This is a genomic window from Morganella morganii (assembly GCF_041099235.1).
Taxonomy (GTDB): Bacteria; Pseudomonadota; Gammaproteobacteria; order Enterobacterales; family Enterobacteriaceae; genus Morganella; species Morganella morganii_E.
The window spans coordinates 1-57,671 of the sequence record NZ_JBFZSO010000002.1; the positions used below are offsets into that span (position 1 = coordinate 1).

Annotated in this window: 54 protein-coding genes and 2 pseudogenes (1 of these 56 running past the window's edge); 28 read left to right on the forward strand and 28 right to left on the reverse strand. The window is 46.8% G+C overall.

Features of this window, described 5'->3' with window-relative positions:
- Window positions 1-262: 262 nt before the first annotated feature.
- The gene (locus tag AB7038_RS03415; RefSeq protein ID WP_096862148.1) at window positions 263-2,260 is read left to right on the forward strand and encodes a BCCT family transporter; all 1,998 of its coding nucleotides are present in this window, start codon (window positions 263-265) and stop codon (window positions 2,258-2,260) included.
- Between the two features lie 458 nt (window positions 2,261-2,718).
- Here the strand turns inward: AB7038_RS03415 and AB7038_RS03420 are convergent, their stop codons facing one another.
- Both AB7038_RS03420 and AB7038_RS03425 read right to left on the reverse strand, forming a co-directional pair.
- Window positions 2,719-2,940 carry a helix-turn-helix transcriptional regulator gene (locus tag AB7038_RS03420; RefSeq protein WP_214211027.1) on the reverse strand — a complete coding sequence of 74 codons (222 nt, stop codon included), beginning with the start codon at window positions 2,938-2,940 and terminating at the stop codon, window positions 2,719-2,721.
- A gap of 100 nt (window positions 2,941-3,040) precedes the next feature.
- Window positions 3,041-4,060 (reverse strand): YagK/YfjJ domain-containing protein, encoded by a 1,020-nt coding sequence (locus tag AB7038_RS03425; RefSeq protein WP_214191212.1) that lies wholly within the window; start codon window positions 4,058-4,060, stop codon window positions 3,041-3,043.
- A gap of 724 nt (window positions 4,061-4,784) precedes the next feature.
- Between AB7038_RS03425 and AB7038_RS03430 the strand changes: the two genes are divergently transcribed.
- From AB7038_RS03430 to AB7038_RS03470, 9 genes are all read left to right on the forward strand, one after another.
- A complete protein-coding gene (locus AB7038_RS03430; protein ID WP_214191214.1) occupies window positions 4,785-5,792 on the forward strand; it encodes a hypothetical protein in 1,008 nt (335 codons plus the stop codon).
- Window positions 5,793-5,996: 204 nt separating this feature from the next.
- Window positions 5,997-6,743, forward strand: a complete 747-nt coding sequence (locus AB7038_RS03435) for a DUF3944 domain-containing protein (protein ID WP_159227744.1) — start codon at window positions 5,997-5,999, stop codon at window positions 6,741-6,743.
- 54 nt (window positions 6,744-6,797) lie between these two features.
- A complete protein-coding gene (locus AB7038_RS03440; protein ID WP_159227743.1) occupies window positions 6,798-7,469 on the forward strand; it encodes a helix-turn-helix transcriptional regulator in 672 nt (223 codons plus the stop codon).
- 13 nt (window positions 7,470-7,482) lie between these two features.
- Window positions 7,483-7,932, forward strand: a complete 450-nt coding sequence (locus tag AB7038_RS03445) for a hypothetical protein (RefSeq protein ID WP_369452760.1) — start codon at window positions 7,483-7,485, stop codon at window positions 7,930-7,932.
- Window positions 7,933-7,958: 26 nt separating this feature from the next.
- The gene (locus AB7038_RS03450; RefSeq protein WP_182108210.1) at window positions 7,959-8,171 is read left to right on the forward strand and encodes a hypothetical protein; all 213 of its coding nucleotides are present in this window, start codon (window positions 7,959-7,961) and stop codon (window positions 8,169-8,171) included.
- Window positions 8,172-8,296: 125 nt separating this feature from the next.
- Window positions 8,297-8,737 carry an antirestriction protein gene (locus AB7038_RS03455; RefSeq protein ID WP_214211021.1) on the forward strand — a complete coding sequence of 147 codons (441 nt, stop codon included), beginning with the start codon at window positions 8,297-8,299 and terminating at the stop codon, window positions 8,735-8,737.
- Between the two features lie 14 nt (window positions 8,738-8,751).
- The gene (locus tag AB7038_RS03460) at window positions 8,752-9,084 is read left to right on the forward strand and encodes a TA system toxin CbtA family protein (protein WP_214211020.1); all 333 of its coding nucleotides are present in this window, start codon (window positions 8,752-8,754) and stop codon (window positions 9,082-9,084) included.
- 105 nt (window positions 9,085-9,189) lie between these two features.
- Window positions 9,190-10,026 carry a DUF932 domain-containing protein gene (locus AB7038_RS03465; protein WP_214211019.1) on the forward strand — a complete coding sequence of 279 codons (837 nt, stop codon included), beginning with the start codon at window positions 9,190-9,192 and terminating at the stop codon, window positions 10,024-10,026.
- A gap of 788 nt (window positions 10,027-10,814) precedes the next feature.
- Window positions 10,815-12,074 carry a tyrosine-type recombinase/integrase gene (locus AB7038_RS03470; RefSeq protein WP_369452761.1) on the forward strand — a complete coding sequence of 420 codons (1,260 nt, stop codon included), beginning with the start codon at window positions 10,815-10,817 and terminating at the stop codon, window positions 12,072-12,074.
- Between the two features lie 58 nt (window positions 12,075-12,132).
- On the opposite strand, the gene AB7038_RS03475 is transcribed toward AB7038_RS03470, so the two are convergent.
- From AB7038_RS03475 to AB7038_RS03510, 8 genes and pseudogenes are all read right to left on the reverse strand, one after another.
- The gene (locus AB7038_RS03475; protein ID WP_369452762.1) at window positions 12,133-13,134 is read right to left on the reverse strand and encodes a virulence RhuM family protein; all 1,002 of its coding nucleotides are present in this window, start codon (window positions 13,132-13,134) and stop codon (window positions 12,133-12,135) included.
- Window positions 13,135-13,225: 91 nt separating this feature from the next.
- Window positions 13,226-13,423 (reverse strand): hypothetical protein, encoded by a 198-nt coding sequence (locus tag AB7038_RS03480; RefSeq protein ID WP_369452763.1) that lies wholly within the window; start codon window positions 13,421-13,423, stop codon window positions 13,226-13,228.
- Between the two features lie 122 nt (window positions 13,424-13,545).
- Window positions 13,546-14,622 carry a helicase RepA family protein gene (locus AB7038_RS03485; RefSeq protein WP_369452937.1) on the reverse strand — a complete coding sequence of 359 codons (1,077 nt, stop codon included), beginning with the start codon at window positions 14,620-14,622 and terminating at the stop codon, window positions 13,546-13,548.
- A gap of 66 nt (window positions 14,623-14,688) precedes the next feature.
- Window positions 14,689-15,579, reverse strand: a pseudogene (locus AB7038_RS03490) (primase-helicase zinc-binding domain-containing protein); the annotation flags it as partial.
- Complete coding sequence (locus tag AB7038_RS03495) at window positions 15,572-15,748, reverse strand: hypothetical protein (protein ID WP_234420384.1); 177 nt, start codon at window positions 15,746-15,748, stop codon at window positions 15,572-15,574. The gene AB7038_RS03495 and the pseudogene AB7038_RS03490, both read right to left, overlap by 8 nt.
- Window positions 15,749-15,781: 33 nt before the next feature.
- Window positions 15,782-16,102: pseudogene (locus tag AB7038_RS03500) on the reverse strand (ash family protein); the annotation flags it as partial.
- Entirely contained in the window at window positions 16,099-16,302 is a 204-nt protein-coding gene (locus AB7038_RS03505; protein ID WP_368889687.1) for a helix-turn-helix transcriptional regulator, read from the reverse strand. The pseudogene AB7038_RS03500 and the gene AB7038_RS03505, both read right to left, overlap by 4 nt.
- Complete coding sequence (locus tag AB7038_RS03510) at window positions 16,302-17,180, reverse strand: integrase domain-containing protein (protein WP_369452764.1); 879 nt, start codon at window positions 17,178-17,180, stop codon at window positions 16,302-16,304. The genes AB7038_RS03505 and AB7038_RS03510 overlap by 1 nt, the downstream gene beginning before the upstream one ends.
- Window positions 17,181-18,024: 844 nt before the next feature.
- Here AB7038_RS03510 and AB7038_RS03515 point away from each other — a divergent pair.
- The 5 genes from AB7038_RS03515 (at window position 18,025) to AB7038_RS03535 (ending at window position 23,866) form a co-directional block, all read left to right on the forward strand.
- On the forward strand, window positions 18,025-18,312 hold the full coding sequence (locus tag AB7038_RS03515) for a helix-turn-helix transcriptional regulator (protein WP_166708723.1): 288 nt from the start codon (window positions 18,025-18,027) through the stop codon (window positions 18,310-18,312).
- A gap of 2 nt (window positions 18,313-18,314) precedes the next feature.
- Window positions 18,315-19,634 carry a type II toxin-antitoxin system HipA family toxin gene (locus AB7038_RS03520; protein WP_369452938.1) on the forward strand — a complete coding sequence of 440 codons (1,320 nt, stop codon included), beginning with the start codon at window positions 18,315-18,317 and terminating at the stop codon, window positions 19,632-19,634.
- Window positions 19,635-19,874: 240 nt separating this feature from the next.
- Window positions 19,875-21,122, forward strand: a complete 1,248-nt coding sequence (locus tag AB7038_RS03525) for a metallophosphoesterase family protein (protein WP_369452765.1) — start codon at window positions 19,875-19,877, stop codon at window positions 21,120-21,122.
- On the forward strand, window positions 21,115-22,908 hold the full coding sequence (locus tag AB7038_RS03530) for an ORC-CDC6 family AAA ATPase (RefSeq protein ID WP_369452766.1): 1,794 nt from the start codon (window positions 21,115-21,117) through the stop codon (window positions 22,906-22,908). The genes AB7038_RS03525 and AB7038_RS03530 overlap by 8 nt, the downstream gene beginning before the upstream one ends.
- Window positions 22,901-23,866: a hypothetical protein gene (locus AB7038_RS03535; RefSeq protein ID WP_369452767.1), complete on the forward strand. Its 966-nt coding sequence runs from the start codon at window positions 22,901-22,903 to the stop codon at window positions 23,864-23,866. Before AB7038_RS03530 ends, AB7038_RS03535 begins: the two co-directional genes overlap by 8 nt.
- A gap of 412 nt (window positions 23,867-24,278) precedes the next feature.
- On the opposite strand, the gene AB7038_RS03540 is transcribed toward AB7038_RS03535, so the two are convergent.
- The 8 genes from AB7038_RS03540 to AB7038_RS03575 all read right to left on the reverse strand — a co-directional run bounded on the left by AB7038_RS03540 (window position 24,279) and on the right by AB7038_RS03575 (window position 33,388).
- Entirely contained in the window at window positions 24,279-25,151 is an 873-nt protein-coding gene (locus AB7038_RS03540) for a phosphorothioated DNA-binding restriction endonuclease (RefSeq protein ID WP_369452768.1), read from the reverse strand.
- Window positions 25,152-25,704: 553 nt separating this feature from the next.
- Window positions 25,705-28,569 carry an autotransporter outer membrane beta-barrel domain-containing protein gene (locus AB7038_RS03545; RefSeq protein ID WP_369452769.1) on the reverse strand — a complete coding sequence of 955 codons (2,865 nt, stop codon included), beginning with the start codon at window positions 28,567-28,569 and terminating at the stop codon, window positions 25,705-25,707.
- Window positions 28,570-28,722: 153 nt separating this feature from the next.
- A complete protein-coding gene (locus AB7038_RS03550; RefSeq protein ID WP_369452770.1) occupies window positions 28,723-28,992 on the reverse strand; it encodes a helix-turn-helix domain-containing protein in 270 nt (89 codons plus the stop codon).
- Between the two features lie 917 nt (window positions 28,993-29,909).
- Window positions 29,910-30,218, reverse strand: a complete 309-nt coding sequence (locus tag AB7038_RS03555) for a DUF1471 domain-containing protein (RefSeq protein ID WP_368889696.1) — start codon at window positions 30,216-30,218, stop codon at window positions 29,910-29,912.
- 138 nt (window positions 30,219-30,356) lie between these two features.
- On the reverse strand, window positions 30,357-30,959 hold the full coding sequence (locus AB7038_RS03560; protein ID WP_368889697.1) for a glutathione S-transferase family protein: 603 nt from the start codon (window positions 30,957-30,959) through the stop codon (window positions 30,357-30,359).
- 50 nt (window positions 30,960-31,009) lie between these two features.
- A complete protein-coding gene (locus AB7038_RS03565; protein ID WP_369452771.1) occupies window positions 31,010-31,708 on the reverse strand; it encodes a helix-turn-helix transcriptional regulator in 699 nt (232 codons plus the stop codon).
- Between the two features lie 6 nt (window positions 31,709-31,714).
- Window positions 31,715-32,185, reverse strand: coding sequence for a very short patch repair endonuclease (locus AB7038_RS03570; RefSeq protein ID WP_369452772.1), 471 nt, complete (start codon window positions 32,183-32,185; stop codon window positions 31,715-31,717).
- 81 nt (window positions 32,186-32,266) lie between these two features.
- Window positions 32,267-33,388: a DNA cytosine methyltransferase gene (locus AB7038_RS03575; RefSeq protein ID WP_368889700.1), complete on the reverse strand. Its 1,122-nt coding sequence runs from the start codon at window positions 33,386-33,388 to the stop codon at window positions 32,267-32,269.
- A 189-nt stretch (window positions 33,389-33,577) separates the two neighbouring features.
- On the opposite strand from AB7038_RS03575, the gene AB7038_RS03580 reads away from it, so the two are divergent.
- Complete coding sequence (locus AB7038_RS03580; protein WP_368889701.1) at window positions 33,578-33,919, forward strand: DUF5713 family protein; 342 nt, start codon at window positions 33,578-33,580, stop codon at window positions 33,917-33,919.
- Between the two features lie 24 nt (window positions 33,920-33,943).
- Window positions 33,944-35,203, forward strand: a complete 1,260-nt coding sequence (locus AB7038_RS03585; protein ID WP_369452773.1) for a Zn-dependent hydrolase — start codon at window positions 33,944-33,946, stop codon at window positions 35,201-35,203.
- A gap of 47 nt (window positions 35,204-35,250) precedes the next feature.
- Here AB7038_RS03585 and AB7038_RS03590 read toward each other — a convergent pair whose 3' ends face one another.
- Complete coding sequence (locus AB7038_RS03590) at window positions 35,251-36,150, reverse strand: DMT family transporter (protein WP_049243254.1); 900 nt, start codon at window positions 36,148-36,150, stop codon at window positions 35,251-35,253.
- A gap of 216 nt (window positions 36,151-36,366) precedes the next feature.
- On the opposite strand from AB7038_RS03590, the gene AB7038_RS03595 reads away from it, so the two are divergent.
- Both AB7038_RS03595 and AB7038_RS03600 read left to right on the forward strand, forming a co-directional pair.
- A complete protein-coding gene (locus tag AB7038_RS03595) occupies window positions 36,367-38,580 on the forward strand; it encodes a TonB-dependent siderophore receptor (RefSeq protein WP_369452774.1) in 2,214 nt (737 codons plus the stop codon).
- Between the two features lie 10 nt (window positions 38,581-38,590).
- Window positions 38,591-39,691: an ABC transporter substrate-binding protein gene (locus tag AB7038_RS03600; RefSeq protein ID WP_369452775.1), complete on the forward strand. Its 1,101-nt coding sequence runs from the start codon at window positions 38,591-38,593 to the stop codon at window positions 39,689-39,691.
- Between the two features lie 65 nt (window positions 39,692-39,756).
- On the opposite strand, the gene AB7038_RS03605 is transcribed toward AB7038_RS03600, so the two are convergent.
- Window positions 39,757-40,941: a hypothetical protein gene (locus AB7038_RS03605; RefSeq protein ID WP_369452776.1), complete on the reverse strand. Its 1,185-nt coding sequence runs from the start codon at window positions 40,939-40,941 to the stop codon at window positions 39,757-39,759.
- 531 nt (window positions 40,942-41,472) lie between these two features.
- Between AB7038_RS03605 and AB7038_RS03610 the strand changes: the two genes are divergently transcribed.
- From AB7038_RS03610 to fba, 5 genes are read left to right on the forward strand one after another with little or no spacing between them, the layout of a single operon-like run.
- Window positions 41,473-41,922 (forward strand): PTS sugar transporter subunit IIA, encoded by a 450-nt coding sequence (locus AB7038_RS03610; RefSeq protein ID WP_354639687.1) that lies wholly within the window; start codon window positions 41,473-41,475, stop codon window positions 41,920-41,922.
- Window positions 41,919-42,200 (forward strand): PTS sugar transporter subunit IIB, encoded by a 282-nt coding sequence (locus tag AB7038_RS03615; RefSeq protein WP_004234686.1) that lies wholly within the window; start codon window positions 41,919-41,921, stop codon window positions 42,198-42,200. Before AB7038_RS03610 ends, AB7038_RS03615 begins: the two co-directional genes overlap by 4 nt.
- 29 nt (window positions 42,201-42,229) lie before the next feature.
- Window positions 42,230-43,624 (forward strand): PTS ascorbate transporter subunit IIC, encoded by a 1,395-nt coding sequence (locus AB7038_RS03620; RefSeq protein WP_368889706.1) that lies wholly within the window; start codon window positions 42,230-42,232, stop codon window positions 43,622-43,624.
- Window positions 43,625-43,658: 34 nt separating this feature from the next.
- Window positions 43,659-44,624, forward strand: coding sequence for a carbohydrate kinase family protein (locus AB7038_RS03625; protein ID WP_368889707.1), 966 nt, complete (start codon window positions 43,659-43,661; stop codon window positions 44,622-44,624).
- Window positions 44,625-44,673: 49 nt separating this feature from the next.
- Window positions 44,674-45,537 (forward strand): class II fructose-1,6-bisphosphate aldolase, encoded by an 864-nt coding sequence (gene fba, locus AB7038_RS03630; protein WP_004241136.1) that lies wholly within the window; start codon window positions 44,674-44,676, stop codon window positions 45,535-45,537.
- A gap of 28 nt (window positions 45,538-45,565) precedes the next feature.
- Here the strand turns inward: fba and AB7038_RS03635 are convergent, their stop codons facing one another.
- The 8 genes from AB7038_RS03635 to AB7038_RS03670 all read right to left on the reverse strand — a co-directional run bounded on the left by AB7038_RS03635 (window position 45,566) and on the right by AB7038_RS03670 (window position 52,965).
- Entirely contained in the window at window positions 45,566-46,468 is a 903-nt protein-coding gene (locus tag AB7038_RS03635; protein WP_004234693.1) for a LysR family transcriptional regulator ArgP, read from the reverse strand.
- Window positions 46,469-46,566: 98 nt separating this feature from the next.
- Window positions 46,567-47,430 carry an MrpH family fimbial adhesin gene (locus tag AB7038_RS03640; protein ID WP_368889708.1) on the reverse strand — a complete coding sequence of 288 codons (864 nt, stop codon included), beginning with the start codon at window positions 47,428-47,430 and terminating at the stop codon, window positions 46,567-46,569.
- A 7-nt stretch (window positions 47,431-47,437) separates the two neighbouring features.
- A complete protein-coding gene (locus tag AB7038_RS03645) occupies window positions 47,438-47,980 on the reverse strand; it encodes a fimbrial protein (RefSeq protein ID WP_369452777.1) in 543 nt (180 codons plus the stop codon).
- Window positions 47,980-48,462 (reverse strand): fimbrial protein, encoded by a 483-nt coding sequence (locus AB7038_RS03650; protein WP_368889710.1) that lies wholly within the window; start codon window positions 48,460-48,462, stop codon window positions 47,980-47,982. Before AB7038_RS03650 ends, AB7038_RS03645 begins: the two co-directional genes overlap by 1 nt.
- Before the next feature lie 9 nt (window positions 48,463-48,471).
- Window positions 48,472-48,963 carry a fimbrial protein gene (locus tag AB7038_RS03655; RefSeq protein WP_349418975.1) on the reverse strand — a complete coding sequence of 164 codons (492 nt, stop codon included), beginning with the start codon at window positions 48,961-48,963 and terminating at the stop codon, window positions 48,472-48,474.
- Between the two features lie 19 nt (window positions 48,964-48,982).
- Window positions 48,983-49,717 (reverse strand): fimbrial biogenesis chaperone, encoded by a 735-nt coding sequence (locus tag AB7038_RS03660; RefSeq protein ID WP_262883386.1) that lies wholly within the window; start codon window positions 49,715-49,717, stop codon window positions 48,983-48,985.
- Window positions 49,718-49,778: 61 nt separating this feature from the next.
- Window positions 49,779-52,277, reverse strand: coding sequence for a fimbria/pilus outer membrane usher protein (locus AB7038_RS03665; protein ID WP_369452778.1), 2,499 nt, complete (start codon window positions 52,275-52,277; stop codon window positions 49,779-49,781).
- Window positions 52,278-52,374: 97 nt separating this feature from the next.
- Window positions 52,375-52,965, reverse strand: a complete 591-nt coding sequence (locus AB7038_RS03670) for a fimbrial protein (protein WP_004241141.1) — start codon at window positions 52,963-52,965, stop codon at window positions 52,375-52,377.
- Between the two features lie 1,576 nt (window positions 52,966-54,541).
- Here AB7038_RS03670 and AB7038_RS03675 point away from each other — a divergent pair.
- The 4 genes from AB7038_RS03675 to AB7038_RS03690 all read left to right on the forward strand — a co-directional run.
- Window positions 54,542-55,330, forward strand: a complete 789-nt coding sequence (locus AB7038_RS03675) for a DUF3100 domain-containing protein (RefSeq protein ID WP_004241147.1) — start codon at window positions 54,542-54,544, stop codon at window positions 55,328-55,330.
- A gap of 12 nt (window positions 55,331-55,342) precedes the next feature.
- A complete protein-coding gene (locus AB7038_RS03680; RefSeq protein WP_004241148.1) occupies window positions 55,343-55,819 on the forward strand; it encodes a hypothetical protein in 477 nt (158 codons plus the stop codon).
- 19 nt (window positions 55,820-55,838) lie between these two features.
- Window positions 55,839-57,164 (forward strand): amidohydrolase, encoded by a 1,326-nt coding sequence (locus AB7038_RS03685; RefSeq protein ID WP_368889712.1) that lies wholly within the window; start codon window positions 55,839-55,841, stop codon window positions 57,162-57,164.
- 133 nt (window positions 57,165-57,297) lie between these two features.
- A protein-coding gene (locus AB7038_RS03690; protein WP_368889713.1) for a DUF3289 family protein crosses the window boundary here: on the forward strand, window positions 57,298-57,671 show its 5' portion. The gene runs 490 nt beyond the window's last position; 374 of the gene's 864 nt are visible here — the first part of the coding sequence; its start codon is at window positions 57,298-57,300; the stop codon falls past the right edge of the window.

Genomic DNA, 57,671 nt, shown 5'->3' on the forward strand with positions numbered 1-57,671 from the left:
TTCATTAAGGCACCTGTGTTGTTCTGAGGTGAGCATATCACCTCTGTTCAGGTGGCCAAATTTATTAAACCACTACACCTTATGGGAATCGGTTAATCCGCAGAATCGGTATTTTACTGCAACAATAGCCATACAAAATCTCAATACGAAATCTCAGTTTACCCCACTATCAATCCATAAAATACTTGACAAAAAATTTTATGCTTATTACAAAAAATACACTTTATGACAATCATAAGCAGTTATTAAAAGGGAGGTAGGAATGTCATTATCACCACAAAAATCACGAACGTGGGGGAAAATAAATCCTCCCGTTTTCTTTGTTTCAGCTTTTATTATTTTATGTGTCGTTGCAATAGCCGCTATTTTTCCCCAACGCTCAGAAATTTTGCTCAAAGCCCTGCAGGCAGAACTTTTTGAGAATGCCAGTTGGTTTTATATTCTGGCCGTTGCCTTGATTTTACTGACCGTCGCCTATTTAGGACTCTCTCGATTTGGCCAAATTAAACTCGGTCCAGATCATGCTCAACCGCAATTTAGTTATCTTTCCTGGTTTGCTATGTTGTTTTCTGCCGGAATGGGTATCGGACTTATGTTTTTCGGGGTCGCTGAGCCCGTGATGCATTATCTTGCTCCCCCCGTCGGAGACCCACAAACTGTTCAGGCTGCAAGAGAAGCAATGGAAATTACATTTTTCCATTGGGGCTTACATGCATGGGCTATTTATGCCATTGTCGCCTTAATTCTCGCTTTTTTTAGTTACCGACATGGCTTACCACTTACATTACGTTCAGCTCTCTATCCCATCATAGGTGAACGGATCTATGGTCCCATGGGGCATGCTGTTGATATTTTTGCTGTTGTTGGCACCGTTTTTGGCGTCGCAACTTCGCTTGGATTTGGTGTGTTGCAAGTCAACGCAGGATTAGCGCACTTATTCGGTTTCCCTGTTAGTCCAACGATGCAGGTGATTTTGATTGTAGTGATCACGGGATTAGCCACGTTATCAGTAGTCACTGGTTTAGATAAAGGGATTCGAATTCTCTCTGAACTCAATCTTAGTTTAGCGGGTTTATTATTATTGTTGATTGGGATTTTAGGCCCGACCGTACTGTTACTTAAATCGTTTGTTCAAAATACAGGGGCTTACCTTTCAGATATTATCAATAAAACTTTCAATCTTTATGCCTATGAACCGCAATCCAGTGAATGGTTGGGAGGATGGACATTATTGTATTGGGGATGGTGGCTTTCATGGTCACCTTTTGTGGGCATGTTTATTGCGAGAATTTCCCGTGGCCGTACTATTCGTGAGTTTGTTACGGGTGTTTTGTTTGTTCCTGCCGGCTTTACACTACTCTGGATGACTTTTTTTGGAAATAGTGCAATACATTTGATCCGTGATAATGGTGCAGAAATGTTGGCGCAAGTCGTGCAAAAAGACGTTGCACTCGCCTTATTTGAATTTTTAAATTACTTTCCGTTTTCATCTGTCCTGTCTTTTGTCGCGATGCTGATGGTTATTGTGTTTTTTGTAACATCTGCTGATTCAGGGGCAATGGTTGTCGATACGTTAGCCTCAGGTGGTGAAATACACACACCAGTTTGGCAACGTATTTTTTGGGCCTTTCTGATGGGGGCTGTTGCAATCACACTTTTACTGGCCGGAGGATTAACGGCATTACAAACCATGACGATAGCTACCGCACTCCCATTTGCGATTATTTTATTGATTGCTATCGTCGGATTACTAAAAGCCTTACGTATTGATGTTTACAAAAAAGATAGTCAACATCTTGCTACCTTAGCACCGAATACAGGGCGGGGAGGATTATCATGGCAACGTCGATTACGTAAAATAGCTTTCTTCCCTAAACGTAATCAGGTTAAACGTTTCATGGCGGAAGTGATTGAGCCTGCTATGCAATCTGTTGTCACTGAGTTTGAAAAGCAGGGTACAGAGGCTGCTATCCATAATGAGAAAGACGATAGAGTGACTCTGGAAGTGCAATTTGGTGAGAACCTCAATTTCCTTTATGAAATACGATTACGGGATTATCTGACGCCTTCTTTTGCATTAGTGGGTATGAATAATGATGAAAATAATGAATCTCAGAAATATTACCGCGCTGAAGTCTATTTAAAGGAAGGCGGACAAGACTACGATATTATGGGATGGAGTGAAGCACAAATTATTCATGATATCCTCGATCAATATGAAAAACACATTCACTTTATTCATATCGTCGATAAATCGTAGTCACTTATTATGATAGAGAGGTGACTAAGTTGAGTCACCTCACCCCAAAATGACGGAGATAGACTGTAAGTGTCTCAACAAAAAAATTCCTTTTATTTTCAGACAACTGCAACTGTGCTGCTTAGATATCTTATATATTTTATAATATATGCAAGTATCTAAGTAGGAATCAAATCCACGCACAATTTACGCTGAAGTGATTATCACTACAAAACACAAGCTATCCGATGCAAAAATTCTTTTCTTTATCTTCAGCATTCACATGATACCGATTTTCCGACTTCCTCCGTTTGAACATTCCACTTCCCATTAATTGAAAAAATATAGCGGAGAAGAATTAATTGATATTAAAGCACAAAGATAACTTTCTGGTAAATACACAAGCCTTAAAAGGCTGCTTGCTGCAATCAGTCTGGGAAATCGCACTATGAAGCAGATTTGAGCGTGAAAGTCCGAAGTTAGTCACAGGATTCATCCATACGGGCCTGTAGCCAGGCTTCAACCTGACTTTTCTGCCACCGGGAACTACGTCCCAGTTTAATCGGTTTCGGAAACTGCCCTTCCTGTATCAGCTTGTAAAACCACTTATCCGTTAATCCGGTAAATTTGGTGATGAATTTCATGTCCACGAGTGGTTCGTCGAGCAGGGAAGGGGCAGTGGTGGTATCGGTGGTATTCATGGGGAATCTCCTGTCTTTGTTTGGTTAAAAAGGCAGAAGTGCTATCGATGACGCAGCGGATATCACTTCTATAGGATTCCCCTTGTCTGTAAAAAAAGATTTACCGGCGTGTTTTACGCCGTTTGTTTCTGATGGTTCCCCGCCAGAATGTCCGGTCTATCCCCGGTACCTGTAGCTTCACCCACTGGTCTGTTTTGCAGATATAGTTCACAGCGGTCATCAGGCCTTCCCGCCGGAGGCTCTCACTGCGGTGCAACATCCCGATACCGCAGATACGGTAATCTGATTTATAGCGGTTGCAGTTAAAGTAGATCCCCTGTCCCTCGGTGATGGTTTCCTGCCAAAACTCACCGATAAGCCTGGCTATCGTAATATCCTGTCTGACATGCTGGCCGTTGAAGAAAAACAGGCAGTGGTAGTGAAAGCCTTTCTCACGACCGTATTCCAGCTTCAGGATATAACCGACGCAGTGTTTAAACAGGCGTAACCGCTGTATTGCTTTATACAGGGCAATCCGGTGACGGGTTAAATCCCCGGCCGTGACTCTGTGACAGACCCGTTTTCCGTAGGACAGGTCTGTCCGTACCACCAACAGCTTTGCATGGCGCTCAAACAGGTTTTCAATATAGCGGCAACAGAACCGGTAATTCTTGCGGGCACTGTTCTTAAAGGTACTGACAGCAGTTTTATACTCTTTACTGTCCACTGACTGAATAAACTCACAATAGGCTTCATTTAGCTGTTTAATATCCTCCTCTGAGTCAGGATAGTATTCCGACAGCATCGGAACATAACGAATATGATATTTCTCAGCAAGAGAAACAATCAGCGGAATAACCGGATGTAATTTACGCCGGTTGCCGGTAACACGGGAAAGAGAAAGAATGTTTTGTATTAACTCATAAAAAAACCGACCGGTTTTAGTGGCCTTTATTTGTAATTCATCACCAAAATAGTACGCACTAAAGGGTAAAGGCTGACTCTTTCTTTTAATTAATGCAGTGGTATGTGACGCTATCAGCCGAAATAACTCACGATCTGTTGTGTCATCGGTAATCTCTGTGCCGTTATTGTAGATTTGTGAAAGCGCCAGTATTTCACAGGTTATATTGTCATTCATGATTAATTCCCTCTGATTAATAATGGTATTTCTGTTCATATAACAGAGGAGTGCATTTATTTTTTTACTGAGGCGGAAGGTTCATAACAGATGGATTTAAAAGATGATTAATGACATCCATTCTGAGTGATCCTTCAGATGTGGATAACAACTGAATTTACCCACTGAGATTAATTAATGAAAATTATTATTTATGAAGAAGGGTAAGCAATTCAGGGTTATATCACTATTATCTGTATCAGTAACAGGAGTGCCATCAGATATGTTTAGTTATTCGATAAAGAGATGCGGTTATCAATAATTAAAAAGATGAGTATGAGAATAGATGTCATGATTAATCTGATAACAATAACTCTGGGTAAGATAAATATAATAATAAATAATCCTTTTTTGATTGTTACCTGAGTTTATTAAAACAGTATGCACAGACAGCATTTGCAGCAGGCTTCACAATGAACAAGATATCTGAAAGTTAGTCTCCTCACAGAAATAGTCACGGGAAAAAGATAAGTAATCGTGAGCATCATTTTTTCCTGTAAAAATACTTCCTGACCCAGTATTTTCAGGATAACTATTTAAATTAAATGATAAAAACACTTCATTTTCAACTCATGAAAAAGATCATAAAACTATTCTTAATCTACGTTATCACGACAATATCACTTTTTCAGAGACAAAAACAAACTACAATAACGACATATCAACTACACAGTGTGGGCAAATAATGAACGATAAAAGCTATGAGATTGATGAGTTGCTCAAAGTGAAAGACCTGAGGAAAGCGGGTGTTTTTGTATTTTTCATGTCAACAGAGCCCAGGTTTGAATGGGTTGAAAATAAATATTTCTCAGGTGACAGAAATGACAAATCACGTTTAAGAGATTTAATCAATGAAGTTATTGGCATGGCGAACAGTAATTACAATTACCTTACTGATAAAGTTTTAAATCATGTAAATAATAACCTTATCAGCATTGACAAGTTTGAATGGATTAAAGAAGACAGCATTGCCTCTGCATATTGCTGGGTAATGTTAAATAATATAAATCCCTTAACACCCATAAGCGATAAATATACTCAGGCAATTCAACAGTCAAACGTGGTAAAACCCACTGTTAATAGTTGGTCGGACAATAAAGAATTCAGGGGTTTATCTGTATCACTGCAAACAGAATACATTAAAAGCAAATTTGGCATAAAAGAGAATCATGTCAGCACTGAAGAGATGTATCGCGACTTCCAGACTGTCTTTGATCATATGAATCTGATGTCTGGTGAAAAAGAAAATATTATAAACATGCTTAAGGATGAATGGATAAAATCCTTCACAGCAGTAAAAAATATAAAGTGGCTGAGTAAGGATAATGATGATGCCTGTAATTGGGCATGGGATTATATTTGTAATTACTCTGTCGATAATATAAAGATATCGGTCTGGCCTCTCCGGTTCTTTAACCCCGAAAGTTCCGGAGATAAATATATTTGTTTTTATGCCGCCCTGCGGGCATGGAATGATAACCCCGGAGGGAAGAAGTATTTTTTATACTCTCTTAAAAAGGCATGGCAGCAGCGTTCTTTCCGGAAAAAACAAAAAAATAAAAAAACACTGAGCTGCAGTCTGGATGATGAAGTAAAAAAACATCTGGAAGAATTGGCTGAAACCTATGAAATGACGATCACCGATTTGGTGACCCGGTTAATTGAGAATGAGTACAGAACACCGAAAAAATAATTTGCCTGAATCAGTGATTTTTCAGATACACATTAATCAACTGATATGACAGGGAAAACACCGGTCAGAATAACTGACCGGCGACACACCCTGTCGTTTTCCCGTTTTTTCCCCCTCAAAAACAGCGATTTTCCGCGTCATACCCTGTCAGACCCCTTTGTTATGCTGTGGTTGTCTTAAATCACCCTGTAAGGAATTTCTGTTATGGCAACCTACCGTATCGACCCCGACCTCGCGTTTATCGGTCAGTGCAGCAATGAGGACCTCGGTCTGCTGGTCTCCGTCCTGACACACGACAGTAAAGACGGCAAAAAGCGTCTGGCGGAGTCTCTGACCACCTTACCGGAATATCAGCTCTTTTATCCCGACCATCAGAAGTACTGGCCCGCCATCTGTGCCGAACTGCAGGCCTTCGGTGCCAATAGTCTGGCCACGCTGCTGCGCGGCAACAAAGGTGTGCTCTACCGTGAAATTCTGCTGGATGTCTGCAGCAGAATGAAAGTAAAACATGAAAAGGGGGACAGTACAGAAACAGCAGAAATCAATCTCCTGATGCAGATAATGAGAACCAGCATCAGTGATATGTCACCGGACGCACTGGCTGCCTTATCACAGGAAATGAAACTCAACCTGACTAATCCCACTCCGCAGCTCGTTATGATGGCTCTGCAGGCAGCAGTAAATGTCTCCGGTGTGGCTGCTCTGGAACTCGCATCCATCGCCTCTTTCGGTGTGATACAGGCGATGGGGGGTATGGCAACCACAGCCGGTGTGACCGGAATGGCTTCTGTATTCTTCGGTTCCCGCATCTTAGGCATATTGGCCGGTCCCGTCGGGATTGCGCTGAGCTCCGCCTGGCTGATAGCCGATATCGCCGGTCCCGCTTACCGGGTCACCATTCCGGCCTGCATCATTGTGGCGTACCTGCGCCAGAAGGCCCTGGCGGCCTGATTTCCGTATTTCGTTATTCCCTTTTTATCTGACTGACTCACGGAGGCTGCGCTCATGCATACGCCAGATTCACGTCATGACCGGCTTGCATTCCGGCTGGCCATGATTATCAGCCGCCTGTTCCGCGGCGAAACGCTGTATCCGGCACAGCTCGCCCGTGAGTTTAATGTCTCGGCCCGCACACTGCAGCGGGATTTCAGTGAGCGTCTGGTCTTTCTGGACACTGAGCCGTATCAGGGCGGATACAGGCTGGCCGCCGGTCAGCGCCCTTACCGGACAGACAGCGATATCCTGTACTTTGCCGATATCACCCATATCACCCCGCTGTTCCCCTCGCTTGACCGCAGGCTGCTGTCCGTTCTGCTCAGTCCGGAAAACGGTGCGCCCTGCCTGGTCTACCACGAACCGCCGCAATCCGCCCCGACACTGTTCGGCGGCTTTTATGTGGTGACGCAGGCGATTGTCCGCAGACGGCTGCTCAGCTTCCGCTGTGACGGTCAGGACCATGAGGGCATGGCCCCCTACAAGCTGATTTATTTTCAGCGGGACTGGTATCTGTGCGGGGAATGGCAGTCAGCCCTGCGGGTGTTCCGGTTCAGTCAGCTGCAGAACATTGCCGTGTCCGGACGCCGTTTCCGGCAGGACACCGTTATCGCACAGACAGTCACTCGTCCCGAATTTATCACCGCATTACCCCATTATCAGTTTATCCGTTCATTACCTTAATAAGGATGTCACTATGAAAAGAAGTCTGACACTGCTTGGTTGTTTACTGCTGTCCGCCCCGGTTTTTGCACTACACATGCACGGTGAGGTGCAACCTGACCGTTACACTTATTACCTGACCCCGGAATACGGGCAGCAGCTGAAAATGCAGAACGACAGCAAAGGCCGAAACGCCGGGTGGAAGCCACTTCCCGCCGGAGAGCTGGAAAGTGAGACCAGAGCAGATTTGTCCAAAGGCTATCCGGCTCCGGTAGCCATGACCTGTATCAGCAGTATTTATTATAATACCGGTGCTCAGGCCAACTGGCTGAAGGTGGGCTGTATCGACAATAACGGTCTGGAGTATAAGACAGACCAGAAATGGCCGCCGAAATCCGTCGCGGAGCGGGTCTGTAAAGCCGGAGAGGGAGACTGTGAGTCCTTCCTGCAGATGGATACTGACAGCTGGTCCGGTCCGCAGTAACTGAGGCATACAAAAAGGAAACACAGATGTCTGTTTTTAAATTAATGGCCACCACGCTCGGCGTGGTAACGGTGGCGTTAGCCACGTACTGCGCCTGGCAGGCGGCTGCTGAGGCGGCAGACAATGAGGATTCCACCACAGCCGAAAAGCTGGCGGCCGGGCTCAGTGCCGCTCTGGCCTGCTCAGCCGTGCTGGGCGGTACCCTTGACCGTCTGCTGGGCCGGCTCTTTCCCCGCTGACCTGCACAGAAGACTGGTTTATTACATCCCGCCTGACGGCAGACGTTCACAGTCTGCCGTTTTTTTATGCCCATTCACAAATCAGTAACCCACTATTTTACCCATCAATACAAAGGAGTTTCACGATGACATTATCAGCAATTTCGCTGCAGGAGCCCGCAGCCGTCAAAAGTAACCTGGTTCATCCCCGGGGCAGAGACACATTCTGGCGGTTTTATTTCGGCAGCGTACCGGACTGGCAGCGCCTGGAAGGTGACATTTTTACCCGGATGAGCGAACTGTGTGACATTTATCACGGTGCATTCTGGGAATTCAGCATGCTCACCAACGGCGGCGCATTTATCTGGCCTGACATGATTGAAACGTCACTCCCGATGGTTAACCCGCATAACAGCAATGACGCGGAACTGAGCCCCGAAGCGGCCGGTATCGCAGTATGTCTCATCACTTACAGTCTCTGGTCATTTAAAACCGAAAGTCCGGAGATGGTGGAGTATTTTTATCAGTTGCGGGACTACGCCCTGCAGCATGAGGAGTGTGCCGCTATTTTCCGTCTTATCGATTAACCGGGAGCTGCGCCATGAACAATACAGCAGTACGCGCGTCACCGGCGGCCGTCTGGCAGACACTGCTGACTTACCTGCTGCAACAGCACTACGGCCTCACCCTGAACGACACGGAATTCAGTGATGAGCGCGTGATTGAGGCCTGTCTCTGCCGGGGAATGTCGTTGTGTGAGGCACTGAATGCCTTTTCGCAGAAATACGCCCTGGTCCGCACTGACCGGCGCAACAACGGTATCACTGAGCCGTCACACAGTATCACTGCGACCGATATTCTGCGGGCACGGAAGGCAACCGGTCTGATAACTCACCATAGCAGCTCTGCCACCAGCAGATCCGTTACCGTGTAAAAAGCCGGTATCTGCAGCACTTCACCTTATCTCTTCCTTTATCCCGTTCAACCCCGGTTTTTATCTGACCACCCTTTTATCTGTTTATTCTACAGGAGTATTATTATGACCCGTTTAGCCTCCCGCTTTGGCAGGGCGAATATCATTCGTCGTGACCGCCCGTTAACCACCGAAGAATTATACTGCACTGTACCCAGTGTCTTTTCAGCAGAAAAACATGAATCCCGCAGTGACCGTTATACCTATATTCCCACCATTACCCTGCTTGAGAGCCTGCGGAAAGAAGGCTTTTATCCGTTCTTTGCCTGTCAGACCCGTGTCCGCGATGACAACCGCCGGGAGCACACCAAACATATGCTGCGCCTTCGCCGCCATAATCAGATCACCGGTGTCCAGGTACCGGAAATTATTCTGTTAAACAGCCACGACGGCACCAGCAGTTATCAGATGCTGCCGGGATTATTTCGTGCGGTTTGTGAGAACGGACTGGTCTGTGGTGATACGTTTGGTGAGGTCAGAGTGCCGCACAAAGGTAATGTCGTCGATAAAGTGATTGAAGGGGCGTATGAAGTGCTGGAAACGTTTGATGCGGTGGCTGAAAAACGCGAACAGATGCAGTCCCTGCGGTTACCGCCTCCGGCACAGCAGGCGCTGGCACATGCCGCTATCACGTACCGGTTCGGGGATGACCACCAGCCGGTCACGGAAGAACAGGTGCTGCAACCCCGCCGGTGGGAAGATAAGAAGGATGATCTGTGGACAGTGTACCAGCGTTTACAGGAGAATCTGATTAAAGGCGGGCTGTCCGGACGGACAGCTAAGGGGAAACGATCACACACCCGGGCCGTGACCGGTATTGATGGTGATATCCGTCTGAATAAAGCACTGTGGGTGATGACAGAGAAAATGTATGAGTATTGCTCTGGCCGTCAATCAATATGAAATCGTAGTACTGTATTAATAAATAACTGATACAATTACTGCGCTGGCAGCAGGCTGGCGCAGGAAATTGTTTCTTTTATTTTTTTGTATTTATCGCATGAAATATCAATGAGTATACATTTGAGTATATAATTTTTACTTAACTTAATTATTTCAATGTAAAACAATGTATTGATATCATTTTACGAGTCCGGCCTTCGCATTCTTAAGTGAAATCAAGCTACCGCAAGGTGGCTTTTTTTGTGCCTGAAATTCATTATCCGGCTGTTTTTCTCCGCATTTTTCGTTTGTAAATTAATGTAAAATAACATTTTAATTTTTTATTACCGGTTCGTGTAACGCGTTCCCGTTACGCCGTCGCCATCCGGGCGCTACCGGGGCAAAAAAAGTCAATTTTGTGGTCAATTCGCTTCGATTTACATTTTGACCCGGAAAAAGAGGTCAGTTTCAGGGCTGAAAAGGGCGCGCATTAATAGATTCAATATCAATAAATAATGAAAATGCGTTCATGAAATAAATAACGGCATCGATATATCTCAGTAAAAAAACAGTATTTTTATTTTTTCAAATAAAAACAATGCGTTAAATTTTATCTCATGTGTTGTATTAACCCGCCATTACACCAGTTTATTTATCCTGCATTGTTTTCGGTTGTCCGCGCTGTTCTGCACCTCTCTGTCACTCGCACAATAAATGTTTGATTTCGCAAATAGACTTCTTTGTTGTCTCTGAAATACGTAAAAGCCACGATGCGATACACCAATTCGACAAAGGAGTGATCCGCACTTATGGCATTAAGCGACATAGCAGCAAGGAACGCAAAACCCGGTAAAAAGATGTACAAACTGACCGATGAATATGGCCTGTATCTTCAGGTGAATCCGGCCGGTACAAAGCGCTGGTATTTTAACTTCGTATTTGATGGCAAACAGAGCCGGATTGCCTTCGGCGGGTATCCGCTGGTGTCGCTGTCACGCGCCCGTGAGAAACGCGATGAGGCCCGTCTGATGATACTGGACGGTGTTCACCCGAAGCAGAAACGTATCGCAGAAAAAGAAGCGGAAGAGGACGCGCTGAATACCTTTGAGAAAATGGCGCGGGAATGGTCACAGCAGATGCTCAGACGGCGGCGCTGGTCAGAAACACACGCCCGGCGGGTCTGGCGCGATCTGGAAAAACATGTTCTCCCGGCAATCGGTGATCAGCATGTCGGGACGCTGAAAACGAAAGATCTGCTGGCACCACTGCGGGTTGTGGAAGCGAATGACCGCCTTGAGCTGGCCTCGCGGCTGAAGCAGCGGATCACCGACATTATGGGGTACGCGGTTCAGTGCGGCCTGATTGACCGTAATCCGGCAAAGGACATGGCGGGGGCGCTGATGCCGCCGCGTGTGACCCACCGCCCGGCGCTGCGGCTGGAACGGCTGCCGGAGCTGCTGACAAAGCTGGATTATTACAATGGCCGTGAGTTAACCAAACTGGCGATACAGTTCACGCTGCTGACGTTCTCGCGATCCAGTGAAATCCGCCTTGCCCGCTGGTCTGAATTCGACACAGAACGCGCCATATGGACGATTCCGGCACAGCGCACACCTATCCCCGGTGTGAAATTCTCTTATCGCGGTGCGAAAATGCAGTCAGAACACATTGTGCCGCTGTCGCGTCAGACATTATTGATACTGGACGAAATCCGCGCCATCAGCGGGGATGACGGGCTGCTCTTTCCCGGCGATCACAGCCTGATAAAACCGATGAGTGAAAATACCGTAAACAACGCCCTGCGGACATTGGGCTATAACACCGCCACCGAACTGTGCGGTCACGGCTTCCGCACCATGGCATGCAGCGCCCTGATTGAGTCAGGAAAATGGTCACGGGACGCGGTCGAACGGCAGATGAGCCATCAGGAGCGCAACACAGTACGTGCCGCCTATATTCACAAGGCCGAGCATATTGTGGAGCGAAAGCTCATGATGCAATGGTGGGCGGATTACCTCGATGCAGTCAGCAGGGAATTTGTTGTGCCGTATGAGTTTGAAAACAACTGATATTTGATTATTTACCACAGATTCCCGGCCTTTTCAGGCCGTGAATCTGTTAAAGGTATCAGCTTTTTTTATTTTTTTGTAATCTATACTGAAGTTCTTCCAGTGCCTGCATTTCTCTCTGGTCTTCGGCCTGAGCTTCCCCGATACGTCGTTGTTGATTGAATTTGTCGTAGCACTCATGAACTACCTGTTCCATTTGAGAACGGCTGATACGTCCTGCGTTATTCAGTAATGGTTGTTCGTTAAATTCCATAAATTTATTAACATATTCCCGCCAATCCTGAAACCGGAGGTGTTTTTTGTTTTTTGCTCTGAATTCAGCAAATTCAAAAAACATGCTGACTAACCGGTTCAGGTTTTCAAGTTCATCAGCCAGAAGATAATTTTTAGCAATAACGACATCAGCTTTACGAACTCTGGAACCTGAGAAACTTGTCAGATTCATATTAGGTTGCCCCGCATCTGCTCGTGCAACAATAAGTTCAGCAGCAGTATGTCCTGTTACCGCATAGAAAAGTTTATTCTGAACTTCTGCGAATAAAAGCCCGGTATCTTTTTCGTTAGCGCGGTAATCTTCTGACAACGCAAGTAAATCCCGTACTTTCTGATAGAAGCGTTTTTCTGATGATCGTATGTCCCGGATGCGTTCAAGGAGTTCATCAAAATAATCCCATTTCGGATCTTTGAGACGCTCATCATCCATCGCAAAGCCTTTGGTCAGATATTCACTGAGAGTCCGGGTGGCCCATTGGCGAAACTGGGTACCACGGGTTGAGCGAACGCGGTAACCTACAGCGATGATCATCGGCAATGCATAAAGCTGAGTCAGATAGTCTTTGCCGTCGGCAGCAGTTGTCAACTTTGAGTTGACAACTGCCTCTTCAGCCAGCTCTTTGTCTGACAATACACTTATTACGTGTTTGCTGATATTTTGCTTTGTTGTCTGATATAACTCAGCCATTTCCAGTTGTGTCAGCCACACCTGACCACCCAACTCACGTAATAACAACTGAGATTCACCATCTTCAGTTGTGTACAGGATTAGGTCATTTTCAGGCATAGTATTCTCACTTTTGTTTTTGGATGGCTGGTACATTACCGTATCGTAATGCAGAAGGTGTGAATAGAAAAAGCAGAATAAAAAAGATCATCTAAACAGTACAATTAATTTGTATATCAATCACCACCGCACCGGCCATTTTTTGGGTGGCCGGTGCTGATGTGTTGCCTGTGAAAACCGGGGGATTTAACGGCGCCTGCCAGAGAAAAAACGTGAAAACGTCCCCCACTTTGTCCCCCACATAGCAGGGTGCCACTTCTTCCCCCACTTCATTTTCAGGAATATTCATAACTCACTGTTTATAATGAAATTACAGCATTTCCCCCACTTAGGTTCTATATATACGTGCGAAGTGGGGGAAAACACCGGTTTTTATGGTTCTCCGGACAGCTTCCCCCACTTTTCCCCCGTTTAGTCCCCCACTTTGGTCTGATACGGCAGCGGGATAATCTCCTCGCCCCGGAATGCGATCAGATTGTCTTTTTCCAGCTTATTGAGCCAGCGGGAGAATTTTTTGGAGACATCAAAATTCATTGCTTTCATATCGTCACGCAGCACGGCACGGGTGCAGCTTTCGCCTTTGGCTGTCCGTGAGCGGATAGCCTGCCACAGCGCAACATGGTTATCTGTCAGGCGTGGAACACCGGCCAGATCCGGATCAGATGCCGGGTCATCATCCCGGGCCTCCCGTCCTTCATCATTCAGTACCAGCGAGGTGATGTGATCGCCGTCCTCGTCCACATATAAATCCACGGAATGCAGGTCATAGGCCTGACGCGGCGGCTCTTCCGCATCCTTCATTTTGGTGCAACTGAGGATAATGGCCGGATCTTCTCCCTCACGGCGCACATGGAACTCCACATCCAGCGCGGCACGGAACGCACTGGAACCCCGCGCACCCTTATCCTGATCTTTGCCGGAGTGATGGATAACCAGCACGGTGGCTTGCGTGGCGGCTTTGATAAAATCGCACCCCTGAATGAATGCCCCCATATCTTTTGCTGCATTCTCATCCGATCCGCCGAAACAGCGGGCGAGGGTATCGAGGATAATCAGGCGTACCGGCATGCCCGTTGTGGTTTTCACATCATTGGCAGCTTGTATCACTTGTTGCACGCTGTCCGGGCTGGCAGGGAAGATCGGGCAATCCACGCGGTAGAGTGAATCTATCGGGCTGCCGCCGTTCAGCGTCTGTTCCCATGCACGGATACGGCGGGGAACGCCGATCCCGCCCTCACCGACAACATAAATCACCGCACCCTGTGTGACCGGCTTGCCCGCCCACGGTTTGCCGGTCGCGATATGGCATCCCCACGAAACCGCCAGAAATGATTTGTAAGAGCCGCTGGCACCGTAAGCGCTGGCAACGGAGGAACCGGGCAGATAGCCTTTGATGAGATAATCCTGGCGCATATCAAAGCCGTCAGAGCCTTTACGCAGCGGAAGGGAGGTGCGGAACGGCGGCGCGTTGTAATCAATGCAGCTCACCGGAACGCGCTGTGGCTGGTAACGCTGTTTATAAAAGGCGGTTTTGGTGGCCTCAATGCCGTGCTGCCGGCGGAAATCATCCCAGTCACACTGCGAGGCCGCCGGCGGCAGTGAAACCCAGCCATTCACCGCACGGGCGGCTTTCTCTGCCAGAGCTTTGCCGGTATTGGCCGTGCCGTCAGTGCGGATATCATGATCGCCCGCCAGAATAATAACGGCCTCCGGGTGCTGATTACGTAACGCATTCGCGACATTGATAAGATTATTGGCTGAAACCGCAGCCACAATGGCCGATGAGGTACTAATCAGGCTGAGCGTCAGACCGGTCGCATAACCCTCCGTGATAATGATGGTCTCCGGTGTTTCCGGAAATTGCACGGTGATAAACGCCTCTTTAAGCTGAGAGCCGGGCAGCAGCCGCTTTTCACCGGCCGGGTTAATCAACTGAGCACCGGTAAGATCACCGGCGGTATTGTTCAGCGTGAGTAGCAGGCTGCCTTCGCCGAAGGTGATATCACTGATTTGCAGGGTTTGCTGCGCGATCAGGCAGGGCAACCGGGCAGAGAGTCCTTTCTCCGTGAGATAAGGGCTTTCGCGCATTTCGCTGTGGCTGAGGATCTGGCTGATTCTCTCCTGCGGCACCCGGCGGTGACTGGTTTTTTCTCTGGCGGGCGGTGTTGACACTGCCAACACCTGGTTTTCTGCCAGTTGCGCCGCTTCGGACAAACTGCATTGCTTTACCAGTGCCACCAGATCCAGCCCGTCACCATGGCCGCACTGATTACAGAACCAGGTACCGCGACCGGCTTTGTCATCAAACCGGAAACGGTCTTTCCCGCCACAGGCAGGACAGGGGCCGTGTCTGCTATCCGGTGGCAGGGGAATATTCAGCATCGCCATCACTGCCGCCCAGTTGTGGCGGCATCGTGCCACTACATCAGTTACTGATTTATTCATCACTGCTCACCTCCGTTGTCAGCAGGGTATTAAGCGTATTGATACGTTCCCACAGAACGTACATCAGCAGTTCTTCAGCATAGGGATGTTCAAGCCGGATAATGGCAAACGCGAGGGCACAGCACTGGTCAGAGAGTTCTTCAGGCGTGAGAGGGGTGTGATCATACATAAGGCACCCCCGCTGAAGTAAGAAAGAATCGCGGGTAAATGCAGGTAAGGATAGTAGCCATAGGGCAGCCTCCGTCGGGGTCGACATGATGCTGCCACCTGAGACGCCAATCTCGTTGGTGGCAGCCCGGACAGGGTTGGCGTTACCGGCCCCAACGGATCCCGGCCTTCCTTGCGGAAGCCCTGCCCGGACTACCATTGAATACAGGCAGATAGGGGCAATCTCCGGAAACATGCTGCTGATGTTTCCGGAGACCGTGGGGAGATTCGGAACGCCAATTCCGGCTGCGGATTGTGCCGCAGCTCCGGTAGTATAACGTAAACAGCCTGTCAGAAAATAATAAAAAATAATCACTTGCGTGCGTCCTCACGTTTTTTTATGTGCGATGCAATCCATTCATTTATTTCACTTTCCACCCAGGCGATGGAGCGGCTGCCGATTCTGACCGGACGCGGGAATTTTCCGCGCTCCATCTGCACGTAAACCCATGACCGCTTAAAGCCGGTTTTCTTCATCACATCCCGAACCCGCAATAACGTGTAATCAGACATCATCAATCCTCTTTTTGTGTGTAAACGCGCTCGACATAACGACCACGGCCGTCACCATGACCTAAATCCATCGATGTCAGCGCTCTGGCTTCCGTGCGGGAATAGCCCTGAGACAGGTAATGCGCGATAGAATCCTGCGCCCGTGCATAACGCAGACTGTGCGGCGAGTAGCAGCCGGTCAGCCCGATACGTGCGGTATGTGTGCGCCAGTAATTCATCGCGGCCTTTAAATCCGGCTTATCGATCAGTCTGCCGTTGCGGCTTTCCGCAACCCGCAGCGCGTTTTCCACCGCCTGTTTCAAGGCGTCCCGGTCGATAATCTGTACTTCCCGCGGACGGCCGCCTTTTGTACCAAACACAACGGTGACGGTTGAGCGGAAAGTGTTTATCTGATTTTTCCATTTGTTTATTGACGCTGCGCACTGCACCGCTTCCTGTGATCGCAAACCTAACAGACGGGCAAGTTGCAGCGCACAGGCAAAGCCCTCATCACGCGCCTGAGCCTGTCGCAGTACGGTCTGAAAGCGATCATCCGGGATTGCCAGCTTTGTTCCGGCACGGCTCGCTCCGCTTAATCCGAGCGCCTTATTGGTCAGTCGTTCTGATTCAGCCAGCTTATCCCTGCCGCCAGTCCGGAGAACGCAGCGCAGGGCGGCCATCTCGTTCTGCAATGAGCGCAGGGTGATCCCGGACGACAGGCGATCCGCAATAAACTGTTCGATATGCTTTGATTTCAGATGCCGGATATCTTTGATCTGGATATTCAGCGCGAGCAGATGACGGCTGAATCTCTCCATAATCCGGATACGGTCATGCACGGTTTTGAAACTGCCACCGGCCTGTTTCGCCAGCGTGGTCATTTCCCTGGTTAATTTACTCATACGGATTCCCTGTATTGCGGCTGACTGCATGTATCCGGCGCGTGGTTTGGTGCGCTGAACGATACCTGTGCGCCGGAGCGGGCAGAGGTTGAGGTATTACGGGGCATCGGTATTGCACTCTGTGCAGCCGCCTGCATAAGCAGGTTATCCCCACGGGCTGAGCAGCCCGTCCCCGGTATCGGTTCAGTGTGGTAGTGGTCTCCTTTTTGGTGATTTATCAGACGCTGACAGTAGTGTCAGAGGCATGACGATGTGTGTAAGTGGTGTCTCACAAGGGCTGAGGATGGTCTGTGCAGCGGCGTCACTTTCACTGCGTAAAAGTGACGCCTGAGACTCATTACGTCTGTCAGACGTTTAACAGCGTTGTTTTACTGCATAGCGCGGTCACCCGAAGGCGTCAGTTGCAGACCACAATGACATTGGCATGTGACCACCCGAAGGCGTTTCTTGCAGGTCACGGGAAACATTGGCTTTGGCTGCTGTCAGTGACAGCGGAGTTACGCATATCACCGTAGGGGGAATAACCGGCAGGTTCAAGCAGGTTTACGCATCCTGAAAATGGCCGTAAAAGGCCGCTCTGCGGTAAAGCCAGGAAATACCCGGAATTAGGTCGCTAATAATTAGCATCGGTAATTGTATTTTGGTTTTAAAAGATTTCAGGAGTAGATCGGGTGATTGAGATTCGGGGGAGGGGACGGGCGTCTGATTTTAATAGATGAGATATTTGACGAGTATACAGATATTTTTACAGCCTATAGATTGTATTTTGCATTTACACCTTATAGGGTGTAATGTGTGAAAACAGCTTAAAGCCTGTACAGGCATCTGAAATGGTCAATATGCTATGAACACTGCTTATCCGCTTAAAACACTCAATCAGTTGCGTCCGTTGCTGGTCGGCTTTCGTAAGGCTAACGGAATGACGCAAAAAGACGTCTCAGAGAAACTAGGTGTTACGCAGCAGACCTATGCCCGCCTGGAAGCCAATCCGGCCAGTGCCAGTATTGAACGACTATTCAAAGTATTCACTGTGCTGGGTGTCGAAATAGTGCTTTCTGCCGGGCAATTCTCAGTTATTCAGGAATCTGCGGAAATACCGGATAACTCTCCGGCCAGACGGGAGAAATGGTAAATATGAGCCGGGCACAACAACGTTTAGCAATATGGATGAACGGAATCCGTGTCGGATTCTGGGAAAAGATCAGAGGGGAAGATCGGCTGCACTATCTCCCGGAGTGGGTTGCTGATGAGCAAGGCAGACCGCTGTCTCTTTCATTGCCGTTCACGCCGGGTAATCAGGTCTGGCGCGGAAATGTTGTGCGTGATTACTTTGATAATTTATTACCAGATAGTGAGGATATCCGCAGGCGTCTGGCGATGCGCTACAGGGCGGAGAGCCTGGAACCTTTTGACCTGCTGGCCGAACTGGGAAGAGATTGTGTCGGGGCAATTCAATTACTGCATCCGGATGATGAACCGGCAGACTTATTTTCTGTCAATTACCGGCCGCTTTCGGAAGCGGATATTGCAGCGATACTGCGTAATACCACAACGTCAATTCCCGGTCGTCATAGCGATGATGAAGAGCTGCGGTTATCTATCGCCGGTGCGCAGGAAAAAACGGCCTTACTGTGGAATGATGGGCAATGGTGTTTACCTGAAGGTAATACCCCGACAACTCATATCTTCAAATTACCGCTTGGCTTAGTCGGTAATATGAAGGCAGATATGAGCACATCAGTTGAAAATGAATGGCTGTGTTCGCTGATCCTTGAGCACTATGGTATTCCTGTTGCAAAAACGCAGATTGCGCAATTTGAAGACCAGAAAGTATTAATTGTTGATCGCTTTGACCGGCGCTGGTCAACTGACAGACAGTGGATTGTCCGTTTGCCGCAGGAGGACATGTGTCAGGCACTGGGCGTTTCACCGCTGCGGAAATATCAGGCTGATGGTGGCCCGGGTATCACGGATATCATGGGAATACTGAGTCATTCCGAGCAGGCAGAGCAGGACAGAGAAACCTTTTTTAAAGCACAGATTATTTTCTGGCTGATGGCCGCCACAGACGGACATGCCAAAAACTTCAGTATTTCCATGGAACCGCAAAACCGTTACCGTCTGACGCCTTTGTATGATGTTCTATCTGCATGGCCGCTGATCGGTAATGGTAATAACCAGATTGCCTGGCAGAAATGCAAACTGGCAATGGCCGTCCGGGGCAGCAGTAACTATTACCTGATGAGCAAAATTCAGCGCCGTCATTGGATCAAACATGGCGAGACTGTGGGATTTGAAAAACAACAGGTCGAAATGATGCTGGATAACATTATTGGTCGGACACCAGAAGTGATTGAGCGTGTGACTGCGTTGTTGCCGGAGGGGTTTCCGGTTGGGGTTGCGGAGAGGGTTTTTGAGGGGATGATGGAGTTACATGGGAGATTTATTTGGTAAAGTGTAATAGATACCTTTGCGTGAGAATTATTAATTTATTTTAAATAATAAAAAATATTCGGTGGTTTTTTAGAATTTAAATTTAAGAACTAATATATATATAGTACAAAAATCTAACTGTAATTCTTTTTGATACGAAAGATATTTTTTAATTTTTTAAGCGATATATTTATAATAAAAGATATTATTCGCATGATACAATTCGATAAGAGTAATTATGGATGAATTGTAAAGGCTTAAATGAAAATACTTGTGATCAGTGACTTGCACGTTGGCGATGGTGCGATTTGTGTTGACCTGTCTACTGGACCTAGCCAAAATGCAGTAAAACAAAATTTTCTTAACGAACTTCGTGAATTAGCACAGCAAGAGTCTATTTGTGCTGATTTTTTATTGGTGACAGGAGATATTACTAATCGAGCAAAACCTGAGGAATTCAAATTAGCCGCCTGTAAAATAAGGGAAATTGCATCATTTTTTGGTATTAATGAAACTAATAAAATTTTATATGTTCCTGGAAATCATGATAGTAATTGGGATGAAGAAGAAAAAATTTTAGCAGCAGAGAATCCTAATATACAATTTGCTATTCAGGAAAAATATAAATTTATTCGAGGAGAGTCGTTCCTAAGTAATATACTCGATGGAGCAAGTTATGGGTGTTTTTACAAAGAACCATATTTTGCCATTTGGGAATATGATGAAGTAAATATAATTGGAATCAATACGTCAGTATTTGATCACTATAATAAAAAGCCACACCATGGAGTTATGCGGCAGTGTGATATTATTGCTCTTGATAGAAAATTGTCAGAGTTAGATATTAGACATTCATCTAAAATAAATATAGTCATGTTACATCACCATCCAATACAACAACCAGATATATCTTTAGATATTCCAGATCATAGCATATTACAAAATTCAAATATTCTAATGAATACGTTATTTAAAAATAATATAAATTTTGTTGTCCATGGACATAAACATGTACCTAGTTTATGTAATTTTTCCAATGATTATTATCATCCTATCACTATTCTATGTTCGGGTAGTTTTTCAGCCAGACTAGATGATCGTTATTTTCAGGGTGTTCCTAATATGATACATTTAATAGAAATTGAAGATAAATGTGTATTAAATAAAACAATAAAAGGCTCTGTGAAAAGCTGGGAGCATAATACTGGTCATGGATGGAAGCGAGATTCTTCGATAAATGGTATTGGATATGTTGAGTTTTTTGGAAATACTATGTCACCTGTTGAAATTAGAAATAAATTTAAAGAGGAAATTAGTGGTTTTTTTGAAAAGCAAGAGCATGTTTGTTGGAGTGATCTTGTAAAACAGGATAAGAATATTCAGTATATACCTAGGAAATTATTAGACTTAATTTTAACAGAGTTGGAAGAAGAGTTATGTTTTAAACGCTTTGACCAACAAAAGGACGATGAGCTATTTATTTTATTAAAGGGGGCGTGTAATGCGTAACCTATATAGTTTTAATAACATATTTGAACACTCTAATGCACGTTACTTAAGTTCTGACCAATTGGCTCATGAATTTGTATGGACTCCTGTTTTTGAATCTTTACTTACCAATAAACATCACGTAATACTTGGTTCTAGAGGTTCTGGTAAAACAGCCCTCGTAAAAATGTTATCTCATGAATGTTTGGCACAGCTACCTCACGCAAAGGCTAGGGAAATAATACAATCAAGATCTTTTATTGCAACATATTTGCCACTTAAGGTTGAATGGGTAAGTTCAATATCTGATATTGACCAGGATAATAGTCTATTTATATGGAGTATCAATATATCATCATGTGCAAGGTTTATTGATACAATAAAGAGCTGCTTATCTAGTTATATTGACTGTCCAATCAATAGAGTGATTTCAGAAAATAATATAGCAAAAAAAATATCTGATTGTTGGTTGAACAAAAAATTAGATACCTTAACTCAGGTATCTAATGAATTAGAAAAAATTGAGTTTAAGAAAAATATTGTTTTTAATAAAATAAAACTAGGCGTTGATATCAGTAAGGAGGATAATTTAATTGGTTTTAATTTTAGCTCGGATTTATTTAAGCCTATAGAGATCGGGGTTAGTATTCTGAAGGGCGAGCTTAATATTTCAGATGAATCAACATTCTGTTTATGTATTGATGAAGCAGAGTTTTTAAATATAGAGCATCATAGAATACTAAATACATATATGAGGTCTTTTTCTAATTTAATATTTAAATTAACAACAATGCCTTATAGACACTATACATTAGAAACACTAACTAGCGCTTCTCTTAATATAGGCCATGATTTTGAATATATAAATATTGATAAACATGGGCTTTATAACGGTAAAGGTATAACAAAGCAATATTTTGAGGATTTTGCCGAGAATTTATTTAAAAAACGACTAGAGGTTTCTGGAATTAAAAATATAAATGTTTCCCTGCGATCTTTATTGGGTGACTCAATGTTAATTGATAATCCGGGTGAAGTATTTACAGATGAAATGTTTTTGAAAGCACTTAATGAATTTTGTGATGAAAAAACCATTTTCCGTGCATTAAAACTACAAAATGAGAACCTAAAAAAATATAATGATGAGATAGGGAGGAAATTAAAAGGAACTTTACTTCTAAAGGAGTCATATAAAAATTTCAAGGGTAATTCATCACCAAGAATTTATTCTGGATATTCTCTAATAGTAAGGTGTTCTGATGGTAATCCAAGACGATTACTTCGATTGTTTAATTATTTATTCTCTAAATACTTAGGTAAGGATGGCGAAGAGTTAGTTCCAATATCAGAAAAAGAACAGGGAGATAGGATTAGAATATTTTCATATACAGAATTAGAAAATTTAAATATAGAAATAAAGGGGAAGGAAGCATTTGAGTTATTTTCAACAATAGGGCTTTTCTTAAAAGAAAAACTACACGATGATAAAGTAAGCACAGATGTGTTTAATTCATTTAATTATGATGTTGATGATGATAGCATTTGGGAACATATTCAAAAGGCTGTTGACTTGGGGTTGATTTATCCTGAATTTAAAAGTAGTGACCAAGATAACAAAATGCCTAATAGAAAAGGTACTTTTGGTTTAGCTCTTTGTTTAGCGCCACATTTTTATTTAATGCCTAGAAAAGGGAAAGCAGTATCGTTGAATAAAATAATACAATTTAAAAGATACTCTACATATAAACGCCATTTATTGATTGATGCGGATCAAATAAATTTAGATTATGGTGATTGTGATGAATAGGTTACATGTCGAAGATATCTCTATTAGAGAGCTTACTGATACAAACTATGACTTAGCTATCTTTGCATGTGGGTATGAAGAGCGATGTATAGATGTAGCAGAGAAGTTAAATAAAAAGAATATCAGTTATGCACTAGTATTATCTTTTGATCAGCATTTAGATGATCCTGTTAGATTAAGTTGCTTAAATTATTATCAAACGGAATGGAAAAATGCGGAATTATTAACTCTTGATCAACGAGAGATAAAAAAAATATTTCAGCTATTATCAGAGATGATAAGTGAAATAAATAATAATAAAACAATAAAAATATTGATTGACTATACATCAATGTCTCGTGTTTGGTATTCTTCAATTTTAAATTATTTTATTAATTTTTATAGTGGTGAGGTAATTATAGATCTTACATATACTATGGCTGTATATCATGATTTTGGCCTAAACGTTGAACTGGGCGATTTGAAAATAATTCCTGGGTGTGAAGGGATCTCATTAACAAAAAAACAAAATGCAGCCATATTTATGCTTGGTTTTGATGAATATGGTCCTCAAAGAATTTTTAATATTATAGACCCTAACAAGACATTCGGGGTAATTGCATCACCAGCGGCTAGCTATGAGTATGAAGTAGAATGTATTAAGAGAAATGAAAATTTTATACTTCATAATCTTGGTGGCGAAGAAAATTTAATTAAACTTCCAATAAATAGCCTGTCTAATTGCTATGAGCACATGACTCAAATATTATCACCATTATGTAGAGAATATAATGTATCTATAGTTCCATTTGGCCCTAAACCTCATATAATTGCATCTGTTCTTTGTAGTTTCAATTTTCAAAATGTTACATGTATGTACTCTGAATATTTAAGGAAAAAAACAGTGAAGGTAGAATCTTCAGGGAATATAGTAATGAGCAGAGTGTATAATAATAAAAAATTTCATTTTTCACCATGATACAAATTACTTCTTATGGAATATTTATAGGTTATAATACGTAATTATGTTGTATTTTTTTCAACTCTGATAAGGAAAGAGTTAAGGGATTCTTTCCTTGAGGCGGTACTATGCTAAAGTTGCTTTTAGCAACGAGGATATACTAGTAAATGGTAAATGTCACAGCATCCAACGCAGTTATTTAGAGTAGTTATTTGGAAATACAATTATGTGGTCAATCTGTAGCTAATATTAAATTTTTTCATTAAAATCAGTTGACTAGATATTTCTGCGATTCCGGCCTTCGGCATTCTTAAGTGAAATCAAGCTACCGCAAGGTGGCTTTTTTTGTGCCTGAAATTCATTATCCGGCTGTTTTTAATGAAAATCTCCAGCATAACAGAGCCATTCACCCCAGTGACCATATGTATCCTCACACCTTAAACACCTGCTTGCGATGCCAGCCGATGTATTTTTCTGCCGGCCATAAGGATTCATCATGCGGCAGATGCAATATCTGGCCGTTTCGCTGCCAGAAGAGGTTGTCGACGACAGGGCTGCGGCTGACTCCGGCGGAGATGCGGATAGTCAGATCTTCATCTAATCCGAATGCGCCCATATCAAATGCATCGTGATGCAGAGAACACAGTGCCAGACCATTGTGTACCACACACGGGCCGCCGTATGCTTTCCAGTGAATATGCGCGGCTTCAATACCCACCAGCGCACCATCCAGGCGGAGGTCATAACCGCAGAAAGCGCATCGGGAGTGATAGGCGCGCAGTATGATGTCTCTGAAATGCGGGTCGCGGTTTTTTGTCCGGTCAACAAAATCCAGTCCCAGCTGGTTGGCAAGGATCCGCTGAACACTTTCCGGAAAACGGTTTGTCAGAATTTGCTGGGCCAGTTTATCAATTAATTCCGGATGTTCGCGTAATTGCCGGTAAGCGGCTTCATCAAAGCCGCCTGATACGTGATTGTCAATTAACTCTTTTTTTGTCGGCTGCGTGTTTCCCCGACGGGGTTTGCAACCTTCTGCATCAGTAATTTCCCAGAAACCATCACTTCTGAGCCGCCAGAAAGGCATATTAGGATAATCAGTGCGTCGCTTGGGGCCAAATTCTCTCAGCAGACGGGTCAGTGGTTCGTGGATTTCCCGGCCATAATTGAACAGACGAGGATGGCCCGCCTTATACTGAGAAAGTACATATAACAGCAGTAAGGGTTTATGTGGGGCGCATACGTCACCCTGGCGCCACACTGAAATGCTGGCGATGGCGGATAGCAACGTTTCAAGAGATATCATAAGGGAATGAACCGGGTAACTAATTTATATAATTGCGATCATGCTCGTAAAACCGGTGAATTTCAATGGAGGGTGTCACGTTAATAAGAGGAAAAGACTGATGTTTTTGTCTGGTTATACATGCACAAATATCAAACTCACCGACATGATAAGCGATATGTAAGCTGCCATAAAAATATAGGGTGTGATTAACAGGAGTGATAACAGAAACAATATAATACCTAAAAGCCGATCAGGTGAGATGGATGAAAGCCAGAGGATGAACAGGGAGGCGATAAAAATCACTGTGATATCAATGTATTTATACACAGAAAAAATAGCATCGACCAATATCATTTCTCCCTGATGATTATTGTCCCGTTGTCATCCTTAATATACTAAAAAATTGATATTTTTCAATGTGTTCAGCGCGTTTTCTGTTGCGAGGGTTATACTAATTTCAATAGAATATTGATTATATTTACCGCATTGATATCTGCTGTAAACCAGACTTCCCTGAAAACAAAAAAGACGAAGATCCCTCTTCGTCTTTTCACTTACGTCACTTCACAGATTAAAAGCTGAAACGGTATCCGCCGTTGATCTGGTACTGATCAAACCGGTTGCCGGTTGAGCTGTCAGCCTCTGCATACAGGATATGTTTTTTGCTGATATTGGCGCTGATGCCCAGTCCGTTGTTCCACCAGTTTCCTTTGAAGCTGTGTGCTTCGCGGGAGCCGTTAAGTTTATAGTCCGTGTTGCCCTGAAACTCTCTGACAAAACCGGTTTTCAGGTAAACGTTGATCTGGCTGTCACCGGTGGTGGTTTCATAGCCAATCAGTGTACCGGCGCGTCCGATGGTGGAATCATAGCTGCCGAGGTCGATTTTCAGGCCGTTGCCGGCGTGAATACCGGTTGAGTCCTGATGGCTGTAAGTCAGCTGTGCCTGCGGTTCGATATAGAAACCATTACCGGTCTGGCTCAGACTGAACTTCCGGCCTGCTTCCGCTGATAAACTGACACCCGTTGAGCTGCCGTCGCCGCTGACATTATTGTTCTGGCTGTCCGATACGCTGAATTTGTTTTTCAGGCGGGAGACCTTGGCAATACCGTCAACATAGAAACCGTTGTCCGCCATATAGGTGGTGTAAAGCCCCAGATGGTATGAGCGGACAGTGCCGTCCCCGCCGCGATAGTCCGGTGAGCCCTGCGTTAAGCCCGCAAAAGTACCGATATACAGCGGTGTGTCCGGTGAGATACGTTTATCAAAGCCCAGTTGTGTACCGCCGTAGGTCATGCCGAATCCGCTCATTTTACCGCCGGCAAAGGAGTTGAATTTACCGCCGAAGCCTCTCAGCCATGCATTATTATCTCCGCCGTTCTGACGCAGGTCACCCATGCGCTGCATCAGTGTCTGGGTCTCTGCGTAGTTAATCAGATAGCCCACGTTCAGGAAATTACCGCCTGCATCCGCTGTGGTGGTGATCGGTGGTTTTGGTTTTTCCGGTTCCGGCTCTGGTTCCGGATCAGGATCCGGGACTACCGGCGGCGGAACGTAGGCACCTGATGAGTACAGTTCCCAGTTATTACCGTTCTTACGCACGTCATACAGATAACCACCTAACTCGACTTCAGACGTTGAAGTAAAGCTGGCTGCGCCGTCTGCGGTTTCCACAACGGTCAGAATTTCATTCCCGGTAGTGGCCAGGCTGCCGCGGTTTAAGACTGTTAATGAATGATCACCAGAGCTGGTACCGGTTACCACCAGTTTGTCACCGGCGTTATTGACACCATCGCCGTCACCGACAATATCGGTACGCAATGTGAATGCGCCGTTGCCGCTGAGATTGGCGATACTCAGTGTTGAGTAACCGTTATCGGATAATCTGTGCGATAAATCGACGGTGGTATTATTCAGTACCAGATTATCCAGATTGGAATCATCTGTGACATTCCAGCGGCTGTTGTCCATGGTGACATTCAGCAGGCCGCCGTTGACGTTATCGCTGTAGGCGTTCCCGGTCCATTGTGAGCCGGAAGCCATATCCACATTGACCAGGCCGCCCCGTGACTGAATACCGCCATTGATCAGCATTTTACCCGTTGCATTAATCCGGCTGGCGGCATAACCGTCATTGTGCTGTGTGGCGATCGCTATCTGATCTGCGGTTGCCATGTTAATGGTCAGGTCGCCGGTCAGATCAATCTGGCTGTTGGTCATGGCATAGACACCACGGGTGCCTGCAGCACCTGTTACCGAGATATTATCACCGGTCATGACACCTCCGCCCAGCGCCCACAGTCCCAGACCCAGGCTGCCGTTACGGTCAATCGTAATATCGGTGTTTGCCAGGTTGATTTTAGCACCGGAAAATTGAGCAGACGCACCGTAAGAACCACCGGCAAAAATGGTATTGCGGTTATCCGCTGTGCCGATGAAGTTAATGGTGGTGCCGGAACCGTTGGTGACCAGGCCACCGGCTGATTCAGAGGAAAAATGGCTGCCTGCACCAATATTGGCCGTACCGCCGCGCACTTCCAGCGCGTTGGAGCCGTCACCGCGGGCGATAATTGTCAGCGCATCTGCTTTGATGTCACCGAAGCTCCAGATACCCTGGCCGTTGTAGCCGTTGGTCATGATTTTGCTGCCGGTACCCAGATCAACAATCGAGTTTCTCTGGACGTTCATACCGTATGCACTGGATCCCTGTGCGTCGATAGTCAGCCCGGTGGCGGTAAAATAAGCCGGACCTTCTGAGGAAGTACCGTTCAGGCCGCCGACATAAACACCATAGCTGCTGCTTCCGTTGGTTTTGATTGTGCTGCCGCTGCCCAGGTTGGCATTGCTGCCGTAACCTTCAACAGACACACCAACACCGTTGCCGCCTTTGGTTTCAACAGAGAGACGCTCAGCCTTCAGGGTGGAGGCATTATTAACCACTACGCCGCGTGCCATGCCGTTGCCGGTTCCTTCAACTTTTACACTGGTGCCGGTTCCCAGGTCGGCCTGTACTTTTTTACCGGCCAGATCAATACCGATGGCACTTTTACCGTTTACATCCACGGATAAGCCATTGGCGTTTAATACGCTGTTATCTCCCTGGATAATCACGCCCTTGGCGTACTGGGCGGTGTCTGTCACATTCACAGTCACGTTATTGCCGAGATTAATGGTTCCCGATTTGTTGTTATAAGTGTTCAGGACACCATAGCGGTTTCCGGATGTATCACCGGTATCGCCGGTGATCCGGTCACCGTCGTTAACCGTAATATTGGTGCCGCTCTGGCTGCCGATATCCGCAGCCTGCGCTGTCTGTAAACAGGCCGCAGTGCTCAGGCTGAGAAGCCCGGCTGCCGCTAACCAGCCCCGCAGTGAGAGAGCGGTATAGCCAGAACGAGGGGATCGCTGATATCCCCTGATAAACAGGTTAATATTCATAACATTCCTTTTCATAATTTTTATTTTCCAAAAGCACATAAAAATTATGTAAATAAGATATTTTTATTATCATTATTATTGATGTGAGGCAGGGAACAGGATGTATTTTCCTGATGCATAACAACAATAATTAACGGACTAATTGGCTGGTATTTACCAGTTCCCGGTGGTGTATTTGCTGAAAAAATCATGTTTCGTATCAGATATACGGGTAGAAAATTCAGCGGGTGTTATATTAAATACAGCAAGTATATTAATGAGTGTTGATACCGATATTTCACTCGTGGCATTTTCATAGCGGGAGATCTGTTGCTGGCTGATTCCCAGTTCTGCGCCAAGATCAACACCGCTCATTCTTTTTTCTTTACGTAACTTTCGGATCAGTGCGCCTACATCATGCAGTAATATCTGATTATTTTTCATAATAGATTCCACTCCCCGGGCCATAACAGGATTCAGGTGTGATGTGTTTACTTATATGACAGCGGTGCTGATTTAGCAGGGAGAAATATTAATTAACGCGAAAACAAAAACCGTAATATCCTGTAATAAATTATTACAAATCCGGATGTAATAATATTAATTTCAGTTACCAGTCTGCTGCGTATAAATAATTACCATCTGGTAATGAAATATACAAGACATGTGAAAACATAAAAAATTTTTATTAACGATCGATATTTCACTTATGATAGGTAAAAACTATCATCAATTGATTATTGATCGGTTTTGGCGATCTTTTACATGCTGGCTGAGTAAGAAAATATCCCTGTATTGCATTTGTTGTTTTCTATTTTTTGTATTTTATTTAATGGGTTATGTTGATAATTTATATTTTGTCTGAAATAAAAAGAAGGGAAAATCGTGGTTCGGGTTTTCCGGATCGCGCCAGTAAAAATGTGATACTTTTCACACAAATACTTACACTTTTCTTTCCGGATTAGGTAGATCATTTGTCTGATGTTTACCGTATGACGTGTTTTTTCTGGCGTTATTGGCTTTTTATGTGGGGACCAGCGACATTCTTCACTATGACGGGCGGAATCCGGTTTCTTATGCTTTTCAGGACCTGAAATCTGCATTTGATGCTGTATTTATTCCCCGGGAGAATTTTGTTTTCACCGGCAGGTAAATAACAATTAAATGCGGGTTTTATTGTATTTTTTGACTGGTTTGAAATGCGTGTTTTTTGAGGATAATAATGAGGTGGTGATATGATAGCAGCAAGCATTGTAATGCATATTTTTAACGGTTTTTATCTTTACTGATATTTTTATTTATTTAACGGGGGTGCAACAGATTTGTCGTGGCTACATCCCGGAAGGATATTTACGGTATATTTATTTTTCTGTCAGCCAGTGGTTACGGGTATTCTCCGTTTGTGGTAATACATTATTCTGATTTTGTTTTTCGTCAGGTGAAATATTGCGTGTATTTTCCGGTGATGGTGTCAGTGTGGCTGTAACATAAGTGACCCAGCCGACTCTGGCACTGGTTATCTGATATCCGGTACCGGCTTTTTCTGCCTGATGGGCTATTTTGGCTTCTGCGTCAGATAATGTATCCCCCCAGGCGGTAACCGTTTGTGCAAAACCGGAAGCTGAAATAAAAAGCAGAACCGGGAATGCGATTATTTTCAGTGTGTTCATTATCATTATTTCCTCTGCCTGGTGAGTTACCGTAAAGATATTAATGAGGAAACTGTACTGCGGATAAACGGTAAAAGAAAGTGCAGAAATGGCGGATGCTGTATTTTCGCATCCGCCTTATGGCAGGGAGGATTGCTGTTATTTTCCGGAGAAGGCAGCGGCAAATGCCGGGTTTAACGTCAGGCTGTCTAAATACGCTTTCATGACCGGAGAGATGGTAATTAAGTCATGCTTGGCCAGGAACATCAGGAAATAGCCGGTATACACATCAACGGCAGTCATAGTGTTGCCGCATAAATACGGTGCCGCATCAGCCAGTCCGGTTTCCAGGCAGGCCATCACGCGGTCAAAGGAGCCGAACCCTGACATTTTCTGTTCTTCTTCTGTCAGTATCTGGCCCATCTCTTTGGCGGTGAAGGCCGCTTCAACCGGACCGGCGGTGAACAGGAACCAGCGGTAATAGGTGCCGCGTTCCGGAGCATCAACCGCCGGCGCAAAGCCTTTTTCAATAAATTTGTCGGCAAGATACATGCAGATAGCGGCTGTTTCCGTAATAACACGGTCGCCGTCGGTTAATGCCGGTACTTTACCCATCGGGTTGATAGCCAGATATTCCGGGGTATGCATATCCGCACCATAATCGAGTTCCACGCGCTGATACGGCACACCCAGAATTTTCAGAAATAAATCGACGGTATTCCCGCGTGACATTGCATTGGTATAAAGTGTCAGTCCGCTCATGATGCTCTCCTGTTTAGTGTGTTGAGGCATCATCATAGGTGAGGGGAGTGTCAGAATCTGTCAGGAGGGATGCAGAGGACTTCTTTGCGCCAGCGGTCGAGCAGGTATTTTTTCGGGTACGGCAGTTTGTCGGTTAATACTTCACAGGATTGAATTCTGTCGAGCCGGAAATGCCGATAGCTCTGACGTAATTCACACCAGGCGGCCAGCACCTGCACCTCTTTCATATAACCGATGGCAATCGGCCAGATAATCCGGTTGCTGGTCTGTGTCTCTTTATCCTGATAATACAGTTTGATTTTCAGCTCTTCGCGCAGACTGCGGCGCAATTCCCCGGCAATGATATTATCGACCTGTGTCAGCTGTGAGGCGGGCACAAATAATGTACTGTCACTGAAAACAGTACGGGATTCATGTTCCACCACAGCATTAATTTTATTTGCCGCGCGGGCAGCCGAGGCTTTCAGTTCATCATCCGCATTACTCTGTACCCAGCGCAGTCCGAGAATTAAGGCTTCCAGTTCATTGACATCAAATATCATCGGCGGCAGCAGTAATCCGGATTTCATCTGATAGCCGAGACCGGCTTCACCGGTAATTTCAGCGCCCTGGCAGCGCAGGGTTTCAATATCCCGGTAAACGGAACGCACACTGATTTGTAATTGTGAGGCGAGGGAGTCCGCCGTGACCGGATAACGGTTCTCTTTCAGGATCTGTAATAAAGTGAGTAAGCGTTGGGTGCGTGTCATAAGGTATCAGCCTGGGGTGATAGTTAATCCGGAGTCCGTAATACTGCCTGAAACAGCACTGCTCATCAGCCAGGTTTTTATTAATGTCAGCAGTATCGGGTCAGGCAGTTTGGTTTTCCCGGTCAGGGCACATTCCCAGATAATTAATGTGCGTAATCCCATGCGGTGCAGCTCTGCGATATATTTTTCATCGCGGATTTTATTTTCTGATAATTTTTTCTGCCAGAATGCGGTCCGCGTGGCGGGAAGCCGGAATTTTTCACAATCGTGCATATGCCAGAAACAGCCGTGAATAAAGATAGCCGTCCGCCATTTTGCCATCCATATATCGGGTTTGCCGGGCAACTCTGCCGGATATAACCGGAAACGGAAGCTGTTATGATGCAACAGCTTTCTGACATGATGCTCCGGTTTGGTATCCCGGTTGCGGATGGCGCGCATATTCCGGGAGCGGGTTTCTTTGTCATGTACATCCATCGGATTTTCAGCCGCTGATTTCAGGAATAAACCCAGATTACTCTATTTCGGCGGGAAAATATGCGCCGTGCCGCCGGAAGATTATTTTACCGGCAGTATTGCACCGGCCCGCACTAATGCTGCTGTGAGTTGTTCAGCTATTGCTTCGACAACGGTCATACAGACGGAGTTGCCGAACTGTTTATAAATCTGCCCCAGGGAAACAGCATCAGTAATATAATTTTCCGGAAATCCCTGAAGGTTCGCACATTCCCGCGGGGTGAGTTTGCGCGGGTTTTTACCGTCCCGCGACTGGTCAATCAGGATCTCAGAACCGTCTTTATAATAGCGGGCACTCAGGGTATTGGTATATTTACTGTTTTTATTAAACAGGCAATATCCGAAGCCGTTACCTCTGGCTTTATGTTCTCTTTTGCGTTTCTGATGGCCGGCCCATAATTTATCAGAGATGGTAAAACGATCTTTTTTATAGCGCACCGCATCTTCCGCCAGCGCTTTTTTGCTCTGGAGAATATCACCGAGACAGGTGGGCTGGTGAGTCGGTTCCGGCCAGGAAAATAAGGTGTCAAAGTCCGCATCCGGAAACTGGTCGCGATCAAAGCCGATAATAAAAATACGCTCACGGTTCTGCGGAATACCGAAATCGGCGGCACGCAGCACGCGGAAATCAACCCAATAGTTCAGTTTTTGCGACAGTGCGCTGCGGGTCTCTTCACTCAGCGGAATATTATCCGGCACGGTCTGTTCATACTGTCCGCGCAGAATATCGAGGATAGTCTGTAATGTCCGGCCGCCGTCGTGGCCGCGCAGCTGTTTGACGTTCTCCAGCAGAAACGCCTTCGGCCGTTTTTCTGTCATGATGCGCTGAACTTCAAAGAACATGGTACCGCGGGTGTCGTTAAACCCCTGACGCGCACCTGCCTGTGAAAATGCCTGGCACGGAAAGCCGCCGAGAAGAATATCGTGATCCGGAATATCTTTTGCCGCGATCCGGGTGATATCGCCGTCAGGTATCTCCCCGTAATTGGCAAAATAGGTGCGTTGGGCGAATTTATCCCACTCAGAGGTGAACACACAACGACCGCCCTGTTGCTGAAAGGGCAGGCGGATCCCGCCGATGCCGGCAAAAAGATCGATAAAGGTGAATCTGCAATTATCCTCGGGTGACTGCCGGAAAGGGGCGTCCTCTGGGTGTTTTTTCAAAATCATCTCCGGTTCGGGAAACAGCCGCCGGGCAGTGTGCCGGTTTTATCCCGGCACTATATCACTGCCCGGGGCTCCGGGAAACAGGAAGGCCGGAAAAACAGGTATGTCCGCAGGGCGCGGAAACTGGTATATGTTGTCTCTCTGTATTAATTTGTTCTTAGCGTAACTATTTCAGGGGGAATGAAAATGCCTGTAACCAATCCGGATGTCCTTAAACTCCGTTTATTAGGCGATATGTATGATGACCGCTATTTCCCGGATCATCTGGTGAAGCAGGGAGAGGCGATCCTGTTGCGTCTGTGTGAGGTGCTGGAAAACAATCCGCCGGACGGACTGGCGGCGCTGTATGTGCTGACACAGCAGGCGACAGAAGAATTCAATGATCTGCAGGATGCGTTTGATGAGGCAGGCAGTGAAATTGAAACCGTTGCCAGGGATTCTATCGGCGAATCCTTTTACCTGATTGCCCGTGCATACGGCTTTGAGGATGCGGATCCGGAGGAGCTTATCGCAACGCGGGACTGGTAATTCAATAACAATAATGAGGTGATCATGAATCACAAATCCGATGGGCTGAAGATAGACGGAAAGACCTTACTGAATCATTTGCAGGAACTGGGGAATACCGGGGCAGACCCGGTGAAAGGCGGGCGGACGCGGACGGCGCTGACTGATGCGGAAAAGCAGGGGCGTGACCTGGTGGTCAACTGGATGAAAGCCCTGGATCTGGTGATCCGTATTGACCAGATCGGAAATATTTTCGGCACACTGCCGTCGGTCTCCGGAAACAGTGATACCGTGCCGCTGATGATAGGATCACATATCGATACGGTGATTAACGCCGGGGCGCTGGACGGCTGCTACGGCGTACTCAGCGGCCTGGCGGTTGTCCGTGCCTTCCGGGAAGCAGGTGTGCTGCCGTCCCGTCCGATCACGGTGGCGGCGTTCACTAACGAAGAAGGTGTGCGTTTTCATCCTGATATGATGGGCTCGCTGGTGTATGCGGGCGGTTATCCGCTGGAGGATGCTCTGAATGCGGTGGCCACTGACGGTGCAGTGCTGCGTGATGAGCTGGAACGTGCCGGTTATGCGGGAAATATGGTGCCGGGCAGCATCATACCGCATGAATATCTGGAACTGCATATTGAGCAGGGGCCGGTGCTGGAAGCGGAAGGGTTACAGATCGGGGTGGTGGAGAGTCTGCAGGGCATCTCATGGCAGGAAATCACCATCACCGGCACCGCGAACCACGCAGGAACCACACCGACACGGCTGCGTCATGATGCCGGATATGCGGCGGCGAAACTGATCACTTTTCTGCGTGAGGGTATTTCTCAGAAAAATGGTGCCACATTAACCACGGTGGGGACGATTGCTTTTGAACCGAATGCGGTTAACGTGATCCCGGGCTCGGCAACGTTCACCATTGATATGCGGGACCCGGACGAAGAACGCCTGCAATGGGCGGAAGGGCAGATTCGCGATTATCTGGCGGTGTTATCAGAGCAGGAAGGCGTTACGGTCTCAGCCCGTCAGCTGGCGCGTTTTCAGCCGGTGGTATTTGATAAAACCCTGGTCAGTTGTGTGGAGAATGCGGCAAGAGCCGCCGGAACCGCATACCGTCGTATGCCGTCCGGTGCCGGACATGATGCACAGATGATTGCGCGGATAGCCCCGGCGGCGATGATTTTTGTACCGAGTAAGAACGGTATCAGTCATAACCCGGCGGAATATACCGAAGATGCCGATCTGATCCGCGGTGCGCAGGTATTGCTGGATACGGTGATACTGAGGCTGACAGAGCCGGTGTAAGTTATCCCGGCAAAACGGCGGCATCCGGTTGGGTGCCGCCCGGTGAATTATTTTACTGCGGCTGGCTGTTTTCCCCGGCTGACCAGCAGCCAGACCGCCACACAGACAATCAGCGCGCCGAGGAAGAAATTCGGGCTGAGTGTTTCATCAAGCACAAGATAACCCCACAAAATACCGAACGGCGGGATCATAAAGGTCACTGTCAGTGAGCGCATCGGGCCGATATCCGCAATCAGGCGGAAATAGAGAATATACGCCACTGCTGTACAGAGCAGCCCCACCGCAATCACACTGCCCCAGACCATCGGCTGTGCCCAGTTAACCGCCGGGCCGGTCGTGACACTGAAGCCGAAAAACGGCAGCAGGAAAAGTGTGGCACCGAGCTGGCTGCCGAATGCGACCAGCCGGGCATCCAGACCGCCTTTTTCACTGATCCAGCGCCGCGTCAGGAATCCCGCCAGCCCGTAACAGGCAGTGGCAAGCAGACAGGCGGCCACGCCCCATAATAAATGGGCGGAAGACTGACTTTCCCCGACCGTGGTGATCACCACAATCCCGGCCAGTCCCATCATCACCCCCAGCCATTTGCGGGCGGTCAGGGTTTCGGCAAAGAAAGCAAAGCCGATCAACGCCCCCATCAGCGGCGTGGTGGCGTTGAGAATGGCGGAGTAACCGGCCGGCAGCCACTGCGCGGCCAGACAGTACATAAAAAAGGGAATCCCGGAGTTGATCACGCCCAGTAATAATGCCGGTTTTAATTTTCCGTCAAACCGGAAAGTGCGGCGCATGACAAGGAGTATTACCAGAAGTCCCGCACAGCCGAAAAAGACACGCAGAAAGGCCGTGTTAACCGCGCCGAACTGCGGGGAAGCCACCCGCATAAAAAGAAAGCTGGCACCCCAGATGGCCGCCAGCAGGGTAAGCCGCAGATAGTCCGCAGGTCGCATGGGATTCCTTATCTGAAAATCAGTGAGTTAAGAGGGAAGTATCCGGTTCCTGGTGTCAGACAGGATGGGCTTCAACTATATCACAGTGAATAGTCACTCCCTGAAAATCAAATATAAAAAGCAAGCAGAGAATATTTCTTCTTGTGATAATCATTCTCAGTCAATATTATCAGCAGCCTGATACTGAACATTTTGATCTTCACAGGAAAGATACCAATGCGCATCCGCTCTCTTTGTCTTTTGACACCCTGCCTGACCCTGTTAACCACGCCGGAAGTCCTGGCGGCAACCTCTGCCGATTCCGGCGAACCGATTGTGGTTTCTGCTTCGCGCAGCTACCGGACAGTTTCTGAAATGGCCCAGACCACCTGGGTCATTGATAACGCGGATATCGCGCAGCAGGCGGAAGGCGGCAAAGAGCTGAAAGATATTCTGGCGCAGCTGATCCCGGGGATGAGTGTCAGCGGCCAGGGCCGGACAAACTACGGCATGAATATGCGCGGGCGCTCAATGATTGTGATGGTGGATGGTGTGCGCCTGAATTCATCACGCAGTGACAGCCGTCAGCTGGATTCGATTGATCCGTTCAATATCAATCATATTGAAGTGATTTCCGGTGCGACCTCCCTGTACGGCGGCGGCAGCAGCGGTGGTCTGATTAATATCGTGACCAAAAAAGGTCAGGAAGAAAAACAGGTTGAGATTCAGATCGGCGGCAAAAGCGGGTTCCGCAACGGTTCGGACCATGATGAAAACGTGGCAGCTGCGGTCAGCGGCGGTAATGATCAGGCTTACGGGCGTTTATCCGTGGCTTATCAGCGTTACGGCGGCTGGTATGACGGCAAAGGTCGCGAAATCCTGATCGATAACACCCAGACCGGGCTTCAGTATTCTGACCGCCTGGATGTGATGGGCTCCGGAACTCTGACGATTGATGACCATCAGTCGCTGGAACTGATGGCGCAGTATTACAACAGTGAATCTGACGGCAAACACGGGATCGATCTGGGTAAAGATTTTGCGGCGGTGCTGGGAAAAGGCACTGCGCATAACAGCGACAAACTGGATTCTGACCGGATCCCGGGTACCAAACGCCATATGGTGAATCTGCAATACAGCAACAGTGATCTGCTGGGACAGGATCTGGTGGCGCAGGCGTATTACCGTGATGAAACCCAGACCTTCTATCCGTTCCCGGCGCTGGGCGGTAAAAAGCCGGATTATGTCGTCAGCAGCATCAGCGCATCAGAGCAGAAAACTGATTTCTACGGCGGTAAAGTTACCTTTAACAGCAAACCGCTGGATAACCTGACACTGACGTACGGCGCGGATGCCGAGCATGAAAAATTCAGTGCCAACCAGAAGTTCTTTAATCTGCAGAAAGCGAAGGAAAGCAACGGACTGACCCTGGATTCCGCCTACAATACCGGGCGTTATCCGGGCTACACCACCACCACAATGGCGGCGTTTCTGCAAAGCAGTTATGACATCAACCCGCTGGTAACCCTGAGCGGCGGTGTGCGTTATCAGTACACGAAAAATAAAGTGGATGATTTTGTCGGTTATCAGCAGCAACAACTGATTGCGGAAGGCAAAGCCACCTCGGCGGATGCGGTACCGGGCGGGGAAACGGATTACAACAACCTGTTATTTAATGCCGGGGTGCTGCTCAACCTGACCGACACACAACAGACCTGGTTTAATTTCTCCCAGGGCTTTGAAATCCCGGATATTGCCAAATTCTACGGTACCGGCACTTACGGTTCGCCGGTCAGTGGTCATTATCCGCTGCTCAACAGTGTGAACATCAATGATACGCGGGTAAAAGGCATCAAGGTCAACTCCTTCGAGCTGGGCTGGCGTTACACCGGGGACAGCCTGCAAACCCAGCTGGCGGCGTACTATTCACTGTCTGACAGCAGCTACGACATCAACAAGAAAGATATGACTATCTTCCTGAAAGATGACAAACGCCGGATCTACGGTGTGGAAGGGGCGGCGGATTACGCGATCGCAGATACCGACTGGCGTGTCGGTACCAATTTCAACCTGATTAAATCCGAGACCAAAGCGGGCGATCAGTGGGAAAAATGGAGCGTCAGGTTTGCCAGCCCGTCCAAAGTCACCGCATATGTGGCCTGGGAGCCGTCAGACTGGACACTGCGTCTGCAAAGCCAGCAATCCTTCAGCCTGACCGATGCGGACGGGGAGAAACTGGACGGATATAACACCGTCGATTTCCTCGGCAGCTATCAGTTACCGGTGGGTAAAGTCAGTTTTGCGGTCGAAAACCTGCTGGATAAAGATTACACCACCGTGTGGGGACAGCGCGCACCTATCCTGTACAGCCCGGCGTACGGCGCACCGGACTTATACAGCTATAAAGGGCGCGGCCGCACATTCGCACTGAATTATCTGGTGACATTCTGAGGCCCGTTTTATGCGTATATTTATATTGATGATGACGCTGCTGCTGAGCACGGGAGTCCGTGCTCAGACGCAAATTATCACCGATTTACAGGGACGGTCAGTGGCGGTGAATACACCGGTCAAACGGCTGTTTCTTGCGGATGCCCGTGACATTCTGGCGGTGGATATTGCGGCGGGGAAAGCCCATTTTTCCTCTCTCAGCGGATGGAGTGATACCCTGGCGCATTATGCGCCGGATCTGGAAGCGGCATATCTGAAGGCCGCGCCGGAGCTGGCGCGGTTACCGGTTCTGCCGAAAAGCAAAGACGGTACTTTTACAACAGAAAACCTGCTGGCGTTGTCACCGGATGCGGTACTGATGCACAAATCATCCTACGGGCTGATGAAAAGCTCGAATCTGTTGCCGCAACTGGAAGCGGCGGGCATCCCGGTGATTTTTATCGATTTCCGTAGTGACATGACAGAAAACACCCCGAAAAGTATTCAGCTTATCGGCACACTGTTTGAAACCGAAGGGCGGGCGGCGGAGTTCTCGGAATACTACCGGCTTAAACTGGCCGCACTGCGTCAGCGTCTGCCGGAACAAAAACCGTCCGTGCTGATTGAAAGCAACGCCGGGTTATTCGGCAATGACTGCTGCCGTCTGTACGGACGTACCGGATTCGGTGAACTGGCGGAGATTGCGGGTGGTGATAACCTGGTGCGTGACACGATGCCGGCAAACGGCGCGGAAAGCAGTATTGAAAATATCCTGCATCTCAACCCGCAGTTCTATGTGCTGACCGGCGCGGACTGGAAACAGTATAACCGCCGTTCACAGGCGGTCACGCTCGGCTACGGCGCACCGGAAGAACCGGCGCATAAAGAGATGAATGCGCTGATGAACCGCCGGGGATTAGCCTCACTGGAGGCGGTGAAATCACAGCGCGTGATGGCGGTTTACCATAATTTCTACAACAGCCCGCTGAATATATTTGCCGCCGAAGCACTGGCCGCGTTTTTCCATCCGCAGGCATTCAGTGACCTGAATCCGCAGGCGGAAATGGTGTCATTTCATCAGCGGTTTACGGCGATCAGCGGCACCGGAACGTTCTGGGTGACGATGCAGTAATTATCCGTTTGTGATAACCGGAAAGCGGCGTAACAAAGCCGCTTTTTAGTCCGGTACAGTGATAATCATTCAGTTCCTTTTATTTTTCCGTTGTCATCGAATAATGTATCCCATTGCTGGATATCATCATTATTAAACAGGATACAGTTTTGCGTGGCAGCCTTAAGCTGTTTCATTTTATCTTTATCCAGTTCGAAGTGTTGCTTATATAAGTCTGTTTTGTAGGTTTCAATTTGAAGCTTATGCGTATATTCAGGACAAATAAGTTTTTTTCCTGACATTGAAAACAAACTGACACCTTTAATATATAATTTTTTGCCAAATGTTCCCTGCGTGACAGGATTCCAGTCATCTTTATTAAACATATCTGAAGTATATTTTTTGTTATTGATATAGTAATAATGTGTTTGAGAGTCTGAAAAACCAAGGGTGTTCAGAGATAAGTGTATAATGCTGACAGATAATCCGGGAATCAGCATGCAAACCAAAAAGAAAACAACCAAAGGTATGGAAGTAATCATTAATGATACTTCATTTTTTTCTGGTTTAATTAATTTGTTATCGAATTGACGATAATAAATTGATGCCGGTATAAAACAAAAGAAAGTAAATGTTAATAAAATTACTGAAAGAAAAAATGATGATATAGCGTTATCAGCAGAGACTTTGCTTAAAATCAATGACATGGGGAATGAGATTGATAATGATGATATTGACATGAAAAAAGTTACAGTCATTGTTATTCCAATAAAATACAATGTGTTTTTAGTCAATGACTTTCTTTTTATGTAGGTGTAGTTTATGCCTATATTTATTATGGCATAAAGTAACGATGCTGAAGTTACGGTTATCCATGTTATGTCGAAAGAAACATCTTTTTTGTAACTAACATTATAGGCTGATATGGATAATAATATAGCAATAAAAGCACAGGATATAAATGTACTGACGACAGGTGTTTTCTTTATGTATTTAAAGTTGTCTTTTTGGTTGAGGGTTAAATGAAGGAGGATCAGAACTAAGCTTGGCAGAATAAATGTAATACTAAATGCTGTTCCGATAAAGAACAGGGAGGCTAAAATTGAGATAAAACTGGAATAAGAAGACAGGATTTCAGGGAATATGTTTATTCTTCCGATATGGCTAAGATAGAACCAAATGGTCAATCCGGAAAATAATATTAAAAATGGAGTATATTTAACCACCAGATAGAGCGCTTGTTTAAACAGTGCAGTGAATGTATCAGACATAAGAATTCCTTATCAAAGATATTCCGGTAAGTTACAAAAAGGATAACCTGTGGTCAATATTTGTATGATGTGACTATATACACGCTATGTGAATGAAACGGAGACGGAGAATACGGTTATCACCCGCGGAAGGTGCACCGACGACAGCGTTGTGGTCCGGTATAGCACTCCTCTCCGGGCTTCTTTTTTTATCACCGGTTAAAAATAAATCAATTTTGCCCCTCAATTTGATCCACTCCGCAAAGTGACGACTCAATACCCTCAAAAATGTGATGAACATCTTATTTTAACCAGTGAAAATATGACTCAGGCCACATAATCAGCCCGTGAAATAAAAACAGAGAAATTTTCAGTAAAAAGTAATCCCATGAATTAACTGGATTATTTTTTGCTTTACACGATAAAGTGTTATTTCAGGCAAACGAGATCAGCTTCACATTCTTAAAACCGGAATGTGATCTTCGTCGCTATTTATTTAGGCGTAAATAAGCCATCTTTAAAATAAGAAAAAATCACATCAGGAGTTCGGTTTTGGATATTCATTTTGAGAGCGGGCTGTTATCCCTGAATCAGGATTTTGCATCTCCGGAAGAGGGCATCCGCTATGCCGGTGAGTTACTGCAAAAATCAGGTGCCTGTACCCCTGATTATATTGAGGAAATGATCAGCGTATATCATGAGTTCGGCCCGGTGATTGTGCTGGATACCGGGGTGGCGATGCCTCATGCGAGACCGGAAAAAGGGGCATTAAAAACCGCGTTTTCCGTGGTGGTGACCGGCACACCGCTGGTGTTTCATCATGAGGAGTTTGATCCGGTCAATGTCATTATTGCTATCAGCGCGACAGATTCAGATACCCATATTCATCTGATTCAGACCGTGGCTGATCTGATTGAAAATAATATTACTGAGTTTGTAAAAGAGAATAACAAAGAACAGATTTTACAGTTTATCCGGACGTCGATAGAGAGGACAGCATGATTAAAATAAGAACAGTGTGCGGCAATGGTATCGGCAGCTCATTAATGGCCGCCAATAACGTGAAGAAAATTTGTGAGGAGATGGGCATAAAAGCCGATGTGGCTTCAGTGGATTTTGCCAATGCTGTGGGTGAGAAAGCGGATCTGTATGTCACGATTAAAGAGCTGGCATCACAATTTCCGCCGCAGTGTGAAGTTGCCGTGATCCGCAGTTATGTGCATAAAGCCAAAATTGCGGAAGATATTAAAGACGCTTTACTGAAACTGAGTCAGTCCTGATAGTTCATTCTTTTTACAGGAATTAAATTATGGCTTATATTCTCTCATTCCTGACTGAGATATTCAGTCAGCCTGCCTTTCTTATGGGAATTATCTCCCTGGTGGGGTTACTGGCATTACGGTCACCGGTCAATAAATTATTAACCGGGACATTAAAACCGATCCTCGGTTATTTAATGCTGAGTGCAGGTGCCGGCGTTATTGTGGCAAACCTGAATCCGCTCGGTGGTATTATTGAAGCCGGTTTTAATATCCGGGGTGTTATTCCGAATAACGAAGCGATTGTTTCTGTTGCCCAGAAATTACTGGGTGTGGAAACTATGAGTATTTTATTACTCGGCTTTATTTTCAACCTGGCGATTGCCCGTTTCACCAAATATAAATATATCTTTTTAACTGGTCACCACTCTTTCTTTTTAGCCTGCTTATTCTCAGCGGTATTACAGGCCGCGAATTTCAAAGGCTGGGAAATGGTGGTTATCGGCGGTTTCCTGCTGGGGGCCTGGTCGGCTATTTCACCGGCAATCGGGCAGCGTTATACCAAGCGCGTAACGGAAGACGGTGGTATTGCCATGGGGCACTTTGGTTCCCTCGGCTATTACCTGTCTGCCTGGATTGCGGCAAAAGTCGGTAAAGCGGAAAACTCATTTGCGGATACTGAAATTTCTGAAAAATGGGGCTTCCTGCGCGATACCACCGTAACGACCGGTATTGTGATGGTCGTGATTTATCTGGTATGCAGCATCGTTGCCGGTTCCGCCTATATCAGCACCATTACTGAGCAGAATATGGTGATTTTCTCCATCCTGACCGGTCTGCAGTTCGCGGTGGGTGTGGCGATTGTTTACAGCGGTGTGCGCTTAATCCTGGGTGACCTGGTGCCTGCGTTCCAGGGTATCAGCCAGAAACTGATCCCGAATTCAATTCCGGCTGTTGACTGTGCGGTCTTCTTTACCTTCAGCCCGACAGCGGTGGTGATCGGTTTTATCAGCTCCTTTATCGGCGGCCTTGCCGGCATGCTGATGCTCGGTGGGCTGGGTATGGCGCTGATTATCCCGGGCATGGTGCCGCACTTCTTCTGCGGCGGTACATCCGGTGTATTTGCGGACAAACTGGGCGGCAAAAAAGGCTGTATTATCGCCTCCTTTATCGGTGGTATTTTCCTCGCCTTCTTACCGGCCATGCTGTTACCGGCGCTGGGCAACCTGGGCTTTGAAAACAGTACCTTTGCAGATTTTGACTTCGCGGTGTGGGGCATTGTTATCGGTGAAGCCTTTACCCACTTCGGTCAGATTGCGATTTACCTGATTTGTTTTGTTCTGGTTCTGGCATTACTGGCGCCGTTTGCCTTTAAATCCGTCAAAGTGGTGGGTGATACCCTGAGCTATGACGAGTTAATGGAAAAAGACCGCGCACATAAGTAAACATGATACTGACGAAAGGTTTTAAGGAGTTGTTATGGCAGTAATTTCTGTCGGTTTATCCTGCTTCGACCAGTTCTTCTTTCTTAACCGCTGGCCGGAGGAGAACACCAAAAATTTCTCCGGCGATTTTATTGAAAGCGGCGGCGGGCCCTGCGCCAATGCGGCGTGGTTACTGGGATTGTGGGGGGAGGATATTTATTTTACCGGACACCTTAACCACGATATCTATGGTCAGAAAATTATTGATGAATTTCATGATGTGGGTGTGAATACGGATTACGTTATTTTTAATGACGAAATGATCACACCGCTGGCATCTGTATTAGTGAATCAGTTAAATGGTTCCCGGACAATTATTACGCGCAAGCTGGTTGTTCCGCCGCGTATGACATTTGAAGAGAAACAGAAAATTGATGAGCTGATTGCCCGCCTGACACAGGAGGATAAAGGGGAAGTCATCACAGTATTAATTGATGGTCATGAACCGGAGCTGAGTGAATATATTCTGACCCGTCTGCCTGATGCCCGCGTCGTAATGGACGCGGGATCACTGAGGGAAAGTAATTTAAATCTGGCAAAATATACCGATTATCTGGTGGCCAGTGAAAACTTTGCCCGTGACCTGATTGAGATTGATAAATTCACCACCGATATTCAGTTAAAAACGGCATTAACGGAACTGAATAAACTGGCCCGGGGTGAGGCATTTATTACTCTGGGTGAGAAAGGTTGTGCGTATCTGCAAAACGGAATGCTGACAATATCACCGGCATTTATTTGTAATGCGATTGATACAACCGGTGCCGGTGATATATTCCACGGCGCATTTACGTACGGGGTTCATTATAACTGGCATATTGAGAATATTATTTTATTTGCCAGTCTGTCAGCAGCTATCTCAATTGAGAAAAAAGGGGTGCGCGAATCAATGCCGGATTTGGCGGATGTCCATAATGCGGTGAATAAATACGAAAGAAATCTGAAACACTATTTTGATTAATTCTGGTTTTTGATTAAATTCCAGTTATACGCCAACAAGGGGAAATCCGATGTTAGTTTCGATGGAGAATATGCTCAATCGTGCCTTTGCACGCCAGTACGCCGTCGGTCAGTTTAATATTAATAACCTGGAGTGGACCGGAACGGTATTAAAAGTTGCACAGCAACTGCGTTCCCCGGTTATTTTAGGTGTCTCCGGCGGAACCATAAAACATATGCTCGGGCTGAAATGTATTCACGATATTGTGGTGAATGCGATGGAGTTTCTGGAAATAGATGTGCCGGTAGCACTGCATCTGGATCACGGTCAGTCTTATGAAGCCTGCGAAGCGGCCATTAAAGCCGGTTTCAGTTCTGTGATGTTCGACGGTTCACATATGCCGTTTGCCGAAAATCTGGCAATCACCAAACGCCTGGTGACTTACGCGCACCGCCGTGGTGTGTCTGTGGAAGCCGAGCTGGGCACTATCGCGGGCAGTGAGGACGGTATTGTGAATTCTCACGTAATTTACGCGGATCCGGCGGAGTGTCAGAAGCTGGTGGAAGAAACCGGGGTGGATTGTCTGGCGGCGGCGCTCGGCTCGACACACGGGTTGTATAAAGGTAAAGCGAAGCTCGGTTTTGCCGAAATGCAGCATATCGCGCAGCTGGTGAAAGTGCCGCTGGTACTGCACGGCGGAACCGGTATTTCTGATGAAGATATGAAGAAAGCGATTTCACTCGGTACGGCGAAAATCAACGTTAATACGGAAAATATGTACGCGTGGTGCCTGTCCGTGAAAGAGCAGTTTGAACAGCAGGGTGCGCATGATATCAACGACCCGCGCAAAGTGATTATGAAAGGATTGCAGCCGGTTGCAGAGCGGGTGGAAGAGCGGATGCGTCTGTTCGGCTCTGCCGGGCAGTCTCTGTAACCCCGTCAGATCCTGCGGTGGCCGCCGCTCAGGCGGTCACCGGGGATTGAGTCAGATAATCTTTGGCGTTATTAATAATCGCTTCTGAAATCCGCTGTAATGTGCCGGATTCCGGCTGGTAACGGTGCCAGTAAAGCTGTTTTTGCTGCACCAGTTCCGGCACCAGATTGATCATCCTTCCGGATTCAAGTTCATGTTTAATCTGATGTTCCGCAATCATACAGCAGGCGGAGTTTTGCAGTACCAGCTGAATATAGGCCTCTGATGACGGCACAATATGGCTGTTCAGGCTTCCCGGCGTTAAACGGAAATACTCCTGTAAAAAGATATGGTGCATATCTGATGAGTGGTTAAATGACACCACCGGTGCCCGCAGCAGGGTTTCTTTGGTCACCCCTTTGCTGAAATATTTTTCCGCAAAGGCCGGGCTCGAGACAAAAATATAATCCATCGCCCCCAGATAATCACAGGTACCGCCGACAGCAGGCAGCGGCTGCATACTGATTGCCCCGACCGCTTCCCCTTTGAGCAGATAGTCGAGTGTGCGGCTCTCATCATCCACTTTAATATCCAGACGAATGGCGCGGTCATCCAGGATCGGCTTGATAGCGGATAAAAACCAGGTCGCGAGGGAGTCAGCGTTAATGGAGATCGGAATAGTGACAACATGATTGCCGCTTTCATTATCAAAGGCATCATGTTCAATTAAATCAACGTGGTACAGCAGGCCCAGCAGCTTTTGCCCGAGTTCGGTCGGTTTCGGCGGCACGGTGCGTGTCAGCAGCAGGGAACCCACCTGATTTTCCAGCTGTTTTACCCGCTGGGAAACCGCAGACTGCGTAATAAAGAGTTTCGCTGAGGCTTTCTCGAATCCCTGCTCTTTGATAATCAGATCCAGCAATCTCAGTGATTTATAATCGACATTCTTCATGGAAGCCCTGCGGTGGTGGCGAAAAGTACGGCTATTCTACACGAAAAGGGCGGCGGGAGGAAAAGCGCCGGTACAGAGGCACCGGCGCACAAGCAGAGTCAGTCAATGGTCATAATAATGGAGATATTGCCGAAGAATGAACCGGGCTCTACCGGGCCTGTCGTTTCAAGTGTGCTTTTCAGCAGAGCGGTGTTCGGATAGCCCTCGCGGACGTAGATTGGTACGCCGCCGCTGCCGGCATCAAGCAGATAGTTATTCAGTGTCAGCCGGGTATACAGGTTGTTTTTCAGCCTCAGACGGGCGCTTGAGTCGGTCACGGAATAAATCCTGACAGTCGTGTCTTTACTGCATTTCATTGTCAGATACTCAGATGCCTGGTTACCGTTAATCGCATTTTCCGGCACTTTCTGGTGGTTTAAAACCGCTCCCGGGCGATCGAGGTCAAAACTGCATATTCCGCCGGGAGGCGGAGAAACACCACAGATAGCGCCGGGATACATATTACCGCTGCCGCCATTGGGGGTTGATGTCAGAAAAAGGGTGACACACTCATTGCGAATCGCGGTTCCGATATGATTGGTTGTACCGCTGTAGGGTAGTCCGCCGAAGCAGGTATTATAAATGTAGTTATAGACTTCAAAGCCATCGCGCAGGGTATTTAAATCCATATTACGGCAGCGCTGGTTAAATGTTTTATCATTACGATCCGCAATACCGCCCTTGTCGCCGTTGACATGCCGGTGGTTGATATTAGCATAGCATTTGTTGGTCAGACCGGCGATTTTACACGGGTTGGTACTGCCGCGCAGAGGCGGGTTCCAGGCTGAAATGGTGTAGTAATAATCGATATTTGTCGGCTTTCCTTCCGAACGGGTAATATAACTGTAAAGATCCGCCCTGACGGAAAGAGAGAAAAACAGGAGTGTGATCAGCACACTGATACAACGGAAGATCTTAGTCATACCGGCCTCAGAAATAATCGATAGTCAGAAACGCGGTGGAATTAAACGCGCCGTACTTAATGGTTTTATCGGCTTTTGCTTTCGGATCAACCTGCAGAAACGCGGTAAAACGGATGTTGTTTTCGCCGTTTCCGGCAATGGTCATGGCGTTGGAAAACTGATTCAGCGGGATCAGCGGAATATTATCTGTCCGCACGCCGATAGAAAATCCGCCTGCGTCACTGGACGGATCCAGTGCGAGATAGGACGGCATATCCGGGGTGCCGGTTCCGGTGAATTTAATCTTAAACCGGCTCATATCCGTGGTATCACAATCAGACAGGATCAGAGAGAATGATTTTCGGACCTCAACCCCCTCATACAAATCCGGCAGGGAAACATCACTGAAATCCACCAGCATATCTTTATTTTCCGGCAGCAGCGTACAGGGGTCGTTAAACAGTTCCCCTGTCACCCGCAGATTATCGGCAGCATGGCTTGCCGGGATAAAGGCGGCGGAGAATGCCAGCGCTCCGCTGAATAACAGACTGAAAGAAGCAGGGCGGTTCATCAGAAATACTCCATTGTCACAGTGCCGGTGCCGCTGAAAGCGCCCGGCGTGACGTCCCCGTCCGGGTTTTTGGTCAGCACAATGGTTAATGTCAGATTGCGGGTGTTTACCGGGTGTGCTTTGCCTAAATCCAGTTTTACCCCGGCAAGTTCAGCGGTAAAGCCCAGATTGTTCTGGTTAGTTTTCACCAGTTTGTTATTGAACTGTGCCCGCGGCCCGTCAACGGTGAGGAAATATTTGAAATTCTCTGAGTCCTGCTCACAGACAAAGGGAATGTCCACATCTTTGCGGATGTCTGATTTTTCCAGCGTTTTTATCTGGATGCGCTGAAAATCAACCAGGATTTCTTCGTTATTGTTTACTTTACAGGGCGGCGGAGGTACCAATTTTCCGGAGATCCGGATATCCGCGGAACTGTGTAAGGCCGCAAACGCGTATCCTGAAATACAGGTTAAAAGCAGCATAGTGGTGAAAAATCGCATCACAATTCCTTATTCGTACTCAATATGGATAGTGGCGTTTGCACTGAAATCACCGGCAGGGAGTTTTGCTCCCGGTTTTTTGGTCAGCACGACGCGAATATCCGGCTGAGCCGGATACTGAACAGTGATTTTTTCATTCAGCGGCAGTAACCGGTTGTCAGCCTGAAATTTGACCGCCAGATCCCCGACGCTGGTGGAAAGGTAGCGGCTGTCAACGGAGGATGAGGTGCCGCTGATATACATTTTTATCCCCCTCGCGCGGTTGTCCTGACACTCGATCAGGTAATCGAGTTTTTCACTGTAATTGTCGTTATCAATCTTCGTGGTGATCACGTCTTTAAAATTCACCAGAATATTTTTTCCCTGGTTTATCTTACAGGGAGAGGCGAGAATTTCACCGACGACATACACATCGATATAGGTGTAAGAACCGCCGGAGACCATCAGCGGCAGGCACAGCAGTGCCGCGCAGCCGGTACGGAAAAGCATGGTCAGTGTCATCGGCGGTTTCTCCTGTTAATTATTTACTGTCTGACTGCACGGTACAGCTGCTGCCGGCACAGCTGAATTTCAGTGGTTTGGTATCACCGTAGTCATTGACGTAATAAACAACCGGCGCATTGCCCAGCGCCGGAGCACTGAAGGACGCGGAGGCTTTTGGTGATACCATCAGCGGCTCAAATTTCACTTCTTTTCCGCCGGTGGCATCCAGACGGGTGACCGACAGATGGTACGGCGTGGTGTTTTCAATAGTGTACTGCCCGCCGTTCTGAGACAGACGGATGCCATCCGCACCGGCGATTTTTTCCATCCGCTCCTGAACCTGAATCGCTTTCGGGCGGTAGAACAGCTTGATCTTGGTTTGCAGGGCAATTTGCAGTACGTTACTTTTCTCAACGGCCGGCGGAATTTCACGGACGTTCAGATAAAAGACCGATTCGCGGTCAGCCGGTAATGAGGCGGCTTCCGGAGAGAGCTGCACTTTAATCTGGCTTTTGCTGTTAGGCTCAATCCGCTGCACCGGCGGAGTGACAAACACCGGTGATGTGATTTTCTGGCCGGTACTGTTCTCAATCCAGGATTGCGCCAGATACGGTTTGCTGAGGTGCTCATTGGTGACCGTCAGCGGCACAGCTTTATCACCTTCGTTATAAATAACACGGGTTCTGTCGAGTGCTATGGCGGCTCCGGCGGTTACCGGAATGGCAGCCAGGGTGGTCAGTGCGGCGCAGAATAAGGTGGTCACTTTTCTCATGTTAAGGTTCCTTACGGATTCATCTGTTAATTCTGTAAAATACATACCGGTGCCGCCGGATTTACTGGCATGGCAGCAGCATATTAAACTGAACGTTATCATCCTTTATTTCCGGGATCCGGACAGTACATTGTGTTTGTCCGTTCCAGGCCACAGTCAGCTTCTGGCCCGATTGTATCCCGGTCAGATAAGCCGATCCGTTATCGGCAACAATGCCGATCTCCGCATTTTTGTCATTCATGACAGAGGCGCCGAATGGCGGATGAGTATTATCATTCATAGCAATAATACCCATGATTTTATAGCCTTCGACAACATTAAATTTCCGGTAACCGATCGCGCCGGAGGTCAGTGTTGCCTGCTGCACGGATGTCAGGGCTTCGGCATTATCCGGCATGGCATCGAGATCAAGAGATAACTGGCCGCGCGAGTAAGCCGTCGCGGTCGGGATAATGGCTTTCCCGAAAGCGTTGGTCCGCACCGCTTTGCCGGTACCGCGCACATCAATATCTGATGTTCCGCTGGTGTCCACCAGAATGCGCGGTGCCATGCTGTTGCCGCTGCGGTGGAATGCCGCACCTTCACGGGTCAGGGTAAAGCCGCCGCGTGACTGACCGGACACCGTAAGAACGTTATCCTGAATATAGGTTCCGCTCAGTGAAAGGTAGTTATTCCCACCTTCATTGGTATAGAAACCGGCCAGGTTGACTTTGCCGTCGCCTTCACCGGCAGACAGCGAATAGTTACTCGAGTTATCAATATCAGTGTAATAGTTAACGTTATTACTGTGAGAGTTCTTATTGTAACTGCCGCTGTAGCTGAACATGCCTTTATTGTCATCTAGCGGAACAGAGAGGCTGGCGTAGATGCCGTTATCTTTTGTTGAATCCGATTCTGTCCGGTAGGCTGACATGCTCATGCTGAGGTTCTTTTTTTCCCCCCAGTCAAAGTTACGGGAGAGAGTCATGCTGTAGTTATTGATGCTCGCTTTGTTCCAGAATGTCTGATGGCTGTAGTTCAGATAGACGTTCATGCGCAGAGACGGGAACACCTTGTTAAAGATGATGTTATACATCTCTTTACTGTTGTCGGTATTACCGCCGCGGTAACGCAGATCGATAAACTGGTTCATGGTCATGTAATCCCGCTCCGAGAAGCGGTAACCGGCGAAGGTCAGCTGACTGTTAATGGCATCGAATTCCTTGGAATAGGTGATGCTGTAAGAGCCGCCTGTTTTATTCTGTTTATCTGCAAAATCACCCATATTTGCCCGGGAATAGGAGACTTTCGCGGAAAAAACCCCGAACGGTGCGATATCCCGGCCTATCCCGAGAGACACGTTCTGGTAATCTGTTGCCGCCAGCACCCCGCCGAACAGTGTGGTGTTGTTGCTCATCCCCCAGGAGAAACTCCCTGTACCGAACTCCGGGCCTTCGGTTTTGTGATCGTTTGACAGCGGTTTACCGGCCGCCAGTTTAAACAGGAACTGGCCGGGGCGGGTCAGCATCGACAGGCGGGATGTTTCAATGGTGAAATGCTGTTCGCTGCCGTCCTGCTCTTTAATGGTGACATTCAGCGTACCGTCACCCATGTAGTTCATATCACGGATACGGAACGGCCCTTTACTGACCTGCTCCTGATAAATGATACGTTCACCCTGGCGGATGATCACGGTGGCGTTGGTACGGGCAACCCCGGCAACTTCCGGCGCATAACCGCGCAGCAGCGGCGGGAACATATTTTCATCAGTTTCCATGCTCATGCCGATGTAGCGGAAGCTTTCAAACAGTTCGGAGGTCAGATACTGCTCACCGAACATCAGACGGGCGCTGAGATCGCGGAGTGCCCGGTAAGCGTAGATCTGGTTCCAGCGCCAGCGTTTTGAGTGTTCCGCGCTGTCGCCGCCGGTCGCCTGCCATTCTGCACGCACACGCCATGCGCCGAGGTTGACGCCGGTATCACCGTAGCTGACAACATCCGTTTTGCTGCTTTTATCGTTATCACTGCCGGGCTGGTATTTGCTGTGCGTGGCAGTGGCGTTATAGTCGAATAAAAATCCGGCTATACCGTCATCCCAGCGTTCAGGCGGATCCCATGACGGATCGCTGTAAGCCATATAGGCTTGGGGGATCCGGATGTTGAGTTTATTACCCGCGATATCACCCGTTGCCTGCATATCAGGAATGGTGCGGATATCAAGACACTGCAATTTATCCTGTTCTGTCCAGCCGGCTTTATTCTGCCACTCTTCTTTCATGGCAAGTTGTGAAAATAATTCGGGGGTAATACAAGGAACGGTTATTTCCGGGTCATAATCAGGAATGTAGAAAAGAATATTTTCATCACTGGTAATAACATTATTATTCAGTTTTGTTGCCAGAAGATACGTACCCGGCATAACATAATTAGCCCGGCTGAATTTTGAAAAATCAATTTCCTGACTGTCTGCATCTAAAAAGGATGTATTAAAGTTAACGGCTTCTTCCGCAAATGCGGTATTTATCTGAATAGCTGCAACCACAGAAGCTGTCATTATTTTAATTGTTGTTCTGAGCTTCATGAGATATGCCAGCCACCGCTAATCTATTATGCAGTGGCGGGAGCTGTCCTTGCAGACCACTGCATATATTAAAAAGAACTATTCAGTAACTATCCTGTTATTGATAGAAAATCTGGAAGTTAACCGGGGTATCGAAGTGACCGGTAGTAGCCTGTTCACCGGCAACGGCAGACTGGTTACCTTTTACATACGCTGCAAAGTTCAGCGGAGTGATTTGATCACGGCCACCATTCAGGGTGTATTTTTCAGCTGGGAAACGTGAACCCAGTTCGATAGCTTTACCGCCGCTGTCTGTCAGTGCGATACCGGCATTCTGGATTGAACCCAGACCAACATATTTGGATGTTGCTGTACCGTCTTTCAGTTCAACTGTTGGTGCAGTAAATTGAATCTGCGCAGTTTTATACGTGGTGGTATCACAGTTTTTCAGTTCGATATTAAATGTTTTGCTATCTGTACGGTAAGTACCGGTAGTCAGTTCGTTACGGCTGATTTCACCGAAATCAACGGTCTGATCCAAGAATTTACTGTCGATTGAGCAAGGCACGTTATTAATAAAGCCTTTGAAATGTACAGTACCGAGACCGCTTTTTACTTCTGGTGGTTGCACAGGATCTTCTGCCATAGCAGTACCCGCAGCAAATAAAGATCCCAGAACAACTGAGAGTAATACTTTCTGAAGTTTCATGTTATTTCCTTTATCAGGGATATTCGTCAATATCTAAGAATAATCTGTTTTATTTATATTATTAAATAAACAATCCCGTGAGGCTTAAGTCGGGGTAATTTAATAATAACTCTGAGCAATATTCTTTGAATGCAGCAGTATTATCATAATTGTTTATTAGAGTGTCAATTATCATGAGGATACCGATATTTTTTATATCGCGATAACATTTAAATTTAAATATTCTTACCAGGGTAAGAAATGAAATTATATATTGCATATGAACAAAATTCTTTCACGGGAAATGGCTAAAAAATAGCGGTTTGTTTGGTGTCATTTCCTGTTTTCTTTTTTCATGTGTTACCTTAAGGTATATTTTAAGTGATTAAATGTATTTAGTTGGCTTGAGGGCATGCATTTAACCACTAATCCCAATCTTAATATGCTCATCACAGGACATAGTCACTATTTACAAAAAGTGTTTGATTTTAATCATATACAAAAGTGATTAGTTTTATTGTTTAGTTCTACCGAAATAATTAATCAGGGAAAGAAATGAAATGTTGCTGAAAATAAACAGTGTAATTTTACTTATGGTTATGATGACTGCGATGCCTGTCACATGATATGCATCATCTTATGATATAAGGCATTATCTGTAGTTTTTGATATTGCAGCCCATATCACAGTAAAGAGAAATTTATTTATTATCCGTAGTGTTTACATACGGGTATACTCTGATACCGATGTGTTTTTTAAGTAATTATGCGTGAGCAAATGCAAAATATTTCTGAGACCTGATGAAACAGATTTCAGGGCAGAAAAAGAAATCCACAATCCGGTAACAATTAAGCAACGCAATAAGGCACCCGGCGATCAATTGTGCTGTGTTTACCCCGGTTTCCTGCGTTTGTGTGAAAAACAGCCTGCCGGAGGTATATCGGCGGATGAAACCCGTTCAGTACAACGTGGTTTTCCGGATTTCTGTGCGGAGGGCCGGGTTAATAGTCAATATTGTGACCTGTATCCATATTGATAAAATAATGTGATCTGTGTCTGATTTATTCATGTTATCCGTTACAATGGCAATTTTTTACTACCAGTCAAATATTTTGCCATAACGGTGATTGGAAGGTGTAATAAGATGTTCACCCCGGTAACAGCTGAATAAATTCAGTATTAAAACGGGGTTTACATCATTATATAAAATCATTCTCATTAAAATCAGCGGGCCGTAAAATTAAAAAAACAGGAGCCGCTTCACATTATTGGCTTATTTGAATATTACTCTTTTTATTTTAATCAAAACCAATATCACTTATCGAATAATGTTTTTTACAAAATGATAGCATTCTGTATCATATTGAAATTTAATGAATTATCTATTAATTGGTAACCCAAAATAAGTAGCTGAGACAGGGTTAATCAATAAATATTAATTTATTAATTTATGGCATGCCCAAAAGGCATGGCTGAGGAATTTTCGGAATATTGTCAGGAAAACAGTCGCGCGGGTAGTATGAATATGGAAAGGGTACGTTTTTTATATAAATACACATGAGTAATTCTCAATAACAATTCCTATAAAGGTAACACTATGGATATATTAAAAGATAGTAAGTTGCTTTTGGTCAGCTTATTTATCATTCTTCTTGCGGAAGCGATAGGGCAAATTAAAATCAGTCTGGTGATGGTTTTTCCGATGCTCTACTCCATGCTGATGGGTGGTATTATCAGCTTTCCGAAATTTAAAATCCTCAACGAAAAGAACATGGCGCATGCGACCTCTATCATGAGTGTGGCACTGGTGATCCTGATCGCCAAGCTGAGTACTTCCGTCGGGGCCTCCTGGGAAAAAATCATTCAGGCCGGTGGTGCGCTGGTTCTGCAGGAAGTGGGCCACTTTATCGGTACCATCATGCTGGGTCTGCCGCTGGCGATTATGTTAGGTATGGGCCGTGAAGCGGTTGGTGCCACCTATTCTGTCGGCCGTGAGCCGAATATTGCTATCATCGAAGCCAAATACGGCTTAAGTTCGCCGGAAGGCCGCGGTGTCATGGCAATGTACATCTGCGGTACGCTGTACGGTGCTGTCTGGATGGGGATCCTCGCAAGTGTGATCGCCGGTCTGGATATTCTCAGCCCGCTCGCTCTGGCGATGGGTGCGGGTGTCGGCAGCGGATCCATGCTGGCGGCGGCGGTTGCCCCTCTGCTGGAACTCTATCCTGACCAGGCTGCGGATATTCAGGCGTTCTCGTCTTCCGCGAACCTGATGTCTTCTGTGTTAGGTCTGTACATCTATATTTTCTTCTCCTTACCGTTTGCGTCTTATCTGTACAACAAACTGAAAAGAAAACGTGCAACGGCGTCTGCGGATACTGAATAAGGATAACTAATCATGAAAAAGATGACAGAAATAGCCATAATCCTGGTTCTGGTGGTGTTCTTTACCGCACTCGGCGATGCAGTCGGCGGGTCAATGTACGGTCGTGGTGAGTTCGGACAGGTGTTCAGCGATACACTGCTGGCGATGACACTGCTGGGCGGTATGTCCTTTGCGGCATACCTGATTGCGATGATCCCGCCGTTAGGCAAACTGCCGGTGATCTTCTGGGTTTCCCTGATTGCCGCCGGTCTGTGTTCACCGCTGTTCCCGTATGACAAAGAAATGATTGCCATGACCGGTAAAGTCTCTATCGCGGTTATCAGTACTACCGTACTGGCTTTCGCGGGTCTTTCACTGGGTAAAGATATCGATAAATTCAAAGCGATTTCATGGCGCATTATCCCGGTGTCACTGGCGGTATTCTCCGGGACATTCTTATTTGCCGCACTTATCGGCCAACTGACGCTCTCATGGAGTGGCGTTATCTGATCAGAGGGGAATATTCAGCATGACAATGACCAAAGAACAACTGAAAGCCAAAGTCTGCGAAGCGATTGCCGCCCGCAAGGGTGACATTAAAAAACTGGCAGAGAATATCTGGGCAGAGCCTGAGCTGGGTTATAAAGAGACCCGTACAGCGAAAAAAGTCGAAGCGGCATTTGATTCTCTGGGTGTCAGCTACCGTAATCAGCTGGCGCTCACCGGGGTCAAAGCCCGTCTGAAAGGCGGAAAAGGCAGTAAACGCAGTGTTGCGGTGATCGGTGAGCTGGATGCCATTATCTGTGCTGAACACCCTGATGCGGATGACCAGACCGGCGCGGCACACTGCTGCGGTCACAATGCGCAGATCGCCAATATGATGGCGGTCACCATGGGGCTGGTGGATTCCGGGGCAATGGACTATCTGGCGGGGGACGTGGTGCCCTTCGCCGTTCCGGCCGAGGAATATGTGGAGCTTGCCTACCGCAACAAGCTTATCGAACAGGGCAAAATCAGTTATATCGGCGGTAAGCCGGAGCTGATTTCCCTCGGTGAGTTTGATGATGTGGATATGGCGATGCAAATCCACCTGACCAGCGTCAAACCTGAGCGTGACAACGGATTTATTGAAATCTCCACCACCACCAACGGCTTTATCGGCAAGCTGATTAATTACAAAGGCAAACCGGCACATGCTGCGGCGGCACCGCATATGGGGATTAACGCCCTGAATGCGGCAATGATGGGTATCATGGGCGTGAATGCTATCCGTGAAACCTTTCAGGAGAAAGATTATATCCGTTTCCACCCGATCATCACCCAGGGCGGTGATCTGGTGAACGTGACCCCGAGCGATGTGCGCATGGAGAGTTATGTCCGTGCCTCAAACGTGCCGGCAATGATCGATGCCAACGAGCGTATTACCCGTGCGCTGGTGGCCGGTGCCATGTCTGTCGGTGCCGAAGTGGAAGTGAAAGATTTACCGGGCTATCTGCCGCTGTACAACAATGACGTACTGAATGATCTGTTACAGCAGAATGCGGAAGGTCTGATTGGTGATGAAAATGTCTGGGTTGCCGAGCATATGACCGGCAGTACTGACACCGGGGATCTGTCCCACATCATGCCGGTCAGTCATCCGTGGATTGGTTCAGTGCGCGGCGGGCTGCACGGCAAAGATTATGTCGTTTTTGATGACGACATGGCCTATATCCGTCCGGCTCAGATGATGGCAATGACAATTATTGATTTGCTGTTTGATGATGCCGCCGGTGCGGAAGCCCTGATGGCGGAATATAAGCCGTTGATGAGTAAAGAAGAGTACCTCTCGTTTATCAGTTCCTTTAAGAACTGATCATCCCCCTGAAGGCCCGGAAACGGGCCTTTTTTATCTTTTCCGCTTTCAGACTGACGGCAGGGATCTTTCCGGCGGCTGATGATAAAGTAATCATTGCACAAACAGGATGCAGTGATTATTCAGGGAAAGAATGACAACATTATCATTTCCGTTATTAATCTGTCAGTCGCAGCGCCGCCGGGATGATTACCGTCCGGATGATATGCGCAGCGGTGATTTTGACTTACTTCAGCTCCGTGATCTGTTGCGGCTGCATGATGTCTCCGCGCAGGTGGATCCCTGGACCATGCAGAAACCGGAGGCGGACAGTCATCTGCTGCTGATGGGACATGACTACACGCCGCAGGTTTTTAATCTCGGCGCGAAAGCGACCAGCCGGATACTGTTTGATGAAATGCGGCAGTTATCCTCACAATTGACCTGGTCCGGCGGTTATCCGGGCGTGCTGAAAAAACTGATCACCCATATGCAGAATGCTAATGGCAGGCCGTATCGTGACCGTGC

What these genes read in the sequence shown, in the direction of transcription:
- AB7038_RS03415 (WP_096862148.1), top strand. Translation starts at nt 263, where the DNA reads ATGTCATTATCACCACAAAAATCACGAACGTGGGGGAAAATAAATCCT.
- AB7038_RS03420 (WP_214211027.1), bottom strand. Translation starts at nt 2,940, where the DNA reads ATGAATACCACCGATACCACCACTGCCCCTTCCCTGCTCGACGAACCA.
- AB7038_RS03425 (WP_214191212.1), bottom strand. Translation starts at nt 4,060, where the DNA reads ATGAATGACAATATAACCTGTGAAATACTGGCGCTTTCACAAATCTAC.
- AB7038_RS03430 (WP_214191214.1), top strand. Translation starts at nt 4,785, where the DNA reads ATGAACGATAAAAGCTATGAGATTGATGAGTTGCTCAAAGTGAAAGAC.
- AB7038_RS03435 (WP_159227744.1), top strand. Translation starts at nt 5,997, where the DNA reads ATGGCAACCTACCGTATCGACCCCGACCTCGCGTTTATCGGTCAGTGC.
- AB7038_RS03440 (WP_159227743.1), top strand. Translation starts at nt 6,798, where the DNA reads ATGCATACGCCAGATTCACGTCATGACCGGCTTGCATTCCGGCTGGCC.
- AB7038_RS03445 (WP_369452760.1), top strand. Translation starts at nt 7,483, where the DNA reads ATGAAAAGAAGTCTGACACTGCTTGGTTGTTTACTGCTGTCCGCCCCG.
- AB7038_RS03450 (WP_182108210.1), top strand. Translation starts at nt 7,959, where the DNA reads ATGTCTGTTTTTAAATTAATGGCCACCACGCTCGGCGTGGTAACGGTG.
- AB7038_RS03455 (WP_214211021.1), top strand. Translation starts at nt 8,297, where the DNA reads ATGACATTATCAGCAATTTCGCTGCAGGAGCCCGCAGCCGTCAAAAGT.
- AB7038_RS03460 (WP_214211020.1), top strand. Translation starts at nt 8,752, where the DNA reads ATGAACAATACAGCAGTACGCGCGTCACCGGCGGCCGTCTGGCAGACA.
- AB7038_RS03465 (WP_214211019.1), top strand. Translation starts at nt 9,190, where the DNA reads ATGACCCGTTTAGCCTCCCGCTTTGGCAGGGCGAATATCATTCGTCGT.
- AB7038_RS03470 (WP_369452761.1), top strand. Translation starts at nt 10,815, where the DNA reads ATGGCATTAAGCGACATAGCAGCAAGGAACGCAAAACCCGGTAAAAAG.
- AB7038_RS03475 (WP_369452762.1), bottom strand. Translation starts at nt 13,134, where the DNA reads ATGCCTGAAAATGACCTAATCCTGTACACAACTGAAGATGGTGAATCT.
- AB7038_RS03480 (WP_369452763.1), bottom strand. Translation starts at nt 13,423, where the DNA reads ATGAATATTCCTGAAAATGAAGTGGGGGAAGAAGTGGCACCCTGCTAT.
- AB7038_RS03495 (WP_234420384.1), bottom strand. Translation starts at nt 15,748, where the DNA reads ATGTATGATCACACCCCTCTCACGCCTGAAGAACTCTCTGACCAGTGC.
- AB7038_RS03505 (WP_368889687.1), bottom strand. Translation starts at nt 16,302, where the DNA reads ATGATGTCTGATTACACGTTATTGCGGGTTCGGGATGTGATGAAGAAA.
- AB7038_RS03510 (WP_369452764.1), bottom strand. Translation starts at nt 17,180, where the DNA reads ATGAGTAAATTAACCAGGGAAATGACCACGCTGGCGAAACAGGCCGGT.
- AB7038_RS03515 (WP_166708723.1), top strand. Translation starts at nt 18,025, where the DNA reads ATGAACACTGCTTATCCGCTTAAAACACTCAATCAGTTGCGTCCGTTG.
- AB7038_RS03520 (WP_369452938.1), top strand. Translation starts at nt 18,315, where the DNA reads ATGAGCCGGGCACAACAACGTTTAGCAATATGGATGAACGGAATCCGT.
- AB7038_RS03525 (WP_369452765.1), top strand. Translation starts at nt 19,875, where the DNA reads ATGAAAATACTTGTGATCAGTGACTTGCACGTTGGCGATGGTGCGATT.
- AB7038_RS03530 (WP_369452766.1), top strand. Translation starts at nt 21,115, where the DNA reads ATGCGTAACCTATATAGTTTTAATAACATATTTGAACACTCTAATGCA.
- AB7038_RS03535 (WP_369452767.1), top strand. Translation starts at nt 22,901, where the DNA reads ATGAATAGGTTACATGTCGAAGATATCTCTATTAGAGAGCTTACTGAT.
- AB7038_RS03540 (WP_369452768.1), bottom strand. Translation starts at nt 25,151, where the DNA reads ATGATATCTCTTGAAACGTTGCTATCCGCCATCGCCAGCATTTCAGTG.
- AB7038_RS03545 (WP_369452769.1), bottom strand. Translation starts at nt 28,569, where the DNA reads ATGAATATTAACCTGTTTATCAGGGGATATCAGCGATCCCCTCGTTCT.
- AB7038_RS03550 (WP_369452770.1), bottom strand. Translation starts at nt 28,992, where the DNA reads ATGAAAAATAATCAGATATTACTGCATGATGTAGGCGCACTGATCCGA.
- AB7038_RS03555 (WP_368889696.1), bottom strand. Translation starts at nt 30,218, where the DNA reads ATGAACACACTGAAAATAATCGCATTCCCGGTTCTGCTTTTTATTTCA.
- AB7038_RS03560 (WP_368889697.1), bottom strand. Translation starts at nt 30,959, where the DNA reads ATGAGCGGACTGACACTTTATACCAATGCAATGTCACGCGGGAATACC.
- AB7038_RS03565 (WP_369452771.1), bottom strand. Translation starts at nt 31,708, where the DNA reads ATGACACGCACCCAACGCTTACTCACTTTATTACAGATCCTGAAAGAG.
- AB7038_RS03570 (WP_369452772.1), bottom strand. Translation starts at nt 32,185, where the DNA reads ATGGATGTACATGACAAAGAAACCCGCTCCCGGAATATGCGCGCCATC.
- AB7038_RS03580 (WP_368889701.1), top strand. Translation starts at nt 33,578, where the DNA reads ATGCCTGTAACCAATCCGGATGTCCTTAAACTCCGTTTATTAGGCGAT.
- AB7038_RS03585 (WP_369452773.1), top strand. Translation starts at nt 33,944, where the DNA reads ATGAATCACAAATCCGATGGGCTGAAGATAGACGGAAAGACCTTACTG.
- AB7038_RS03590 (WP_049243254.1), bottom strand. Translation starts at nt 36,150, where the DNA reads ATGCGACCTGCGGACTATCTGCGGCTTACCCTGCTGGCGGCCATCTGG.
- AB7038_RS03595 (WP_369452774.1), top strand. Translation starts at nt 36,367, where the DNA reads ATGCGCATCCGCTCTCTTTGTCTTTTGACACCCTGCCTGACCCTGTTA.
- AB7038_RS03600 (WP_369452775.1), top strand. Translation starts at nt 38,591, where the DNA reads ATGCGTATATTTATATTGATGATGACGCTGCTGCTGAGCACGGGAGTC.
- AB7038_RS03605 (WP_369452776.1), bottom strand. Translation starts at nt 40,941, where the DNA reads ATGTCTGATACATTCACTGCACTGTTTAAACAAGCGCTCTATCTGGTG.
- AB7038_RS03615 (WP_004234686.1), top strand. Translation starts at nt 41,919, where the DNA reads ATGATTAAAATAAGAACAGTGTGCGGCAATGGTATCGGCAGCTCATTA.
- AB7038_RS03620 (WP_368889706.1), top strand. Translation starts at nt 42,230, where the DNA reads ATGGCTTATATTCTCTCATTCCTGACTGAGATATTCAGTCAGCCTGCC.
- AB7038_RS03625 (WP_368889707.1), top strand. Translation starts at nt 43,659, where the DNA reads ATGGCAGTAATTTCTGTCGGTTTATCCTGCTTCGACCAGTTCTTCTTT.
- fba (WP_004241136.1), top strand. Translation starts at nt 44,674, where the DNA reads ATGTTAGTTTCGATGGAGAATATGCTCAATCGTGCCTTTGCACGCCAG.
- AB7038_RS03635 (WP_004234693.1), bottom strand. Translation starts at nt 46,468, where the DNA reads ATGAAGAATGTCGATTATAAATCACTGAGATTGCTGGATCTGATTATC.
- AB7038_RS03640 (WP_368889708.1), bottom strand. Translation starts at nt 47,430, where the DNA reads ATGACTAAGATCTTCCGTTGTATCAGTGTGCTGATCACACTCCTGTTT.
- AB7038_RS03645 (WP_369452777.1), bottom strand. Translation starts at nt 47,980, where the DNA reads ATGAACCGCCCTGCTTCTTTCAGTCTGTTATTCAGCGGAGCGCTGGCA.
- AB7038_RS03650 (WP_368889710.1), bottom strand. Translation starts at nt 48,462, where the DNA reads ATGCGATTTTTCACCACTATGCTGCTTTTAACCTGTATTTCAGGATAC.
- AB7038_RS03655 (WP_349418975.1), bottom strand. Translation starts at nt 48,963, where the DNA reads ATGACACTGACCATGCTTTTCCGTACCGGCTGCGCGGCACTGCTGTGC.
- AB7038_RS03660 (WP_262883386.1), bottom strand. Translation starts at nt 49,717, where the DNA reads ATGAGAAAAGTGACCACCTTATTCTGCGCCGCACTGACCACCCTGGCT.
- AB7038_RS03665 (WP_369452778.1), bottom strand. Translation starts at nt 52,277, where the DNA reads ATGAAGCTCAGAACAACAATTAAAATAATGACAGCTTCTGTGGTTGCA.
- AB7038_RS03670 (WP_004241141.1), bottom strand. Translation starts at nt 52,965, where the DNA reads ATGAAACTTCAGAAAGTATTACTCTCAGTTGTTCTGGGATCTTTATTT.
- AB7038_RS03675 (WP_004241147.1), top strand. Translation starts at nt 54,542, where the DNA reads ATGGATATATTAAAAGATAGTAAGTTGCTTTTGGTCAGCTTATTTATC.
- AB7038_RS03680 (WP_004241148.1), top strand. Translation starts at nt 55,343, where the DNA reads ATGAAAAAGATGACAGAAATAGCCATAATCCTGGTTCTGGTGGTGTTC.
- AB7038_RS03685 (WP_368889712.1), top strand. Translation starts at nt 55,839, where the DNA reads ATGACAATGACCAAAGAACAACTGAAAGCCAAAGTCTGCGAAGCGATT.